General features: G+C 40.6%; 35 protein-coding genes. 10 read left to right on the top strand and 25 right to left on the bottom strand.

Annotated elements, in window-relative coordinates:
* The first annotated feature begins 167 nt into the window (after positions 1-167).
* A complete protein-coding gene (locus tag HYU69_00880; GenBank protein ID MBI2268891.1) occupies positions 168-1,571 on the top strand; it encodes an FAD-binding protein in 1,404 nt (467 codons plus the stop codon).
* 168 nt (positions 1,572-1,739) lie between these two features.
* Here the strand turns inward: HYU69_00880 and HYU69_00875 are convergent, their stop codons facing one another.
* From HYU69_00875 to HYU69_00840, 8 genes are all read right to left on the bottom strand, one after another.
* On the bottom strand, positions 1,740-2,450 hold the full coding sequence (locus HYU69_00875; GenBank protein MBI2268890.1) for an SAM-dependent methyltransferase: 711 nt from the start codon (positions 2,448-2,450) through the stop codon (positions 1,740-1,742).
* Positions 2,451-2,585: 135 nt separating this feature from the next.
* Positions 2,586-3,056, bottom strand: a complete 471-nt coding sequence (locus HYU69_00870) for a low molecular weight phosphotyrosine protein phosphatase (GenBank protein MBI2268889.1) — start codon at positions 3,054-3,056, stop codon at positions 2,586-2,588.
* Between the two features lie 127 nt (positions 3,057-3,183).
* Positions 3,184-4,242 carry a PorP/SprF family type IX secretion system membrane protein gene (locus HYU69_00865; protein ID MBI2268888.1) on the bottom strand — a complete coding sequence of 353 codons (1,059 nt, stop codon included), beginning with the start codon at positions 4,240-4,242 and terminating at the stop codon, positions 3,184-3,186.
* 17 nt (positions 4,243-4,259) lie between these two features.
* The gene (locus HYU69_00860; GenBank protein MBI2268887.1) at positions 4,260-8,966 is read right to left on the bottom strand and encodes a gliding motility-associated C-terminal domain-containing protein; all 4,707 of its coding nucleotides are present in this window, start codon (positions 8,964-8,966) and stop codon (positions 4,260-4,262) included.
* Positions 8,967-9,073: 107 nt separating this feature from the next.
* The gene (locus HYU69_00855) at positions 9,074-11,053 is read right to left on the bottom strand and encodes a gliding motility-associated C-terminal domain-containing protein (protein MBI2268886.1); all 1,980 of its coding nucleotides are present in this window, start codon (positions 11,051-11,053) and stop codon (positions 9,074-9,076) included.
* A 373-nt stretch (positions 11,054-11,426) separates the two neighbouring features.
* Positions 11,427-15,623 (bottom strand): SBBP repeat-containing protein, encoded by a 4,197-nt coding sequence (locus tag HYU69_00850; protein MBI2268885.1) that lies wholly within the window; start codon positions 15,621-15,623, stop codon positions 11,427-11,429.
* An 18-nt stretch (positions 15,624-15,641) separates the two neighbouring features.
* Positions 15,642-19,937, bottom strand: a complete 4,296-nt coding sequence (locus HYU69_00845) for an SBBP repeat-containing protein (GenBank protein MBI2268884.1) — start codon at positions 19,935-19,937, stop codon at positions 15,642-15,644.
* Positions 19,938-20,055: 118 nt separating this feature from the next.
* The gene (locus HYU69_00840) at positions 20,056-21,138 is read right to left on the bottom strand and encodes a T9SS type A sorting domain-containing protein (protein ID MBI2268883.1); all 1,083 of its coding nucleotides are present in this window, start codon (positions 21,136-21,138) and stop codon (positions 20,056-20,058) included.
* 293 nt (positions 21,139-21,431) lie between these two features.
* Here HYU69_00840 and HYU69_00835 point away from each other — a divergent pair, with 293 nt between their 5' ends.
* The 4 genes from HYU69_00835 (at position 21,432) to HYU69_00820 (ending at position 26,578) form a co-directional block, all read left to right on the top strand.
* Positions 21,432-23,003 (top strand): hypothetical protein, encoded by a 1,572-nt coding sequence (locus tag HYU69_00835; GenBank protein ID MBI2268882.1) that lies wholly within the window; start codon positions 21,432-21,434, stop codon positions 23,001-23,003.
* Positions 23,004-23,112: 109 nt separating this feature from the next.
* On the top strand, positions 23,113-23,625 hold the full coding sequence (purE, locus tag HYU69_00830; protein MBI2268881.1) for a 5-(carboxyamino)imidazole ribonucleotide mutase: 513 nt from the start codon (positions 23,113-23,115) through the stop codon (positions 23,623-23,625).
* Between the two features lie 93 nt (positions 23,626-23,718).
* Positions 23,719-24,543 (top strand): hypothetical protein, encoded by an 825-nt coding sequence (locus tag HYU69_00825; protein MBI2268880.1) that lies wholly within the window; start codon positions 23,719-23,721, stop codon positions 24,541-24,543.
* On the top strand, positions 24,536-26,578 hold the full coding sequence (locus HYU69_00820; GenBank protein ID MBI2268879.1) for a helix-hairpin-helix domain-containing protein: 2,043 nt from the start codon (positions 24,536-24,538) through the stop codon (positions 26,576-26,578). Before HYU69_00825 ends, HYU69_00820 begins: the two co-directional genes overlap by 8 nt.
* Before the next feature lie 86 nt (positions 26,579-26,664).
* Here HYU69_00820 and HYU69_00815 read toward each other — a convergent pair whose 3' ends face one another.
* Positions 26,665-26,829: a hypothetical protein gene (locus HYU69_00815; GenBank protein ID MBI2268878.1), complete on the bottom strand. Its 165-nt coding sequence runs from the start codon at positions 26,827-26,829 to the stop codon at positions 26,665-26,667.
* 176 nt (positions 26,830-27,005) lie between these two features.
* Here HYU69_00815 and HYU69_00810 point away from each other — a divergent pair, with 176 nt between their 5' ends.
* A complete protein-coding gene (locus tag HYU69_00810) occupies positions 27,006-28,343 on the top strand; it encodes an MATE family efflux transporter (protein ID MBI2268877.1) in 1,338 nt (445 codons plus the stop codon).
* 50 nt (positions 28,344-28,393) lie between these two features.
* Here HYU69_00810 and HYU69_00805 read toward each other — a convergent pair whose 3' ends face one another.
* Positions 28,394-32,602: an SBBP repeat-containing protein gene (locus HYU69_00805; protein MBI2268876.1), complete on the bottom strand. Its 4,209-nt coding sequence runs from the start codon at positions 32,600-32,602 to the stop codon at positions 28,394-28,396.
* 283 nt (positions 32,603-32,885) lie between these two features.
* Between HYU69_00805 and HYU69_00800 the strand changes: the two genes are divergently transcribed.
* Positions 32,886-34,448 (top strand): hypothetical protein, encoded by a 1,563-nt coding sequence (locus HYU69_00800; GenBank protein MBI2268875.1) that lies wholly within the window; start codon positions 32,886-32,888, stop codon positions 34,446-34,448.
* A gap of 30 nt (positions 34,449-34,478) precedes the next feature.
* On the opposite strand, the gene HYU69_00795 is transcribed toward HYU69_00800, so the two are convergent.
* Together HYU69_00795 and HYU69_00790 are read right to left on the bottom strand one after the other, a co-directional pair.
* Complete coding sequence (locus HYU69_00795; GenBank protein ID MBI2268874.1) at positions 34,479-35,063, bottom strand: DNA-3-methyladenine glycosylase; 585 nt, start codon at positions 35,061-35,063, stop codon at positions 34,479-34,481.
* A gap of 13 nt (positions 35,064-35,076) precedes the next feature.
* Complete coding sequence (locus HYU69_00790) at positions 35,077-36,984, bottom strand: RecQ family ATP-dependent DNA helicase (GenBank protein MBI2268873.1); 1,908 nt, start codon at positions 36,982-36,984, stop codon at positions 35,077-35,079.
* A 431-nt stretch (positions 36,985-37,415) separates the two neighbouring features.
* Here HYU69_00790 and HYU69_00785 point away from each other — a divergent pair, with 431 nt between their 5' ends.
* On the top strand, positions 37,416-37,973 hold the full coding sequence (locus tag HYU69_00785; protein MBI2268872.1) for a hypothetical protein: 558 nt from the start codon (positions 37,416-37,418) through the stop codon (positions 37,971-37,973).
* 88 nt (positions 37,974-38,061) lie between these two features.
* Here the strand turns inward: HYU69_00785 and HYU69_00780 are convergent, their stop codons facing one another.
* The 12 genes from HYU69_00780 to HYU69_00725 all read right to left on the bottom strand — a co-directional run bounded on the left by HYU69_00780 (position 38,062) and on the right by HYU69_00725 (position 48,524).
* On the bottom strand, positions 38,062-38,928 hold the full coding sequence (locus HYU69_00780; GenBank protein ID MBI2268871.1) for an MBL fold metallo-hydrolase: 867 nt from the start codon (positions 38,926-38,928) through the stop codon (positions 38,062-38,064).
* A gap of 145 nt (positions 38,929-39,073) precedes the next feature.
* On the bottom strand, positions 39,074-39,493 hold the full coding sequence (locus HYU69_00775) for a nucleoside-diphosphate kinase (GenBank protein MBI2268870.1): 420 nt from the start codon (positions 39,491-39,493) through the stop codon (positions 39,074-39,076).
* 199 nt (positions 39,494-39,692) lie between these two features.
* Positions 39,693-39,896 (bottom strand): Maf family protein, encoded by a 204-nt coding sequence (locus HYU69_00770; protein MBI2268869.1) that lies wholly within the window; start codon positions 39,894-39,896, stop codon positions 39,693-39,695.
* Positions 39,897-40,387: 491 nt separating this feature from the next.
* A complete protein-coding gene (locus tag HYU69_00765) occupies positions 40,388-41,401 on the bottom strand; it encodes a geranylgeranylglycerol-phosphate geranylgeranyltransferase (GenBank protein ID MBI2268868.1) in 1,014 nt (337 codons plus the stop codon).
* A gap of 200 nt (positions 41,402-41,601) precedes the next feature.
* Positions 41,602-42,381 carry a DUF2520 domain-containing protein gene (locus HYU69_00760; GenBank protein MBI2268867.1) on the bottom strand — a complete coding sequence of 260 codons (780 nt, stop codon included), beginning with the start codon at positions 42,379-42,381 and terminating at the stop codon, positions 41,602-41,604.
* 3 nt (positions 42,382-42,384) lie between these two features.
* Positions 42,385-43,089 carry a hypothetical protein gene (locus HYU69_00755; GenBank protein ID MBI2268866.1) on the bottom strand — a complete coding sequence of 235 codons (705 nt, stop codon included), beginning with the start codon at positions 43,087-43,089 and terminating at the stop codon, positions 42,385-42,387.
* Positions 43,090-43,153: 64 nt separating this feature from the next.
* Positions 43,154-44,770, bottom strand: a complete 1,617-nt coding sequence (gene ccsA / locus HYU69_00750; protein MBI2268865.1) for a cytochrome c biogenesis protein CcsA — start codon at positions 44,768-44,770, stop codon at positions 43,154-43,156.
* Positions 44,771-44,876: 106 nt separating this feature from the next.
* Complete coding sequence (locus HYU69_00745; protein ID MBI2268864.1) at positions 44,877-45,272, bottom strand: cytochrome c maturation protein CcmE; 396 nt, start codon at positions 45,270-45,272, stop codon at positions 44,877-44,879.
* 16 nt (positions 45,273-45,288) lie between these two features.
* Positions 45,289-45,549: a CcmD family protein gene (locus HYU69_00740; GenBank protein ID MBI2268863.1), complete on the bottom strand. Its 261-nt coding sequence runs from the start codon at positions 45,547-45,549 to the stop codon at positions 45,289-45,291.
* Positions 45,546-46,211 (bottom strand): cytochrome c biogenesis protein CcsA, encoded by a 666-nt coding sequence (gene ccsA, locus HYU69_00735; protein ID MBI2268862.1) that lies wholly within the window; start codon positions 46,209-46,211, stop codon positions 45,546-45,548. Before ccsA (HYU69_00735) ends, HYU69_00740 begins: the two co-directional genes overlap by 4 nt.
* A 76-nt stretch (positions 46,212-46,287) precedes the next feature.
* Complete coding sequence (locus tag HYU69_00730) at positions 46,288-46,947, bottom strand: heme exporter protein CcmB (protein ID MBI2268861.1); 660 nt, start codon at positions 46,945-46,947, stop codon at positions 46,288-46,290.
* Positions 46,948-46,994: 47 nt separating this feature from the next.
* The gene (locus HYU69_00725; GenBank protein ID MBI2268860.1) at positions 46,995-48,524 is read right to left on the bottom strand and encodes a hypothetical protein; all 1,530 of its coding nucleotides are present in this window, start codon (positions 48,522-48,524) and stop codon (positions 46,995-46,997) included.
* A 236-nt stretch (positions 48,525-48,760) separates the two neighbouring features.
* On the opposite strand from HYU69_00725, the gene HYU69_00720 reads away from it, so the two are divergent.
* Positions 48,761-52,021 (top strand): SBBP repeat-containing protein, encoded by a 3,261-nt coding sequence (locus HYU69_00720; GenBank protein MBI2268859.1) that lies wholly within the window; start codon positions 48,761-48,763, stop codon positions 52,019-52,021.
* A gap of 100 nt (positions 52,022-52,121) precedes the next feature.
* On the opposite strand, the gene HYU69_00715 is transcribed toward HYU69_00720, so the two are convergent.
* Positions 52,122-53,645, bottom strand: a complete 1,524-nt coding sequence (locus HYU69_00715) for a hypothetical protein (protein ID MBI2268858.1) — start codon at positions 53,643-53,645, stop codon at positions 52,122-52,124.
* Positions 53,646-53,803: 158 nt separating this feature from the next.
* Here HYU69_00715 and HYU69_00710 point away from each other — a divergent pair.
* Positions 53,804-57,671: SBBP repeat-containing protein (locus HYU69_00710; protein MBI2268857.1), on the top strand; the 3,868-nt coding region annotated here is incomplete at its 3' end.

Below are 57,671 nucleotides of genomic sequence, written 5' to 3'. Positions count from 1 at the left end.
ATTTTGAGACTCGGGCATATACTGTTCTAAGCCAATTTGGCGGATGAATAATCCTTAAATTGACTAAAGAACCGCTATAAAAGTGTAGTTTGGTGGTATTTGGTGTTTTTGTGCTTTGGTGGCTAATTGAATTATCGATCTTTTGATCTGTATAAATGACAATCTAAATGGACTATAATAAAATAACTCCTTTAATGGTTTCGCAATTACAGAGGATTGTTGGCGAAGCTAATGTGTTGACGAGCAAAGATGCACTAGGGAATTATTCTCACGATGAAACCGAGGACCTGAAATATTTACCGGAAGTTGTTTTGAAGCCACGTACAGCGAAGGAAATATCGGAAATATTGAAGCTGTGTAATGCTGAAAAAATTCCTGTGACTCCGCGCGGGGCCGGAACGGGGTTGAGTGGTGCTGCTTTACCCGTATTTGGAGGTGTTGTACTTTCAATGGAGCGTTTCAATAAAATTTTACAAATAGACGAGCGCAATTTGCAGGCAACAGTTGAGCCGGGTGTGATCAATGAAGTTTTTCAGAACGCAGTAAAAGAAAAAGGTTTGTTCTATCCTCCGGATCCGGCCAGCAAAGGCAGTTGCTTTTTGGGTGGCAACCTGGCCATGTCATCAGGCGGCCCGAAGGCTGTGAAATACGGTGTTACAAAGGAATATGTGCTTAACCTGGAAGTGGTACTGCCAACCGGTGAAATTATATGGACAGGTGCGAACGTTTTGAAAAATTCTACAGGATATAATCTTACCCAGTTAATGGTTGGAAGTGAAGGTACATTGGGTGTAATAACTAAAATAGTATTTAAGCTTATTCCTTATCCAACGAAAACTATTGTAATGCTGGTGCCCTTCTTCTCAGCTGAGAAAGCCTGCGAGTCTGTATCGGCAGTGTTCCGGGCAGGAATTGTGCCGAGCGGTATGGAATTCATGGAACGGGATGCGATCGACTGGGCATTAAAATATGTGGACGGAGTTTCTGTTTCAATTAAACCTGAAGTGCAGGCTCATCTGCTCATTGAGTTGGATGGCAACGAGTTGGATGTAATGATGCGGGATGCTGAAAAAATAAGTGAGATAATGACCCGGCATGAATGTGATGATATCCTGTTCGCGGATACTGAGGAACAGAAGCAAAATTTATGGAAGCTGCGCAGGAAAGTGGGGGAGGCCGTAAAATCAAACTCGGTATATAAAGAAGAAGATACAGTTGTTCCAAGAGCTGAGTTGCCCGAACTTTTAAGAGGTGTAAAAGCGATAGGATCGAAATACGGTTTTAAGTCGGTTTGTTACGGGCACGCAGGCGATGGTAATTTACATGTGAACATCATTAAAGGCGATATGAGTGATGCTAAATGGAACAATGAGCTGCCAAAGGGAATACGTGAACTGTTTGAATTGTGTGTGAAGCTAGGCGGAACTATTTCGGGTGAACACGGAATTGGCTGGGTACAAAAATCTTATATGGATATTGCCTTTACCCCAAAATCTATTGAGCTGCAGAAGGGAATTAAGCAATTGTTCGATCCGAATAATATATTGAATCCCGGGAAGATCTTTGTTTAGGACACACCCCCGCATTCACACCTGCACCCGCACCCCCTCTCCCATGCACACTTGCTCCCCGCAGAGGGGAGTTTTAACCGAACTTCTGTCTTCCGTCTTCCGACTTCCATCTTCCATCTTCCATCTTCCAACTTCCAACTCCCGGCTTCCGACTTCCGACTTCCGACCTCACCTTCCAATAATAAACATTGCCGGCCTTTTATTAATATCCGGTTTTTGTTTTTTCCATTGGGCAATGGTTTGAGTTTTAATCAGCTCAGTTGGTAAAGTAATATCGCAGGCTATGCAAAAGCGTAATTCGTTGGAGCAGGTGTTCAACACATCTTCAATAATATGATTGTTCCGGTAAGGAGTTTCAATGAATAATTGAGTCTGATCATTTCTTAAAACCAACCGTTCGAGTTCTTTGAGTTTATTGATCCTTTCTTTTTGTTCTTTTGGTAAATAGCCATTGAAGCAAAAATTTTGTCCGTTCATTCCTGAGGCCATTAAGGCAAGTAATATAGAGCTGGGACCTACAAGTGGCATTACCTGGATGTTTTTGCTATGGGCGAGCCGGACCAGTTCAGCGCCGGGATCGGCTACTCCGGGGCATCCCGCTTCCGACATTAAGCCCATGTCTTTTCCTCTGTCAATCGCGTCAAGGTAATTTAGAATATTTTCTACGGGTGTTTGTTCATTAAGTGTATGCAGGATGATTTCCTGCAAGGGCCTGGTGCGTCCCATTTGTTTCAGATTCCTGCGCGCTGTTTTTTCGTTTTCCACAATGTATTCATCAATACCATTAATGACTTGCTGAACATAGGGGGGCATGGTATGTGCCAGTTCGGTGTTTTCACCAAGTGCAACGGGGATTAAATATAGTTTTCCTTTTATCATTTTATTATATCAAAAAAGCGTTTCACGGAGTTACACAGAGAAGTTACAGGGAGCCACAGAGAACGCGTTCATGCTGTAGATTTTTTCTCTGTGAAACTCTGTGTCTGCTCCGTGGTTCTCTGTGTAATTTAAAATCTAAAAATTCTTCTCTTCAATTTCATTCACAATACTTTCACAAGCCTTATCCAGCAATTGGAATACATGTTCAAAGCCTTCATCTCCTCCGTAATAAGGATCGGGAACTTCCATGTTTAATTTCGGAAAAGCCATATTAAGAATAAGTTTCACTTTTCTTTTGTCATTCTCATTCCTTGCCAGTTTTGTAACATCCCGGTAATTACTTTGATCCATTACGTAAATATGGTCAAAGTTGTCGAAATCAATAACGGTAAACTGCCTTCCCTTTAGTTTGCTGATGTTAATGCCATATTCCTTCGCTTTTTTCACGGAACGGTGGTCGGGATGCTCGCCCATGTGGTAATTGGCGGTTCCGGCTGAATCAACAATAATATTTAAAGATTTTTGTCCGGCTTTGTGCCTTAAAATGCCTTCTGCCAAAGGAGATCGGCAAATGTTGCCAAGGCAAACCATAACTACTTTTATCATAATATTCAGACAGGTGCGTTGATAAAGATAAAATGGAATTGCTAATCAGGCAAATTTATTTGCCGACCGGGAGTTATTATACAGAACGACAGGTTCGGGTAACGCGTCATTTAGAATTCAAAGCGTATTAAAACTGTGCTCTTGTAGTTTTGCCGAATGCATCAGGAGAAATATATCGGAGAGACAATTCCATGCCGCCGCGTGTGTGTGTGACTGTTCTGAGATCCGATAAGTTGATATCATAACTGAACCCGATCGAATAATTCGCATATTCAAACCGTGCGATAGCGATAAATGCGTCTTTCATCCGGTAATAACCACCAAGTGAAAATGCGGAAGGCAATTTGAAACCTGTATATTTTGATCCTTCCTGGATAATATATTGAAACATCATTCCCGGTGTTATTTCTTTTAATGGTCCTTGCATGAACACGATATAAGAGGGTTTTAGAATCAGGTTTGAGTTTGCAATACCAATTGCCGCGTCCCCATGCAATATAATTTTCATGTTCAATCGTTGGGGACTATCGTCATAAAATGAATAGGAAGGTTTATGGGGGTGAAATACGGAAGCGCCTATATTTACTTTTCTTGAATTGTTCCCGGAAATATATGATTGGTCAGTTCCATAGCTATATTGTATACCGGCGCCAAGGTCGACATATTTAAAATCGTTTACCTTTCCTGATTCTCCGGATGAGATCCCCGCGTCATAAGTCATACCATTGTATTGATTTCCCCATATGAGGTTACTGGCTGATAGGCTTCGTTGCGCAAAACCTCCCATCAAACCGGCTGATAGCAGACTTTTAGAGTTAATATTAATGATTGCTGATAATGATATGTTTGCCTGGTTAGAGGTCAGATTTGCTTCACCGGCTTTATCGTTAAAGAAATCCAGGCCTAACCCTAACTGATGCGCCTTACCTTTTAATAGTTTTAGGTCGCCCGAAAGGGCGAATGTTTTGTAAGGAGAGTTAATAGACTGCCATTGATTTTTATAGTTCGTAATGATACGGATATCATGGTGCACTCCGGTATTTGCCGGATTCAATTGCAAAGGTGTTTCATCGAACTGGGAAAAATGTATATCCTGTGCATTTGCAGAAAATTGTACAAAAGTACTTGTCATAAGGCATGCAACTGCTTTCATCAATTGGCGGCATTTGGATCCGGATCGTTTCATTTTTTTTTGTTATAAAATTATTTCACCAATGTTATTGTTCCGTGTTTGTTCACATCCGAGCCGTTCACTTTTGCTTTCAGGTAGTAAACAAATAGGGCGGGGTCAAGTTTTTCTCCTTTATATGTGCCATCCCAGCCTTTTGTATGATCTGTGGTCTCAAACACATTCTCACCCCAGCGGTCAAACACTGAAAACCTGAATTCCTGGATGCAATGCCCCATGACGTAAAAGATATCATTTTGACTATCGTTGTTAGGTGAAAACGCGTTCGGAACAAATATGTCGCCGCATTTAATGTCCGCAGTTATGCAATAGGTGTCGCTGCAGCCTGTGCTATCGCTTACTGTTACACAATACTGGGTGGTGATGATTGGAGATGCGATGGTAACCGCGCACGTGCTGCAACTTAACCCGGATGAGGGATTCCAGGAGTAGACTATTCCGCCGGAAGCAGTGAGTGTCACACCTCCTCCAATGGGTGTCAAAGGTGTTGATGCAACTGTAGCTATTGGCTTTGGATTTACAATGACTGTAACAGTTGAGCTTCCCATACAGCCTGATGTTGTTCCACTGACAGTATAGGTTGTACTCGCGGTTGGATTAATACTGATATTGTTGGTTGTATTACCCGTTGACCAGGTGTAAGAAGCGGCTCCGGACGCAGACAGCGTGCCGGTTTGCCCGCTGCAAATGGTCAGTGAGGATACGGTTATAACCGGTGTTGCCACCACGGTAATGCTTGAAGTTTCTGTTGTTGCAGGGCATCCATTTGCGGGTGGAATGGTATTGGTCACAATATATGTTCCCGGACTGCTGGTAGACAAATCAATTTCACCGGTGTTCCCGTTTATAGTTAAACCCGGAGTTGATGAGAATATACCTGCAATACTTCCGCCGGTGAAGACCGGAAAAGGATTTGCACTGCCTTTACAAAAAGAGGAGAGCGAATAATTAAATGTGCCTGATTGCGCAGCTATAATTGTAATTGTTGATGTTGCAGTAGTGGTTGAGCATCCACTTGATGCGGGAATTGTATTTGTAACTGTATAAGTGCCGGGCGTACTTGCGCTCAGGTTTATTGTTCCGGTACCTGAATTGATGCTTAGTCCGGGAGTTGAAGTGAATGAACCGGCAATTCCACCTCCGCTATAAACAGGTGAAGGGTTAGCGGCATTCTGACAATATGGAGAAGCTGTATAACCGAACGTGGCGACGGGTTGAGCAGTGATGGTGATACTTGAAGTTGCGGTAGTTGCGGGACAGCCACCTGATGCCGCGATCGTGTTTGTAACAGTATAGGTCCCCGGAATACTTGCGTTTAAATTAATTGTTCCTGTAACTGAATTGATATTTAGCCCGGGAGTTGAAGTGAATGTACCTGCAGTACCTCCTCCTGAGAAAACAGGCGAAGGATCAGTGGAGTTCTGACAGTATGGAGAACCAGTATAGCTAAACGTGGCTATAGGTTGTGTTGTGATCGTTATGGTGGCTGTTGCAGTAACAGCAGGACATCCGCCGGATGCTGCGATCGTATTTGTTACAGTATAAGTCCCGGGCGTGCTCGTGTTTAAATTAATTGATCCTGTACCTGAATTAATGCTTAGTCCGGGAGTTGAAGTAAATGAACCCGCAGTTCCACCACCGCTATAAACAGGTGAAGGATCTGCGGCATTCTGACAATATGGAGAAGCGGTATAACCAAATGTAGCAATGGGTGCATTTGTTATTGTAATAGTTGCGGTACTTGAGTTCGCGCAGGGACCGGCCGTAGTATAAGTAACTGTATAGGTATTTAATGAACTGGCAGACAGATTTATTTCTCCTGTCGTTGTATTTGTAAAAATTAATCCTGCCGGCGACGAATTGAAAGTTCCGCTTGTAACTCCTGTAATGTTTGGTAATGGATTGGCTCCCGATTGACAATAGGTTGATGATGAGAAGTTAAACGCGGCATTTTGAATAGGATCAATTGTAACTGATGCTGTTGACGAAACTTGTGGACAACCGCCTGCGGCTGCAATCGTATTTGTAACAGTATAAGTCCCGGGCGTGCTTGTGGTTAAATTTATTGTTCCTGTACCCGCATTAATGTTTAATCCGGAAGTTGAGGTGAATGTGCCTGCAATACCTCCCCCGGAGAAGACAGGTGAAGGATCGGTAGCATTCTGGCAATACGGAGAACCGGTATAGCTGAATGTTGCAACGGGCTGAGCGGTTATTATAATACCGGATGTTGCTGTTGCGGCGGAGCATCCGCCTGATGCCGGAATTGAATTTGTTACAGTATAGGTTCCGGGGGTACTTGTGTTCAAATTTATTATTCCCGTAACAGGATTGATACTTAACCCTGGAGTAGAAGTAAATGTGCCGGCCGTTCCGCCTCCGCTATATACAGGTGAAGGATCAGCCGCGTTCTGACAATATGGAGAAGCGGTATAGCTGAATGTCGCCACCGGCTGACCTGAACATGTTACATTTGTGATACATGGAGTTGTACCGCCGAACTTAACTAAAAACGCTTCATAAGAATTTGAATTTGATGGGTTTGTTTTCGCTGCCTGGAATGCTCCAGGTGTTGATATATAATCTGAAGAACTTGTCCAGCCGCACATATAAATGTCGCCTGCGGGAGTGGATTTGATGTGAGGTTCAATTTCTAATTGGGTTCCTCCATAGTAGGTGGACCATTGACGTGTTCCTGAGCTGTCGAACATAGCAAGGAATATATCGGTCGATCCGCGATAGGGGCAGCCGGTGGTATTTAAAGCCGAGTTGTAAGAAGAATATCCGCAGAGATAAACGTTATCTGAGGAGTCACAGGCAACATCTTCACCTATATCTGTTTGTCCGCCGTCAACACCCCCGTAATAAGTACCCCAAAGTCTTGAAGTAAGCGAGTTGTTGAGTTTTGCAAGGTAAGCATCATTGGTGCCGTTAAGTGCAGGTTGATAGGAGCCGGGAGAAGCTATGCAGGTGTTAGGGCCGGGTAAAACAGATTGTGTCCAGCCGGTTATGTAAACATCTCCGGCACCGTCAAGTGCTAATCCGCGCGAGTTGTCGTTTTTGTCTCCACCATAGTAGGTGCAGGCAACACGTATGCCGGTACTTGAAAACTTCGCTATAAACGCATCATTCGGACCGCCCTGGTACGAAGTGAGATATGCACCTGCTGTAGCCAAAGTATTAGTGGGGCCCTGGGTGTAACCCGTTATAAAAATATTGGCTGCGGCTGCATCTATAGCAATGTCCCATGCATCATCGCAATTGGTGTCACCAAAATAAGTGCCCCACAAACAGCTGGTGGCTGAGCTGTTAAACTTGGCTACAAAAGCGTCGTTACAACCGCCGCCAAAGGTGGTTTGAAAGGCGCCGGCACTCGCGATACCGCCGCCTGCAGTTGTTGATGTGGTGCGTCCGCAAACATATACTTCTCCGGTGGTGTTATCCGGAACAACATTTAAGGCTTCATCACTTTTATCTCCGCCGTAGTAGGTACACCATTGACGTGCACCGGCGCTGTTTAATTTGGCAACAAAACCATCCGTCATACCAAAATTAGCAGTGTTGAAAGCTGTTTGCCATACACCCGGAGTTGAAAGGTCTGTTGAAGATGTTTCTCCCACAAAGTAAATATTTCCGCTATTGTCTGTTCTGATTCCTCCCCAGTTGCCTTCCCAATCATTGCCGCCAAAATAAGTGCACCACTGGCGTGTTCCGCCGGAATTCATTTTTAATACAAAATTATCAGCCCCGTTCACAAGTGTTGTTTGATGCGCGCCTGTTGTGGCGATATTTGAAGGAGATGATGTAAATCCAAGCATACATATCATCGAATTTGTGTTGTCCCACGCTACATCCATTCCATACTCATTTCCTGAATCGCCATAATAGGTTGCCCAGTCAATACCCGGACCCGGATCGATAACAAGTGTTTTCGTTTTATCATACGATGGAATTGAAAAGCAAAATTCATTTTCTGCTGCCTGTTTGTAAACTACTGACATTTGCTGCTTTGTTTCGGATATATAGCTTGCGGGAATACGTTCTGTAAGAACACCATGCGTAACAGAAAGTTTTAAGTTGTCCGTTCCGGCAATGATATTATTAGCGCCACTGTATCTCATCCTGATCTGCGAAGCATCGCCTCCCGGACGTACAATAAAATAATATTCGGCGCCTTTTTCTGAACCGCTGCCTGTTTTATATACCATGTCAATATGCGGGTAAAGATCATGATAGGTAACTGTTCCGTAACTTTTTATCTGCGCCTGTGTTCGTACACCGCTTGTATAATACACAGAGTAACCAGGTAGTGCATCCGTTCCTGTTACTTCAACATTTGGCATGCTTCCTATAAATTCAATATCAATGCGGTGAACATTTCTGCGGATCGATCCGGGATGAGACGTGTTGACATCATTTCGTTCCCGTTTTAACCATTTGTTCAGTACCTGTATATCCTCGTTGTTGTCTGTATATGTATCGTAACTGAATCCATTGGTCTTTATTTGTGTATTGATTCCGACCGAATTCAAAAGAAATTTCACTTCATTTACAGGCTTGTGATGTTGATCCAATATCTGACCTTTGTTTTCAATAAAACCAACAGTGCTGTTTAAGTTTTCCGATTGATTTTTTCCGATCATGTTTTTTTTGAAGCAAAAAACATAGTTTGCGGAAAGTAACCCCGCGATCAAAAAGGGAAAAATCTTTTTTGTATTCATGGTATTGTGATGTGAGTATTGATAGATAATTTCTTTTAAAATATTTTTATTTATTCGGATCGCCTGTCGGGCAGACAGGGAATACGCCAATATGCGCTAGTTTATGGCTATTTCATGACATTGACACTACCTTTTAATTTTATTTCATTATTGGTTTTTGTGCAAATAGCTTTTAAATAATAAACATATGTGCCGGTTCCCATTTGGTTTCCTTTCCATGTCCCATCCCATCCATGTGATTGGTCAAATCCTTCGAATATTGTGTTGCCCCAGCGGTCATAGATCGCCCAATATATATTACTCAACCCGTTTCCTTCTATGTAAAGAATGTCGTTTTGGCCATCGTTGTTTGGAGAAAAGACATTTGGAATAAATACTTCTGAATCATCGCCTACGCACGGAGGATTCACAATAATTGTAAATATTACAAATGTCGAACAGCCGTAGTAATCTTTTGCCACGACGGTATAGGTGGTAGTAGAGGATGGGGTTGCTATCGGGGTTGCGCAATTTGTGCATGAAAGTCCTGTTGATGGTGACCATGAATATGTATCAGCACCTTGTAATGAAAACGCTACACTATTTCCTTCAATAATGGTTTGTCGGGCGGGTGTGCCATTTGTTGAAACCAAAAGAGTATCTGTTACGTTTACTGATGTTACAGTTGAGCAGCCGTTTTGATCAGATACTGTAATGGTATAACTCCCCGCTGATAAATTAGAAATTGTTTGTCCGCTTATTTTCTGATTAATGTACTCCCAGTCATATGTATAACTTTTGTTTCCCCCGGAGGCAAACGCAGAGGCTGTTCCATTATTCCTGCCACACTCTGAATTTGTACTTGTAGCCATAATAGTTAAAAGGGCAGGGCTTATTATAGCCAGAGTTGAAATGAGTTTGCTGCCTGCTGCATCTGTAACTGTTACAGTGTAGGTTCCTGTTGAAAGACCGTTGATGGTTTGGGCTACTGCTCCGGTACTCCATGAATATGTATAGGGAAATACCCCGCCCGAGGGATTTACCGAGGCTGTTCCATTATTGTCCCCATAGCATGTAATATCTGTTTTTGAAATTGTAATAGTTGGAGATGCGCAGTTTGTGACAGTAACTGTTACAGTAGTTGGACTGTGCTGACACGAATGCGAATATGTACAAAACAGATCAGCCCAAACTGAATAGGTTGTAGTAGTGGCCGGGGAGACAGTAATTGCATTTACAGAAGCGCCGGTACTCCAGCTGTAATTCAGACCTCCGGACGCAGTGAGCACAGTACTTTGTCCTTTACATATTGAAAAATTGCCGTTAACAGATGCGATCGGAATGGAATCAACGGTTATTTTAAGTATCTGCGCTTTAGTAAGGGGTTTGTTATAGATCCGCATGTAATCAATCGTTCCGGCACTTTCTTCATCAACAACTACATTGTCATCCTTGAAAAGGATCAGGTCTGTGTTGAATTTTGCCGCGCCGCTAACATCTCTAAAAGCAATTTCAAGATTGTTGTTAATATATCCTTTCACACTATCTGTGTTTGCATCACGGGTAAGGAATAATCTGAACCATTTGTTTGGTAAAGCCATATTTGAAGTGCCGGTATATTGCGTGTAAAATTGGAGGTTGTTCTGATACAGATAAAGGCCGACATCGGAAGTGTTGCTTTTGAAATCGAGAATGCGCTGCCAGTTTTTGGGATAGGGAGATGTGGTAAACTTAAAAAGAAGTTCAATGGTATAATCATCTTTTGAGAATAGTGTCCCAATGGAAAGTTTTAATCCATTGCCAATAACCCAATTATAAAATGTATCAGTTTGACAAAGGCTAATGCCGTTAGAATACGTTCCGGGATTGCTCAACGGGGTTAAAGATGTACCGCCGCTGAACTCATTGAGGTTTCCTGAAAAGTTGTAACAAGCAACAGGGAGTGGGATGTTTTGTGCTTTTGAAATGTTAGTTGCTGTGAAAATCAGAATTATTTGAATTGATTTGAATATCCTGGAATGAAGCGTTTTGGTTTGGTGATTATGTAAATACACAAACTTGAATTTCAAAAGAAGTTGTTTAATAAACCCTCTTTTTTTTCGTTTCATTTTCTCTCGGTATTTGTTGTGGTAAAAATGCGGCAAGTATCATTTATGGGCAAATCATTATTTTTGTATAATGCCATGGCTAACATGTGGCTTGGTACAAATAATACATAAATTCGAATAAAATAGTCTAAAAGTTTAATATTAAAATATTGATTATCAAATATATATGATACATATGAATGGTGATAGCCAATGAATATATATCATCTCTAAATGAGGTCTTTTAGGTGTTTTTATGGCAGGAAAATATAAAAACAAAGCAACCTGCAGGTGTGAATTGAGCGGTTACCCCTTGTCGTGATTGAGACGGTAAATAATATGTAGTTAAGCTATTTTTTATTTTCCCATTCAGGTTTTGTTTGATCAGTAAAATTTATTTTACAATGCTCACGTTCCCTTTAAGATTCACATCACTGTTTGTTCTCCTGCAAATGCCTTTCAGGTAATATACATATACTCCATTTTCCACAGGCATGCCATTTTTGGTCCCATCCCAGCCACGTGATTGATCAATGGTTTCAAACAGGAGGTTACCCCAACGGTCATATATAGCCCAATAAATATTTGTCAATCCGTTTCCTTCTATATAAAGTATATCGTTCTTTCCATCATTATTAGGTGAGAATATATTTGCAATAAATACGGCGTCCTCGTCATTAGTGCAAGGGGGGAGTACGGTTATTGTGATCATGGCTTCAATAACACATCCATTAATGTCTGTAGCTGTTACAGTGTATGTAGTTGTTTTTGCGGGATTGGCTTCAGGATTATCACAATTTGTACACGATAGTCCGTTAGCCGGCGACCAGGAATAAGAGATGCCGCCGCTTACCTTAAGAACTACCCGCCCGCCTTCTGAAATGTTTTGTTCAATAGGAACAATATCAATAGTTCCAGGACCGGTAGTATTAATTGCTGCTGATGCAGTTTTCATGCAGCCATACCCGTCTGTTAGTGTTACCGAATAATTTCCGGCAGCAAGGTTTGTTAATATTATAGCGGTTCCTCCAATGATACCGGTTTGGCCCGTGCTCCAGTTAAACGCATAGGAAGGCATGCCGCCCGCAGCTGATAAGGTAATACTGCCGCTGCTGTTTGCACATGTAATGTTTTGTGAAACGAGACTCAATTCAAGCGAGGCGGGCTGGGTAAGTACTGCCGAGCTTATTGAACTGCATCCGTTCGCATCAGTCACCGTTGTTGAATAAATTCCCGCAATTAAATTGCTGAGTTGTTGAGATGTTGAGCCGGTTATTGCAATGGAGCCGTTGCTCCAGTTGTAAGTAAATGGCATAGTTCCGCTGCTTAATGTAACAGAAATTGAACCCGTGTTGCTTCCATTACAAAGCAAATCCGCAGGTGTCATTGTGATTAAAGGAGCGCTGCCGCTGTTTGTTAAACCAACTGTTGATGTTCTTGTACACGAATTGGCATCAGCAACGGTGATTGTATAAACAGCTGCGGATAAATTTAAAACAGTTTGTCCGACAACACCCGTGTTCCAGGAATAAGTAAGCAAACCTGTCCCACCCGATGCATTGACTGTTATACTGCCATTGTTTAATCCGCAGGTTGTGTTTTTTGTCATAAATGTCAGCGAATCAATAGGGGCGGGGTCGGATAAAATTGCAGTTGTGCTTGTTGAGCAACCTTTATTGTCAGTTATTGTAACGCTATAATTGCCTTGTGTCAGGCCTGTGGCGGTTTGGGTTGTTTGTCCATTGCTCCAGCTATAGGTATATGGTAATGTACCGTTGCCGGCGTTTGCAAGAATATTTCCATTCATGCCCGCATAGCATTTAATATCAGTTGAACTTGCAGTTACTGTGAAGGCGGAATTTATTATTATCACTGCGGTTGAAGTGGCAGTAGCTCCTCCGGAATCAGTAATTGTTAAAGTGTAGGTGGTAGTTGATGCAGGGCACTCCGTTATATTTTGTGAAGCAGCACCGCTGCTCCAGCTATAGGTGTATGGAGGACTGCCATTATTACCAACAGAGGTTATTGCAGCGCACTGTCCCCGACATGTTGTTGCACCTGTTGCGAGCGCCATAACGCCGCAGGGAACTATTATTATCGCTGTTGATTTTGTAACTGAATCTTTGTTACATGATGTGGTAATGACCAGTTTAACAGGGTAGGTGCCGGTACCTGAATAAGTAACAATTGGAAATTTCGAAGTGGAAGTAGCCGGAGTACCACCAATAAAGGTCCATTTGTATTCGTAATCAGTGGTATCGCAAGAGTTATTGACGGCAGGTGTAAAGGTGATTGATTCGTTTGTACATGGGTTTGCAACATTGGTGCTGAAGTTCAGGTCAAGTGTTTTGCTTTCACAAATATTTATGCATAAAGAAGTGATGAAGGCGTCGGGATCATCGGATAGAACAGTTTGGAAGGCTCCGGCTGTTACAGGATATCCGCCGTCTGTCGACCCCGTGATATAAAGTGATTTTCCATAAATAATAATTCCTCCGCCATCATCCACATCATCTTCTCCTGTACCGCCTATAAAAGTTGCGCATACTTTCTGTCCTGTCGGAGTAAATTTTACGATCAGCTGATCTTCTACGCCTCCAAATAAGGTCTGATAGCTGCAGGCGTCAGCTATCATGGTAGACTGAGCTACATCTTCTTCTTCCATTAACAGGAAAACATTATTGTTGACATCAGTAGTTATACGCCAGCCGGTTTCGTAATCAGTTCCTCCATAAAAGGTAGCCCACAGGCGTGTTCCAGCCGGGTTGAGCTTCACCACATAGGCATCAGCGGTACCTCCCTGGTAGCTCATTTGTGATCCGCTCAAAACGGGGAAATTGGTTGAGCCGGTGTATCCTGTAAATAGTATGTTGTCGGCATTATCAGTTGTTATTCCATTGCCAACATCCGCATTGTTTCCACCATAAAAGGTGGCCCAGAGGCGCGTTCCTGTCGGATTGAATTTTACGACAAAAGCATCATTAGCTGTCGCTTTGACCATCTGAAATCCTCCAAGTACAGGCAGATCGACCGAGGCTGTGCGTCCTGTTATGATCAGGTTGTCCGAATTGTCGGTTGCAATTGCGGCACTGTAATCTGAACTGCTCCCGCCATAAAAGGTGGCCCACAGTCGCGTACCCGCCGGATCGAATTTCACAACAAAGGCATCGTTGGTTCCCGATTTTATCATCTGAAATCCGGCAAAGACCGGGAAATCGTTTCCGGTTGTGTACCCGGTGATAAGAATATTGTTTGAATTGTCAATAGCGACGCCTTCAGCCCTGTCCAGTCCTGTGCCTCCGTAGTAAGTGCCCCAGAGCCTTGTTCCGGCTGAATTTAGCTTCACAATGAAGGCATCAGAAACAGTTCCGCCACTGTAGATTGACTGAAACACTGAATTAGGTGTTGTGCTGCCTGTAGGGAAATCGGGTGACGAGGTGCGTCCGGCAATAGCTATATTTCCGGCATTATCGCAGCTGATCCCGGTGCCCCGATCGTATGCGCTTCCTCCGTAATACGTTGCCCACATACGTGTCCCGGCCTGGTCTAACTTAACAACAAAGGCATCAGGATTGCCGGTCCCGATCACCATTTGGAAACCGGATAATACAGGAAAGTCAGACGAATATGTAGCGCCGGTAACAAGCACGTTGCCGGTATTATCTGTGGTGATGCCCTCACCATAATCTATATGGTTTCCTCCGTAATAGGTAGCCCAGGGGTCGATAATTAATGGAAATGAGGAATTGTAAGTTGAGAATGAAAAAGTAACGATCGCTTCACTCTCTGTAACCGGAGTTAAAACATATTTTGTTTTTACATCTATAATCTTTCCATTTATTACCTGATATACTCTGGGTATTGATTCGGTGAATTCGTTTATACTTGTTTTGATCACCAGATTCCCTTCGCGATTAAGGTGAATGCTTTCAGCGCCTTTCCAGTAAAGCTTTATCTGGTTTGGGTCTGCATGAGGTTGAACAATGATGTCGTATTTTACCCCGGTCTTTTTATCTCCATAATAAACTACGTCAATGTTGTCGTAAATATTTTTGTATGTTACTTTATTGTATTGATGTACATTGGTTATTTCCTGCGGACAATATGAATAGTAGTAGTTGACATAACCGTCAACCTCCTCTTGTTCTGTGGTGTGTATATTCGTATTAGCGCTGTAGAAATCCATATCTACACGGTGTACTTTAACACTTTCTTTTAGCAGTAACTCATTCTTCTTTTTTTCTTCATCCGTTTCGTTAAGTTTACCGGCTTTGATAAGGTCTTCGATATCTTCTTCAACTTCATGTATAACCTCATTCAGGTTACTGTAGACATAGCTGATCCCTGTTTTACGTAAATAAATATCCGCTCCTGCGCCGTTCCCTTTGTATAATACATCCGGGCAGGCCTTGCCATTCATATCCGCGATCTGTCCCTTGTTGGGAGTAAAACACATACCACTGCCACGAAGGCTGCCGGTGACCTGTGATTTCCCTTTTTCAGATGGAATATGATTTTCTTCACCGCAATCGGCAAACAGACTGTTCAGGGTATAAATTAAAAAAAAGATTGAACCCAAAAGCTTTTTCATTATTCTGTCATCGTTGTTTTATTTTACAATGGTTATATTTCCTTTCAGATCCACTTTACTGTTTGTTCTGGCACAGATGCCCTTGAGGTAATATACATAAGTGCCATTTTCCATTGGGTGTCCGTTTTTTGTTCCATCCCAGCCATGCGACTGGTCTATGGTTTCAAACAGGAGGTTACCCCAGCGGTCATAAATGCCCCAATAAATATTTGTTAGCCCGTTTCCTTCTATGTAAAGTATATCGTTTTTTCCGTCATTGTTGGGAGAGAATATGTTTGCAATAAATACAGAGGCGTCATCATCAATGCAGGGAGGCTTGACGTTTATGGTAATCATAGCCGTTATAGTACATCCATTCACATCGACTGCTGTTACAGTATATGTGGTGGTAATATTTGGTGCGGCTTCAGGGTTATTACAATCTGTACAGGACAAGCCTGCAGCGGGTGCCCAGGAGTATGCTATTCCGCCGTTTACTTTGAAGGTGACTCGTCCGCCTTCTGAAATGGTTTGCTGCACAGGAACAAGATCAATAGTTCCCGGACTGGTGGTATTAATTGCCGCTGATGTAGTTTTCACGCAGCCATTTCCATCTGTTATTGTTACAGAATAATTTCCAACCTGGAGGTTCGGTAAAACCATTGAGGTTCCGCCAGTGATCCCTGTTTGTCCCGTGCTCCAGTTGAATGCATAGGGTGGTATACCACCGGCTATTGATAGTGTAACATTCCCGTTGCTGTTAGCACAGGTTATGTTTTGAGACACAGGATTTAAAGCTAAAGGGGCGGGTTGGGTAAGTGCTACTGAACTTATTGAACTGCAGCCGTTCGCGTCGGTAATCGTTGTTGAATAACTGCCAGCGATCAGATTGCTAAGTTGTTGACTCGTTGAACCGGTTATTGCACTTGATCCGTTACTCCAACTATAGGTATACGGTATGTTTCCATTAACTAATGTAACGGAAATAGAGCCGGTATTACTTCCGTTACAAAGTATATCCGAAGAGGTCATTGTAATCAAAGGAGCACTTCCGCTATTGGTTAAACCAACTGTTGTAGTTCTTGTACACGAATTGGCATCAACAATGGTAACAGTATAAATGGCTGCAGATAAATTTAAAATAGTTTGCCCCGCAGCTCCCGTGTTCCATGAATAGGTAAGCAAACCAGTTCCACCGGAGGCATTCGCAGTTATACTGCCGTTGTTTAATTCACAAGTAGTGTTCATTGTTGTAAGTAAGGGGGAAGTTATAGGAGCCGGGTCAGATAAGATAGTGCCGGAGGTTGTGAAACATCCATTATTGTCTGTTATTGTTACGATATAATTTCCTGCAAAGAGATTGCCGGATGTTGGTGTGTTTGCGCCGTTGCTCCAGGCGTATGTATATCCGGGTGTTCCTCCGCCGGCAGATACATTTACTGAAGCATTTGCTGAGGCGGCACATAAATTGTTTGTCGATGTAATAGTGGCTGTAACCATTGTTGGTTCTGTAATTGCGGCGGTTGCTGTTAAATTGCATCCATTAGCATCCGTTACAGTTATTGCATAGTTGTTTGCCGGTACATTGTTTAATATAATTGTAGTTGAGGAAGTGCTTCCTGTTGATCCCGTACTCCAGCTATAAGTATAAGGTCCGCTGTTTCCCGTAATTGAAGCTGTTACTGAGCCTGTTTGCCCGTTACATTTTGGTGCATTATTTACAATTGCAGTAGTGGTAAATCCGGGTGTGAATCCTGACATTGAAAAAAAGACAGTATCTTGAATTAAGCAATTGCTTTTGATTTCTACCCAATAATTGCCCGGGCACAAATTATTGATACTACTTACATTTGTGGTTACATTATTTTGTATTGTACCATCGCTCCACTTATAGGTAAAATCAGGTATGCCACAATTAACAGTTACACTTGCGGTCCCGTTACAAACCTGGCATGAAATGGGGTCTGTTTGTGATTGCTGATATTGAGGGGCACATTTTGAGAATTTAGCTAAATAAATATCTTCGCTATTGAAAATAGTTGATCCAAAATTGCCATCGAAGTAATAAGTACCGCCGGGATTAAGCAAAGGGTAGCTTGCGGAACTTACATTGAAGGGATTAAAGGAGCCCGTAATGTAAAGATTGTCGTTGTTGTCCAAAGCAACCCCTCTCCACAGATCATGATTGGCTCCGCCCCAGAATGTAGACCACAATAAATTTCCCGTGTTGCTGAACATAAGTAGAACAACGTCAAAATTTCCATTAAATGATTTGTCAAAGTACGAGCCGGATATATTATTCTGTAAAACAAGGTTTGAAGATCCCGATATCATGCTCATGTAAACATTCCCGCAATTATCAATTTCAAGGTTGTCATATATTCCGAAAAGACTCCAGGATTCATCCGCGTTTCCTCCAAAATAACTGGCCCATACGAGATTGCCATTGTTGTCAAATTTTAAAATAAAGGCGTCGTACCCTCCGGCATTATTGCCCTGGTAAAATGTTCCCGCGTTCTTCACCGGAAAATCCGCTGATTTGGTTTCGCCGCAAACAAATACATTCCCTGAATTATCCGCTTTGATGGTAAGGCCCCATTCATCGTCGCTGCCGCCGTAATTTGTAGCCCACATCAGGTTTCCACCTGAATTGAATTTCAAAATAAATGCATCCATGCCTCCGCCGGGGGCTTGTGAATAGATAGACGGATTTGAAGTGTTGTTTATTACCGGAAAACCCGGTGAGCGACCTGTTACATAAATATTTCCGCTATTGTCACAGGTTATCGAAGCTCCTGTATTATATGAAGTTCCACCATAGCAGGTTGCCCATGATCGCACACCGCTACTGGTAAATTTTAGTATAAATAAATATCCGGTATTAACGGGGGCTCCCTGGAAATAGCTTCCGTTCAGCGGGTTGAAGGTTGGGAAATTATTGGAAGTAGTATAACCGGTGATGTAAATGTCACCCGAATTATTCACTGCGATTCCCGATGTCCAGTCAAAACCGCTTCCCCCGTAAAAGGTAGCCCATAATCTTGTTCCGGAGTTATTGAACTTCAGAATAAAACCATCCGCGGATGCCGGTGAATTGGAGTTGACAGGCTGATTATAAGCTCCCGCGGAGGATTGAACCGGGAAATCAGGGGAATAGGTATAGCCGGTAATAAAAATATTATTGAAATTATCGGTTGTAATAAATGCCGTTTCGTCCTGTTCAGAACCACCATAATAGGTGGCCCATGCAAGAGCGCCGGTGTTTGTAAATTTTAAAATAAACAGATCATGAACTCCTCCTGAATGAGATCCCTGGAAGAAAGAACTTCCTGAATTGTATAAGGGGAAGGTACCCGGTAAATTAGATTCTATCATTCCCGCAATAAATACATTTCCATTCTGATCGGTGTCGATCGACATTCCGAAATCGGTATCGTCCCCGCCATATAATGTAGACCACGCCAGTTGTGGATCAATGATAAGTTCTTCTTTGGGATCTATTTGATTTTTGTTGAGACCAATGCTTATTTGAGTTGCATAACCATTATCACCTTTTTTTCTTATCTCAGACCGACCGGTAATCTTAAAAGCTGATCCGATATTTCGGTTACGTTGATAACTTACCGGGGCATTCTCAATTATTTCACCATAAGCGGTCTGTACCTCGATCTGTCCGTTGCTGTTTATTTGTAACAGATGTTTTGTTATATAAACCAGCGCTATCTGATCGCAGTCTGCACCGGGATGCACAACAAAATCATACTTAAATCCGGTTTCAGTTGAGTTGTATAATACCCAATCAATTCCGGGATAAATGTCTTTTATGGTGATCTTGTCATACTCCTTTACACCATAAACTCCATGAGGGCAATTCGGATAGAAAAAATTGAGATCCGCTTCACTTTGTCCTTCCCTGATCATATTTTCGGACCTGATCTTTGCTCCCTTTAATTCTACATCAAAACGTTCCCATTCTGTTTTTGAATTGGTTTGTTCACGGGAAGGATTTATTCGATCGGAACTGTTTTCTTTTGGGCTGTTTTCTTCTGTTGTTTTTTTAATTGTTTGATAAGTTAACCCTGATTCGGTGACATAAACATTAACTCCGGGGGTCTTCGCGCTGAACAGGACAAAAGGAACAGGTTTCCCATTCATATCAGACAGCTGTCCCTTGTTTTCCCGGAACCTGATCCCATTATTTTTTATCCGTTGTTTTGCTTCTTTGAGCAAGCCGGAGTCGGTTGATCTGGCAGCGAAAATGTGGCAAACTGAAATAAGCAGTATGAAAACAAGGCAGTTTTTTTTCAGGTGTTTTATCAGCTTTTGTTTTTGCATTTATTTATGCTGAAAATGTGTAAAAGTCAGCTCTTGTTAAGTCCTTTATCAACCGGCAAAACCCATCCTGTTTTTACAGAGTGGGTTTCGCAGAATTGATCCTCTATGAAAAATAATCTTATTGCAGTTCAATTTTCTCCGTGTGAATTGTACCTCCTGTATAAACCCTTAATAAATATGTTCCCTTTGAGTATTTACTGAGATCGATTTCGTTATAAGCTTGTTGTGGCAGGTTTGTTTCTGAAATAATTTGATCTCCCGATAGGCTGTAAACTTCTATCGCATTCGCGTTACCGTTAACGATAAATTTTCCGCTTGAAGGATTTGGGTAGATGCTGAATTCCTGTTTAGCTGCCAGATCGGATATTGAGGTGAGTCCGGAAATATTATATCCGTACCAGGTGCCGGTTTTATAATTTCCATCTTTTGCAACGAACAGGTAGCCGTTTGCAATTGATAAAGAGCGGCCATAAGAGCCTGAATCAACTACGAATTTCTTTTTAAGTTTTCCGGAAAGGTCATAAGCATACACTACCTGCGAAAGGGCATCCCAGGTATAAATGTTGCCTGAATCAGCCGCTACAGTGGTCTCATTCCCGTTATTGATAAAGCCATATGATAATCCTGTAATTGTTTCCAGTAGGTTTCCGTTATTAAAATCGCGTACTACCAATGTGCCCCGATAAAAATCATAGAATTTTTTTCCGTCAGCAGAGATCGCGAATGTAGCCTGGCTGCTCAACATTATACCCGGGAAAGCTACATTGTAGAAACCTTTCTCTAAGTCGGTTATCTGAACAATATCACCCAAGTAGGTTGACGCGTAGAAGTAACCGTCTGCTTTGTTGTAAGAAAGTCCTCTCCCGTCTATTTCAATCGGAAATGATTTAATGAATGTACCGCTCAGGTCGTATTTATTTATGCGGCCATTCGCGGCCTTTCCTCCGTTTATAGTATAGTAATATTTTCCGTCAGAAGTTATGTGCATATTATGGTTGAGAGGTTCATCATTAAAAATGATGGCCGGGCGTAATCCGCTTGATTGAATAGTTGCTCCCTGTGTGTCGTTCTTGGCGGCCGCAAAGGATCCCGATGTATCATTTGATGTGTCAACGGTTACCGCATTTGAATTTTGTGCGTGTGAAATCAATGTTGATGTTGTGATCAATACCAGTGCTAGTTTAAGTACTACCTGTTTCATTTTTTTTTGATGTTTTTTTTAAGTTTAAGTTATTTAATCTGTTCCGCCGGTTTTATTTAAGTGGCGCATATAATTTTTACACCGCGAAATTCGATCGAAAGTCGTTCGAGGGCAAAACATTATTGCTGTATAATATCATTACCAATACGGTAAATAATTACAAATTCGTTGTTTTTCGCATCATAAATTCATATATTTATTGTCAATAATATTATTAATGTGTTGTTTATCAGTTGATTAAATAACCACATTTGATTTTTGGATACCTATTTTGATATTGGAACATATATATCATGCCTAAGGAAACCAGTAAGGATATTTTTCACCTGATAAAATGTTTAACAAAATCCGAGAAGAGGTATTTTAAGGTAAATTATTCTCAGGGGAAGGAGGGAGGCGAAAGTTTTTACGTAAAACTTTTTGATGCAATTGATCGTCAAAAAGAATACGATGAGAAAAAGATACTGGCCACTGAAGATTACATCACGCATTTACCGACCTTAAAAGGCAGGCTTTATGAAGTTGTTTTAAAAAGTCTCGCTGAATTTCATGCCGGTAGTTCCACAGATGTGATCATATATAGGGACCTTCATAAAGTTGAGATATTATTCAATAAGGCTCTTCACGAACAAGCGCTAAAACTTTTAGGCCGGGTAAAATTTCTTGCAGAATCAAAAGAAGATTTTGTTTCTCTCTTTCGTATTCTTGATTGGGAAAGACGCATATATATTGCATCATCCTACAGCAGCTCACTGGAGAAGAGGAACAGTGAATTATACATTAAAGAACAGGAATACATAAAGAATTTTTCCAATTTGCATGAATATAAGCAGCTGTGGGACAGAATTTCGACGGCATTAAAAGTACAGGGGCTCCATTCAAGGAGTCTGGAAGAACAAGACAACATAACGGAAATAATGAAATCTCCTTTATTGACTGACGAACAAAATGCATTGAGCAATAAAGCAAAGGGACTTCATTTTAATATAATCGCATCCTATGAATTTTCCAGGATGAATTACAGAGATGCTTTGTTGAATTTTGGAAAAAGAATACAGGTGATTGAGCAAAGCCCCGGTAGTATACTCGATCATCCCCTGGTTTATATATCGGCATTATATAATATAATGGTATGTTACCAGGGATTGTACGATACAACCGGATTTTACACTACTATTAATAAGCTTCGTGGCCTTCCTTCAAAATATCCCTCATTCAAAAATTCGACAAATATACAAATGAGGATTTTCTGGCAGTCGTACATGCGGGAATTGGAAATGAATATCACTACGGCCAATTACGAAAAGGCCAGTTCAATGATCAATACTATTGATACCGGATTAAAGCAATATGAAGATCTGATCCCCGGCGATATAGTAAGTGTTTTCTATTATTACTTTGCCTTACTACAGTTCATTATTGATAATAAAAGGAAGAGTTTGTATTGGTTGAACAGGATCTTTTCAATGGGAAATAAAGGACAGGTTATCGTCAAAGCTCTTTCGCATATTCTTTTACTTATTATTCAATATGAAAGGGGTGATGCCGACAGTCTTGAGTACACGATCAAATCAACTTACCGGTATTTATATAAATCCCGCAGGATCTATAAACTTGAAACAATTTTACTCCATTACCTGAGGAAAGAAACCCCAAACCTGAATAATCCGAAAGAGATTATAGATAGTTTCATCAGGCTTAAAGCCGAGATCGAGGAGATTGTAAAGGACCCATTCGAGTCGAATGCATTGGCGAATTTTGATTTTATATCCTGGCTGGAGAGTAAAATAGAGAACAGAAAGTTTGCTGATGTGGCCAGAGATAAGGTTCTGCAAAAAATGAGTTCAGGCAAAGCCGTTCATTAGATCATATATGCCTGATGTTTTATATATTCACATTCATAAAAGTTATGCAGGTTTTCGGTGTGTATATTAATGCAATTGTGCTATTTTTATCTCCTCAAACAAAGATCATATGCAAGCAAAAGTTAGTATAATCATGGGCAGCACTTCCGATATGCCTGTAATGCAGGAGGCTGCTAAAATATTGGACCAGTTTCAAATACCATTTGAGATCAACGCGCTGTCGGCTCACCGTGTGCCTGAACAGGTAATGGATTTTGCGAAGAATGCATACATGCGGGGCATACGTGTGGTTATAGCAGGTGCAGGAGGCGCGGCACATTTACCAGGAGTGGTTGCTGCACTAACACCCATACCTGTTATCGGGGTTCCGTGCCGTTCAACAATTTCATTGGATGGCTGGGATTCGTTGTTGTCGATCGTACAGATGCCTCCCGGAATACCTGTAGCCACAGTTGGTGTGGATGGCGGACAGAACGCAGGAATACTTGCTGTGCAAATACTTGCAACCGGTGATGATAAGCTGCTTTCTGAAGTAAGCAAGTTCAAAGAAAATTTAAAGACAAAAATATTAAAGGCCAACGAAGAGCTTAAGCAACATAAGTTTAAGTTCAGGGTGGGGTAGAATAATAGGTGATCGGTGATCAGTGATCGGTAACCGGTAATCAGTTTTGTGTTTTTTGTTAAGGTTTATGCAGAATGCTTTTGTTTGAATTTTATGAGAATTCATTTTTCTATTTTTTTTACTCTCTTTACACCACTTTTCCTTCAAGCCGCGCAGTTTGCATACCCTGTAGGAGCCCGTTCAGGCGCTTTGGGAAATACTTCCGTAATATATTCCGATGTCTGGTCGGCTTTCAATAACCAGGCCGGGCTGGCATTTGTTAAGGATATCTCCGCCGGGGTAAATTACGAGAACAGGTTTTTGATATCGGAGTTGAGTTTAAGATCCGTTGCCGCGGTTTTACCTTTTAAAGGAACCACCACATTCGGCATTTCAGCCAGCAGCCTTGGTTATCATTTGTATTCAGAGAATAAATACGGATTGGCAATTGCAAAATCCTTTGGAGAAAAAATTTCGGCGGGGGTGCAGATCGATTATCTCAAGGCACAGATAGCTGAAGGCTATAGCAGTAAAGGTATAATGACCATTGAAATGGGTATGTTGTTTAAGCCGATAAAGGATCTCATTATCGGGGCTCATGTTTTTAATCCCGTACGCAGCAGGTTGAACGATTATAATGATGAGCGTGTTGCGACCATCATGAAGATCGGGGCATCATATCTTTTTTCAGAAAAGGTATTACTGGCTGTTGAAGTAAATAAAAGGACAGATGAGCAGCCGCAATTCAGGACAGGCCTCGAGTATTTTATTTTGAAAAATTTATACCTGAGAGCAGGTATCGGCACGAATCCATCATCAATTAGTTTTGGAGCTGGTCTTAGCCTTAAGCAAGTTAAGATCGACCTGTCTTCATCGTATCACCAGGTGTTGGGCTATACTCCGCAAATAGCAATTGTTTATGTCCCGAAGCATGAGTAGGGCAGGCGTTATAGCACTTTTTCTTTTTTCATACACGTTGTTCGCGCAAACTAACGGTTCGGATGCTTTGTTGCAGCAGAAGATGGAAAGTATTGCGGAGAATCTCAGTACTGAAGATGTAGACCTCACTTTGTTGGAAGAAAGATTGGTGTTTTATAAAGAGAATCCACTGGATATAAATGCCGCAACCCTTGAGCAATTACAGCAACTGCTGATTCTGAATGATATTCAGATTAATAATTTGTTGAACTATGTCGCTAAAAATGGCACTTTGTTGGATCTGCATGAGCTGCAGGCTATCGATGGCTTTGACCTGCAAACGATCCGGAGCCTGCTTCCTTACATCAAAATTTCCGATGGCTTGACTGGACTGAACGAAGTGTTGAAAAAGGAGAACAGTTGGCTGCTTGTTCGCTATCAGCGTGTGCTCGAAAGTCAAAAAGGGTACGCAGCTCCGGTTAATGGCAATAGTAACTATTACCTGGGTGATCCCGGCAAATTATTTGCCCGCTATCGATTTGAAAACTCAAAGATCATAGCAGGCTTAACCGCTGAAAAAGATCCGGGTGAGCAATTCTTCACGGGCAAACAAAAGCAGGGCTTTGATTTTTATTCCGCGCACGTCCTGGTTAAGGATATTGGGAAATTGAAAATGCTGGCTTTGGGCGACTACCAGCTGCAGCTTGGTCAGGGGTTGATTGGCTGGGGCGGATTTGCGTTCAACCGGACTGCCGACGCGATAGCTGTAAAGAGAAGCCCTGTCGCCATAAGACCACATACATCGACGGATGAAAATTTATTCTTCAGGGGAATTGCGGGTACCGTACAACTAAAGAAAATATATGTTACCGGTTTTGTTTCCCGGAAAAGCGTGGATGCAAATGTTGTGGACACATTGACCAATGGGGAAGTTAATTCAGTAAGTTCTTTACAAACTACAGGCGAGCATGCCACACCTTCTGAATTGTCGGATAAGCATAGTGTACTGCAAACCATTGCCGGAGGAGATATTTCATTTAAAACAAGTAAGTTTGATGTCGGCGCAGCAGTCATGTTTACCAATTTGAGCGCTGAATTAAAACCCACTGTTAAACCTTACAGTCTGTATGAATTTTCAGGGAGGCAACTGTTAAATATAGGACTTCATTATAATATGCTTCTCAATAATTTCAATTTCTTTGGGGAAGCTGCAGTCAGTGGCAATGGAAGTATTGCTTATCTGAATGGTTTACTGCTGGCATTGGATAAACGGCTATCTCTGTCACTTAGTAACCGGAATTATCAGCCAGGCTATCAATCATTAATGGGAAGTGCTTTCTCGCAAGGCACATCCCCGGCAAATGAACGGGGCACGTATATTGGATTGCAGATCAAACCGGTTGCGTCAATTACCGTTAATTCATATGCGGATCTGTTCTCGTTTCCCTGGCTCAGGTACCAGATATCTGGTCCTTCACAGGGGTTGGAATATTTCACCCAACTGAATTATACGCCGGATAAAAAACTGGAGATCTATGGACGTTTCAGGATAAAGCGAAAGTTGAACGATCTGAATATTCCCGACGCGATAGATGTACCTGTGCCTGTGAAGCAAAATAATTACCGCGTGAATTATTCATATACACTGAATAATAATCTGCGTTTGTCAGGTAGGGTGGAGTGGCTAACCTGGCAGCAGGAAGGTATTCTCATGGAGAGAGGTTTTTTAATGTACCAGGAAATGCGTTTGGGTACTTCAAAATTTCCGATCACACTTACCCTGCGTTATGCCTTATTTGAGACCGATTCATATAATAGCCGGATATATGCGTATGAGTCTGATATACCCTTCACCTATTCAATACCTGCATATTATTACAAAGGCTCACGTGTTTATTGTATGTTGAATTATGACGTTAACAAGCGGTTGAGTGTCTGGCTTCGTTACGCTCAGACATTTTATGATAACCAGAAGGTAATTAGTGCCGGCTCATTGAATGAGATCAGTGGTAATACCAGGAGCGACGTTAAAGTAGAGTTACGGTATGTTTTTTAGCCCGGACCGGGCTGTTTTCATTCTGCCTCTCAGTTATCTGGTAATGTTTATTGCAATTGAAAATTATTGACAACAAAAACACATGCTCATGAGCAATACCAGATAAGTGTCAGGATCATCCTGTACAGGATGAAACAAAGCGTGAAAATAAGCAAGAGAAAAGAGAATCTGTTGTATTTCTGTATCAACTCTTTAACAATTCGTCCGGATCTTTGAATAAAATCATCCACAGGGTTAGAATTATCGGTCATTATGAAAATAATTTTCTGATTAATGAAATAAAGATAAATCCTTTCATAATCTTATAGAACTGCGTTTCTGTAATTTCGACGGAGTGACATAAATTATAGCTGGTTTATAATTTTCAGTCTACCAGCAGCCAACTAGGCTATTGATTGATTGATTCCTTCTATCTTTGCCACTGTTTATGTTTTCCCAAAAGTACAAAGATCATTTCAGTAAAACCTTAACTCTTGCACTGCCTGTGTGTGTCAGTCAGCTGGGGCACATGTTTGTCGGTGTTGCTGATGCCGATTTTGTCGGAAAAATTGGCCCGAATGAACAGGCGGCTGTTTCTCTTTCCGGTAGCCTCTATGTATTGGTGCTTGTCTTTGGTTTGGGCATTTCAATGGGTGTAACTCCACTGGTTGCCGAGGCAGATGTGGAGAAGGACATTCTTAAGAACAGCATCCTCTTAAAGAACGGGTTACTCGTGAATGTTTTTGTAAGTATTGCTTTGTTTCTTTTGTTATTCTTTCTTTCTCCTGTATTGTATCACTTTGATCAGCCTAACGAAGTCGTAGAACTTGCTGTGCCTTTCCTGAACGTAATGATATTTTCCATGGTTCCTCTCGCTTTGTTTTCGACTTTCAAGCAGTTTGCGGAAGGTCTTTCATTTACCCGTGCGGCAATGGTGATCAGTTTGTCTGCGAATCTCCTGAATATTCTGTTAAATTATTTATTGGTGTTCGGTCATTGGGGCTTTCCCGAAATGGGAATGATGGGTTCCTGCTGGGCAAGTTTTATCGCGAGGTGTTTAATGGCCGCGGGTATGTTTTTGTTTGTGTTTTTAAACAGCGACTTCAAACCATACTGGAAAAAATTCAATCAGGTAAGATCATCCTGGGATATTTCAAAAAAGATACTTGCTATTGGCGTGCCATCAGGACTGCAATGGGTATTTGAGATCGGGGCCTTCAGTTTTGCGGTGCTTATGATCGGCTGGATAGGTGCGAAACAGCAGGCGGCGCATCTTATCGCGCTTAGTCTCGCGGCAATTACCTATATGATAGCGAGCGGTCTTAGTGCGGCTGTGGCGGTGCGTGTTGGAAATTACCTGGGGTTAAAGGACAGGGATGGCATGCGTGTGGCAGGATTTTCGGCTTTCATAATGGTGTTGTGCTTCATGTTCCTCAGCGCAATAACTTTTATTGTATTGAGGAATGTGCTTCCCGGGTTTTTCAGCAAAGAAAGTGAAGTGATAAGTATTGCATCATCCCTGCTTGTAATTGCCGCTTTGTTTCAGTTGTGGGATGGCATGCAGGTAGTGGCGCTTGGCGCTTTGCGTGGATTGAAAGACACTGTATGGCCTACTGTAATAACGCTGATCGCTTATTGGGCAATAGGTTTGCCTTTAAGTTATTTATTGGCCTTTAAATTCGACATGGGAGTGTATGGTATCTGGTGGGGACTATCATCGGGTTTGTTCGCGGCCGCTTTGTTATTATTTTTGCGATTTAATTTTGTGAGCAGAAGGGTTGTGTGACTTGAATATGGATGACATCGTTTTAAGCGATGTCATCCATATTCAAGTTATCAGGGCGCACTCAAATTAACATTTATACTGCAACCGTTATTGTCTTTAATATTTATGGTGTATGTGCCCGGACAGAGCTGATTTTTATACCGGTTTATATATCCATCGGGCCAGGAGTAGGAGTAGGGGCTTGTTCCGCCGCTGGCGGTAATCATTATCCATTCCTTGCAACCGCAAGCCGCACAATCCGATGTTCCCATGGAAAACCGGCCACTTAAAGGAGGAGGGGAAAAAATGGTAGCACTAGAACTGGCAGTACAACCCTTGCTGTCTGTTACAGTAACAGTATAGGTTCCGGCAGATAAACCCGAAACCTGGAACCCGGAACCCGGAACTCCTCCACTCCAGTTAAAGGTATATGCCGGAGTTCCATTGCCTGGATTTGCAATTGCAGTTCCATTTGCAACCCCACTGCAGGTGATATTGGTTGGCTGGATAGTTACAATAACAGCAGGATTAACGGTTATAGTTGCAATTGAGGTAGAAGTATTTCCCCCGGTATCTTTAATTGTTACGGTATAAGTAGTTGTTGAAACAGGACATGGATTAATGTTTTGTATTGTGGCGCCATTGCTCCAGTTGTAAGTATATGGACTGGTTCCACCGGCAACGCTTGAAGTAACAGTTGCACAGGATGACGGACAAATTGAATTAGCTGTAGTTGTAACAACAGGTCCGGAACAGTTAATTGCCGTAACCTTTCTTGTAGAGTTGGAGGGGCACCCTCCTTTGGCTACCGTGTGAGTAATAGAATAGGTTCCCGCAGATGAAAAGAGATATGAAAAATCAGTAGTTGTTCCACTTACGTTTACAGGTGCAATTGTCCAGGTATATGTAATTCCCACTCCCGGCATTGTGCCGGTATTTATAAAATTAACCAAAGAACCAAGGCAAACTGTATCATTCGGAAATACTTCAAATGTAGCAATTGTACCAGGAGAGGCTCCAACACTAGCAGTTGAAGTTTTTGTACAACCGCTGGCATCTGTAACAGTTACTGTATAAGTTCCGGCAGAAACCGATTGAATGGTAGAGGTAATTTGAGAAGTATTGCTCCATGCATATAAATAAGGGAAGCTCCCGCCTGTTACGGATACACTGATGCTGTTACCTCCACAGGAGGTATTATTGGAACTGGTAGTTAAATTTAAAGGTAATGGTTGAGTGATATTAATCGTACCTGTTTTAAGGCAACCTATTGAGTCTGTCACAGTAATAGTGTAATTTCCTTGGACAAGATTTGTTGCCGTTTGAGTGTTTTGAGCATTACTCCATAAATAAATATATGGCGAAGTGCCATTGCTAACAAGGGCCGTTACATTTGCGGAGTTTGTTACACATGACCATTTAGTTAAATAGGACATTGCAATTGGGGTAGGCTGGCTAATATTTACAAATCGTATTGAAGTACAAGCACTTGCATCAGTTATTGTGCATGAATAGGAACCTGCTGATAGCCCGGTAGCTGTTATCCCGGTTTGGCCATTGTTCCAGACGTAATTATACGGTGGACTTCCTCCTGAAGCTGTTATTGTAGCATAACCATCATTTCCTCCATTACATGTAGCATCAAATTGATTAACTGAAGCAATTAGCCCCCCTGTGCTTCCGTTTATTACAACTGAAGCTGTTAAAGTATCACATGCTATAACAGTAACGGAATAAGTTCCCGGACATAAGCCACTAATAGTATTTGAAGCACTAACTGAGTTAAGGGTTCGGCTGCCATTACTCCAGGTGTAGTTATATGAAGAGTTTCCGCAGTTGATTGTAATAGTGGCTGTGCCATTGCATGAGCAACCTGAAGTGTTGCTTGTTGATGAGGAAGTTATGGCTGGCTCTTCCGGAGTAAATTTTAATATACAGGCATCATCACCCCCATTAAATGTATTGTCATAATAAGCGCCTCCGCCCGGATTTGCTAACCCATTGAGTACTACTCCGTATTTCCATTCTCCAACCGCGAATAAATTGTTTTGATTATCTGTTACCATAGATTGGCAGAACGAAAAATGATTTAAGTTATCTGTTCCACCGGCAAAAAGGGTGCTCCAAAGCCTTACACCTTCTGAATTAAATTTTACAATAAACCCATCGCCAGCGGCCGTATTGTGCCCAACAAAGTAATTATTGCAATTGGGATTGTAAATTGGAAAATCATTTGTGCCATAGGTAAGTCCGCCTATATAAACATTATCGCAATTATCTGTTGTAAGCGCCATTCGTTCGTATACAGCGAAATAATTCTCATTACCTGTGCTACCGTAGTAAGTACTCCAAAAAAGAGAATGAACACCCGGACTAAACTTCGCAATGTATGCATCACTGGCACCACCAAGCATATTGTCAATGTATGCACCATTGCCCGGGTTTATTACGGGAAGATTTGTGCTTCTTACATAGCCGGCAATATAAACAGCATTGTTGTTATCACAAGTCACTTCATATAATATATCTCCCGAACTATTACCACCGAAATAAGTTGACCACAATAGATTAGTGTTAACAGAAGAAAACTTTGCCACAAATGAACTTTCAAAAACTCCCAGCGTATTATCAAAATAAGATCCATTGGATGGATTAAATAACGGAAAAGCAGATGCGGATCTGGTACTTCCTACCACAAATATATTTCCAATATTATCTCTACATAACTCATTTGGAACATCCTGATTATCTCCTCCAAAATAGGTACACCAAAGTAGTGTCCCGTTGTTGGTGAATTTAGCAAAGTATCCGTCTACATTACCACCCACTGTATTCTGGTAATATGCTCCCCCTCCGGGATTAAGTAATGGAATTATACCCCAAGTTGTTCCTGTTACAAAAACATTACCGGATAGATCTGTTACAATCCCCCTTCCTTCCGAATTTCCACATGCAAAACCAGTAGCCCAAAGCCGGTTTCCATTGTTGTCAAATTTCAATATAAATGTGCAATCGTCACTAACTCCGGAAGGAGCTTCAAAATATGTCCCCGAATTAAATAAAGGAAAACTTGTTGCTTTTCCATAGGAACCAAATTCTCCTACAACAAAAATATTTCCAAAAATATCAACAGTTACGTTGCGGGAAACACCAATATCAGTATCAACCGGTCCATAGCAGGTAACCCATAACAACTGACCATTGTTTGAAAATTTATAAATATTCGCAGACATGTCGGGAGAAAAGGTCTGATTATATGCACCACCTAAAACTACAGTAGGAAAATTAGTTGAGGCTGTATAGCCAACAACGAAAACATTTCCCTGAGCATCAACATCACAATCCTGAAAAGAGTCAAGGTTATTTCCGCCATAGTACGTTCCCCAATATAGTTGAGGGTCTATAATGAGAGTGTCATTTACATCATACTCCCTTAAAGCAATTGCAACTTCATAAGAAAAACCGTTGCTGATTTTATTGATTGTTTTTTTCGCTTTGTATTCAGACTCAATCACTATCCTTTCAATTGCAGTATGCTCTATGTCGGGTGAAGCGCTATTCTGATAACACAATAGCGTTCCCTCGATTACTTCACCTAATTCATTACCAAAGTGTATTTGATCAGTACCAACGTTTAGTTTTCCGCTTCCCTCATAAATCAGTTTTATTTGATTGGGGTCAGCGTTGGGATGTACAAAAAAATCATATTTCAAGCCTCCTCCTGAGGACGCATATAAAATCCAATCAATGCCATTATAAACTTCTTTAATTATAACTTTTGAATAGGATTTTACATCAAGAATACCTTCAGGGCAATGTCCAAGGAAATAGTCGTGCTTGCCTTGTGTTACGTTACCTTCTGTGAACACGTTTTCCTTTTTAATAGCGGCATTCTTGAGGATCATATCAACCCTGTGCCATTCGGATTTTTCGATTTTTGAATTTTGATCAAAAATTCCGGAAACAGAGTTGGAACCTGTATTTAATTTTTCCAATTCCTCTTCATTTTCCACAATTTTTAAAAATTGATAGGTTAGCCCTTGTGTGGTTAACCAGATATTTAACTTGGGAACTTCGACCTTGAACAATACCTGTGGTATGGGATTATCTGACATGTCTGCCATTTGTCCGTTGTTCTCCGTAAACTGAATTGACTGGCTGTGAATAGAAGCAGCCATCTGTGTTTTTTGAAAGGAAGAGATATTGTCATTGCCGGCATATGTAAAAATTCCTGTGAATACAAAAAGCACAGGCAGCAATTTCTTCTTATGTTCGTTCATTAAAGCAAATTTCTCCATTGTTAATGAAATAGAATCATGACGTATTGTTTTTATGACATTGCCGAATATCATAGATGTCAATTTGTTACTTGATAGCGCTTATTTTTTTAAATTACTGATTGTTTCAAAGTTAGTTTTTCGCGAACCTGAAAGCAACTCAAGTTGATTTAAAAGTAATGATTTAGAAGTAAATATTATTTTTCATAATTGATATACCTGTTTCGGAAAAATACTTATTTAATATTTTTATATTTATTACTTTTATTGAATACCTCTCATATAAATGAAGACCCCATCGGACGATTTATTCATTCTTATTAAGTCACTTACTCCTGTTGAAAAGCGATATTTCAAGGTTTTTTCAACTATTCATTCGGAAAATTCTGACAAATCCCCTGATAAAAAATATATTATTTTATTCAATGCGATCGATCGGTTAAAAATATATGATGAAAAGAAGTTAAAGGCAAATCTAAAGGACAACACCCTTAAAAAACATCTCAAAGTATTTAAAAGTTATGTTTCAGAGGCTATATTAAAGAGTTTGGGAAAGTATCATTCCACCGATTCTATCGAAATAATACTGGCTCAAAAATTACAGCAAACGGAAATTCTTATAGGAAAAGGGCTACATACGATGGCCTTGAAAATAGTTAAACGGTTTTTAAAGATGGCGATTGAACATGAAAAGACCATATACGTTATGTTGTTTATGATGCGGGAATGGGAACTTGTCGTTTTGTCTGAAGAAGTGAATAAATTGAAAGTCGGTGCAGAACAGGGGCTTTCAGAAATTTTTAATTGTCTGAACACATATAAAGATGAATTGGAGTATAAACAGCTAATGCATCGGGTCTGGCCTTTGTTAAAGATGAAAAATGAAAATGACAATGAATTAAAGAGTAAGTTTAAAAGAGTAGTTGCTCACCCCCTTATTCAAAATTTCCGAACAGAGAATTTCTCCTATGAATCGATTAAATCCTATTATCTTATTATTACCGCCGCTACCCGTATCTCAGGAGATCTGGAAAATTCGTATTTGTTTCGAAAGAAATATGTTGAATTCATCGAATCGGATAAATTAAAAATGCCCAATCGGGTACTTGATTATTTAAGATCTGTTCATAATTTACTTATCATAATTGATAAGCTGAAAAAGTTCGATGAGTTTGAGGCCTGTCTTAAAAAGGTGAATAAATTCATGGATGAATTGAATAGTAAATACAAAACAAATCAGGTGTTGATTCAATATCTATCGCATAATATTCTATCTGTGAAGCATTATATCCGAATGCATAATTATGAGCGCGCTTTAGCCATTGCTGGTGACACTGAAAGAAGTATGAAAAATATTACACTTCCCGATACCTCTACTCAAATACTTTTTCATTACTATGCTGTTTTAATAAATTTCTATTTGTCTGACTTTCGTCTGGCCCTGAAACATCTTAATAAGCTGTTGAGTTATGATAATAGTTGGATAAAACAGGATCTGATCCACAGTGTCAGAATAATATTCCTTATAGTCTATTATGAACTCGGCCGAGAGGATTTATTGATAAGTCAATCTAAATCAATCCGGCGCTATTTGCATAAAAAAAGGGGCTATATTAATAAACATGAAGAAGTATGGTTAGAGTTGTTTGAAAAGAAAATACATAAAGCAAAAACGAATACTCACCTGGTATCACTTTTTTCTGAAACAAAAGTTAAAATGCAAAAAGTACTGAAAGACAAAGAAGAAGCAAAATCAGCGGTGTATTTTGATTATATTTCCTGGCTTGATAGTAAAATCGGGAATAAACCTTTTGTTGAAATCGCTAAGAGGAAAGAGTTAGAAAGATAGGTTGGATTTGGAATCGATAAATGGGGCGGCTTAGTAATTAATATTATAAATAAACCTATACGGCAATCCGGCATCTTCTCCTGCATAATCAATGCCAACGCGCGGTCCAACTGTAATTTCCTTTTCTTTTGTTCTGATTCCTTTATCCTCAATCCATATTTTATTTCCTGTCAGATCTGTTCCTGAATGTTTTGTCAGTAGTCCTAATGCCTGAGATGCAGTGCCCGGGCCACCTGCTGTTGATTTGTCAATGTTGGTTTTATTCCGTCTTTTTAAAATGCAGGGAATTCCTTCAACAGGTTTTATGGCGCGTATTAAAACAGCATGCGGCACATCTTTTTTGTTCGTAACAATATTGAAGAGGTGATGGATACCATAACACAGGTAAACATATGCCACACCGCCTTCGCTATACATTATTTCTGTTCTGCTGGTTCTGCGTCCGTTCCATGCATGCGATGCTTTGTCGGTAATGCCTGCGTATGCTTCCGTTTCGGTGATGATACCAGCTGTTACTATGTCATCCAGTTTTGTAAACAGGTATTTACCCAGCAATTCCTTACTGATTTGCACTACATCATCACGCCGGTAGAAATCTTTTTTGAGCTTACTCATCTATCCTAAATCCCTAATCCTTCCATTGTAACCTATTGTTTTTGTCATAATATAACCTGCCATTGTCCAGCAACCATTGTATCACTTTTAGTGTTTTGTTTTCTTTCGCGCCGGTAACGGCAGTCACCAATTCTTTCAACGATAAATGATTGGAGAACAGCAAGCTTTTTATTTCGCCCGATACATCATCAAACTCCTGGCTATTCACTTCGCTTTTATTGCGTTCCAGGCAATAATCACATATCCCGCAGCGGTCGGTGTTTGTTTCACCGAAATAGGCCAGCAGCAATTGGCTGCGGCATTTATCGGGGTTGGTTGCATAACCTGCAATGGCCCGCATCCGCTCCAGGGCTTTTTCCTTACGTATCTTTAAATGTTCTTTTGAAATGTTAATGGAATTACTGTCAACCCGGGGTAAGTTGAATGTAAGTTGCGGCATTTCGGTTTGAGGAAGGTACGATAATAAGCCTACCTTGCCCAGGTAATTAAGAAATTGTACAACCTGTTCGTATCCCAACCCGCTTTTAATTACAAGATCGTTCTCGTTGAACTTTACATAATTCTCGAACAGCCCGGTATAGGAACGCAGCAGCAGTTTTATAAAGCTGTCGTAGCCCTTATTCGCGACCTGGAATTTGTATAATTCATCCTTATGGACTGTAAAATGCAGACGTGATGGTTGATACAGGGATTCGGTGGTTGTGAGATACTCTTCTTTTTCCAATAACTTCAGCGCATTATATACAGTAACGGCGTTCAGGTTATAGCGGTTGCAAAGTTGCGCTATATCAAAATCGAATGTTTTCCCTTCTCCGCTGCCTGTGGCCAGTTGATAGTAGTTCGCAATTGCCTGGTAGATCTGCCTGATCTCTTTAATATCAGGAAATCCGCTAATGACCCTTCGCTCAAGTTCAATGATATCCGCATCATTATAAAGCAGTATGGCGTAAGCTTTATGTTCATCACGGCCCGCCCGGCCTGCTTCCTGGAAATACGATTCGATGCAATCGGGCAGATCATAATGGATCACCAGGCGGACATCGGGTTTATCAATACCCATTCCGAACGCATTTGTGCACACGATCACCCGTTGGTTGCTGTTTATCCAGTCGCTTTGCTTTTTGCTGCGAAGGGGAGTGGCAAGTCCGGCATGGTAAAAGTCGGCAAGGATATTATTCCTGTTCAGCAGTTCAGTGATCTCTTGTGTTTTTTTCCGGCTGCGGGCGTAAATAATTGCGCTTCCTTTAACATTATTACAAATCTTGATCAACCGGCTGTTTTTATCTTCTTCGTGCAGCACAACGTATGCAAGATTGCTTCGTGCAAAACTTTTCTGCAGCACATTCGGCTTTTTAAATTCCAGTTTTTGCTGGATATCCTTTATTACTCCGGGAGTTGCGGTGGCTGTGAGTGCAAGCACCGGTACATCCGGCTTTAGTGTCCTTAATTCGGCCACTTTGAGATAGCTTGGTCTGAAGTCATAGCCCCATTGTGATATACAATGTGCCTCATCAATAGCGATGAGGTTGACCTCCATTTTTTTTATGCGCACCTGCGCGATATCACTGTTCAGGCGCTCGGGAGACAGGTAAAGGAATTTAAAGTCGCCGTATACACAATTATCGAGTGCAATATCCACTTCGCGTTTGTTCATGGCTGACGTAATAGCAACGGCTTTAATCCCCTTTTGTGACAGTTTTTCAACCTGGTCGTTCATCAATGCGATAAGAGGTGATACGACGATACATATCCCCTTTTGCGCTAAAGCGGGAACCTGGAAGCATAATGATTTCCCGCCACCGGTAGGCATTAAGGCCAGGGTATCATTGTGGTGCATTACGGAATGGATAATATCCAACTGAAGGGGTCTGAATTCAGTAAATCCCCAATATTGTTTTAGTATTTGATGGAGATGGTCCATTGCTTATATGCTAAGATAAGGGATAAAACGGAGAGAGCTAAAAATGCATAGTTACCTGTATACATCGATTATTTAACTTTTATAAAAGCAGAGCCTGGCCAAAGTAATTAGAAGCTGTCTAAAAAATGAAATGATAAATAAAAATTGTGCGATTGGTCACACTGAGCGTAGCCGAAGTGTAGCGATGGAAAGACTTCCTATATGTTTCGACTGCGCTGAACATGACCCTGCACGCTATGGTTACTGTTTTTGAGATGGTTTGTAGTAATTAACTTAAGTATATAATACAAAAATTTATTGCTTAAGAAAAGTTTAGATTGATCAATGGAATATTTTGTAGAGATGAAGTAAAAATCGAAACAAAGAGTTATTTTTGCTTTTACAAACTTTAAGTTTGTTTCGGTTTAAATAAACTATAAATGAAGTAAAGTATGAGTTACTACGTAATGGTTGGGGAAGGCAAATACCCTATTATGCCAATTGCCAGCGGGCCTGATTTCAATGGTAATTGGCGTAGTGGCAGAATCATTACTGAACAGGTTCCACAGCCTCTTGTTTACATACTCGATACCGACTATCCGGGCAATCCTAAGCCTATGTATTATGAACAGGCCATTCCGGTGATGCGTGACGACGTGGCTGAAGCCCTTGTTCGTGTCGGTGTCGATAACATTCAATATTTTGGTGCGGTGCTGGTAAACCCTGTGGATGGTAAGCGATACACGAACTATAAAGCCTATAATATCGTTGGGTTGGTAGCGTGCGCTGATATGGCTTCCTCGAAGCCCGTCAATATGCTGACAATGGGGCCAAGCGCCACATTCTTTGAGAGTCTGGTGATCGATGAATCAAAAGCGGGTGATGCATTATTATTCCGGATGGCTGAGAATATCAGCGCCATTGTTGTTCATGAGAAAGTAAAGAACGCCATAGAAGAAAGTGGTATTGAAGGATTTGTCTTTTACGGACCGGGTGAGTGGTCTGGATAAAGAGATTTAATATTTTTACCAACTGCATCTGTAAGATTTGCGAGCTTACGGCATCCCATCCACTGTTTTGAATTTTTTTTCTGATTCCTTATTCAAACAATTCACCAAAGTTATACGTTTGTTTGAGGCGAACTCCCCGTTCTGTTTGTTGCACGGTGCAGCATTCATTAATAGGGTCATGCTCAAAAAACAGGACATAGTCATTTTGTGCGGCTGAATTCATGAACATTTCTTTTTCCTGCAACGTAAGTAAGGGACGAGTGTCATACGCCATGATGTAGGACAGTGGAATATGTCCCGTGGAAGGAAGAAGGTCGGCCATGAATATAACTGTTTTCCCCTTGTAGGTGATGTGTGGTATCATCATGGCATCAGTATGGCCGTGGGTAACCAGGATATCAAAATAATCTCCCAGTTCACTTACTTTTTGTTTAGCATCACTTTTAGAGCCAATGAATTTCAATTGCCCGCTTTCCTGTATAGGTAAAATATTTTCTTTGAGGAAGCTGGCTTTTTCACGGGCATTGGGTTTAGTGGCCCATTCCCAGTGTTGGGCGTTGCTCCAGTATACAGCGTTTTTAAAAACAGGTTCATAACCTGTTTTTGTGTTATTCCATTGGACACTGCCGCCGCAATGGTCGAAATGAAGGTGAGTTAAAAAAACATCGGTTATATCATCACATGAAAACCCTTTGGATCGCAATGATCTGTCCAATGTATCGTCCCCATGAAGATCGTAAAAGCCGAAAAATTTTTCAGATTGTTTATTGCCGATGCCTGTATCAATAAGTATAAGCCGGTTTCCATCTTCGATCAGCAGGCAGCGCATAGCCCATGTACACATGTTTTTGGAGTCCGGAATATTGGTATTGCTCCAGATCGATTTTGGAACGACGCCGAACATGGCGCCTCCGTCTAACTTAAAAAAACCGGTGTTAATAACATGTAGCTTCATATATCTACGAATAACGAATCAGTACGAATTTACGAATCACTCTGGTTCTGAGAAATAATTTTTAATGAATATACGAACGCCTCAATATTAGGTTATCACTTAATTTGAGGCGTGGATAATTCGTATTAATTTGCTATTCGCTGGTCTAAAACCTTTCCAGCATCGAGAAAAAGAAATCGCCTTCAATTTTAGCGTTATCATCACTGTCTGAACCATGTACTGCGTTTGCTGCGATCGATTTGGCAAAAAGAGCGCGTATTGTTCCGGGTGCTGCTTTAGTGGGGTCTGTTGCGCCGATCAGTGTTCTGAAATCAGCAACGGCATTATCTTTTTCCAATATGACCGCTACTATGGAACCTGATGACATATAGTCGACAAGTTCGCCAAAGAAGGGACGCTCTTTGTGGATGGCGTAGAATTGCCCGGCCGATTCACGGCTGAGTTTAGTATATTTCATTGCAATAATACGGAAGCCGGCTTCGTTTATTTTCGCCAGGATGGGGCCAATATAGTTGTTGGCTACCGCATCGGGCTTAATCATCGTAAATGTTCTGTTGGTTGCCATATTTATTAGTTTGGCTGCGAAAGTAATAAATTTATTTGGATTGTGGTTTTAAAAAGTCTGTAACAAAAGCAATTTTCGTATTTGTTTCACGCAAGGGCGCAAAGGAAAAGTGTTGAAATGATCTGCATATACATTTATACCGGGCTACCGGTACTTTGACCCTTTTGCAGGAGAATTTGCAATGGTGTTATTGTTTAGTTTAAAATTTGAGTAACTCTTCGTAAAGTTCTTTCAATGGAAGTCCCATTACATTAAAATACGACCCTTCAATTTTTTCGACGAAATAGGTGCCAATTGTTTCCTGTGTACTTTTTGCGGCGTCAATTGTATTTAATCCGGGTTTATTTATGCTTGCTAAAAAAGCAGCTTCTTCGATTGAGCATGGTGGCACGTCATGGGGCATACACTCCTGTGCACCATAAGCGCCTGCTTTATCATAAGGTTTAAATGTCGTAATGTATTGATCGATCTCTTTATCTGACAGATGTTTGAAATAAACTTTAGACGCAGAATAGAAACTTGTTTCTTTCTTTTTCGATTTTAAACACACTCCTGTAAATACTTCGTGCATATTACCCGACAGCAGTCTTAGCATCTTTATCGCTTCCTGATGATCAGCCGGTTTGTTCATTACATGATCATTTATCCAAACTATTGTGTCTGCGGTAATAACAATACTGTTGTCATTTAACGAGCCATCAAAAGCATCAGCTTTTTTTCGGCACAGGTATAAAGGGATTTCCTGTGCTTTTAAATTTTCCGGAAAGGATTCATCAACTTCTTTGGTTATGATCTCAAATTCAAGTCCAAGTTCTTTCAACAGGTACTGCCTGCGCGGCGATTTTGAAGCAAGAATAAAATGATGTTGAGCAAGGTTAAGTTTGTCAGCCATTATTAAGAAGGAATAAAGCTGTAATAGATCACAAGTGTATAAAGTATACCGGTAAGCATAATGGCTTTACTAAGCCTGTCCGGAATTTTAAATTCGGCAGGATTTTTGGCTCTTTGTAACAGGTAAATAATTATTGTCAACGGGAGCTGGATAAAAATCATCAGATACCAGAATGAAATTGTCGCTCCTGAGTCAAACTGGCCCTTTTGTATATACCCCAGTATCAGAATTGTTATAAAGACAAGGAATGATACAAAATTTTTGGTTGTCTCAATGCCAAGTACGATGGGTATTGTATGGCAGCCAAATTCCCGGTCGCCTTCAATGTCCTCCATATCTTTTATTATTTCGCGTACCAGGTTGATCAGGAAAGCAAGGGCGGCAAAGCCGGTAATGAAATTGAAAATGACTTTAAAATTGACCTCAAACGGAGGAAAGGTCAATACCCTGTATTTTTCAACTGCGAGGTGTAATTCATAAAGTCCAACGGTAAAAGGTACAAGGGCCACGAACAAGGCGATGATAAGGTTCCCGATCAGGAACTGTTTTTTAAATTCCGTTGAGTAAAACCAAAGACCGAACACACAGGCAATGTATATAAAACCATATTGCCATAGCCCGAGTTTATACGATACCATTAATGCGATCAATGAGGCGATGGAACTTAATACAAAATGAGTACCCATTGCTACCCGGCGCTTTATGCCTTTATCAATGATCATTTGCTCGGGTTTGTTGACACGGTCGATCTTCACATCAAAATAGTCGTTAATAATATAGCCGGCCGCGGCAATCATAACCGTGGCGAGTGAAAGAAAGAAGAATTCCATTTCGCTTACACGGAAACTGATAATATTTGGATTGGTTATTTTGTCGGGATAGCCTTCAATCAATTGTTTATTCAGGTAGGTATACATGGGATAGATGATTCCCCAGCGCATGGCATATTGCGCCAATGCGATAATAAGCAGGTTGGGTAAGCGGATTAATCTGATAAAGGATGTCAGTTTATTCATAAATGGGTTTCACAGAGTTACACAGAGTAGGCACGGAGTTTCGCTGAGTTCAGAGTTTAGAACTTTTGAGTTCATTTTTTATGCGGAGTTACATTAAAATTAATAAGATTATTTCCACCGATTCTTTGTGTAACTCTGTGCCTACTCTGTGTAACTCAGTGTCATTTATCTATGCCTATTCGCTAGTCTATAAAACAAAATTAACTTTTATTTTTCATGATGCTTTGGCTTATCAATTTATAAATTTTCTTCATCTTCTTTTGTTTAGAAAGAAGGATCATGTGAGCCTTCATGATCAACTTGTCATTTCGAATGGCCGGCCCGGTTTGCATTTTTGACGGTGAGGCATGTTTTATTTTGTCGGCAGTTTCATATATCAATGGAAGCAATAACTCAAATGGAAGTTTATTTTTCCGGAGCAGCTTTTCGGCCAAAGCGTACATGTGATTGGTAAAATTGCAGGCAAATACGGCTGCCAGGTGCAATACTTTTCTTTTTTCGGAATCAACTAAATGCACCTGTTTTGAAATAGACCCGGCAATTGCCAGCAGTTTTTTTTCATTGACTTTTGTATTCGCCTCGATACAAAGAGGCACTGAAGAAAAATCTATTATTTTATTTTTAGATAATGTTTGAAGGGGGTACAGCACGCCGTAATTGGAAGACACACTTTTTAAAGTCTTCAAAGGCAGGCTTCCGGATGTGTGGACAACTAATTTGCCATTTATGTTTAATTGCCTTACTATACTATTTACAACATCATCTTTAATGGCAATAATATACAAGTCGGCAGTCTGGCTTATTTTTTTCAGGTCATTGAGTGGCTGCGCTCTTAGCTTAAGGGCTAAAGCACGACCGGAGCTTTTTGTCCGGCTATATACCTGCAAAATATTGTGCCCGGTTTTTTTAAGCGCAAGTCCCATTTGTGTGGCAACATTGCCTGAACCGATGAGTACTATATTTTGTTTTTTGCCGGACATGTGTTATGAGCGTTTTATCCTTTGTAAGATAGCGATGAAAGTTCCGATGACCATAACTATACAGCCCGTCCATAATATGTTAATGTATGGAAAGATGATCGCTTCCATTACAATAAAATCAGGTTTGTTGGTTCGTCTTTCGGCCAGCGATATATCAATTTTCCCTGTTTCAGGAGTGATCTTCCAGAAATTGATTTTTACACCAAGCTCAGGCACTTCCGCTTCTACAGGTTGGATCCGGTTATGATCGATAACATAAATTGGTCTGGCTGAATATGTTTTTTTATCTATATCCATTAATTTCAACAGCGCCTCCACAGCCAGCGATGAATCGCTGATACTATATTTCTTTTTGTCAACATTCGTGTTAAAACCTTCCAGTATGATCAAACTGTTTGATGATGAAATTGTGTCGCCGACGGCTATGGTAAAACTTTTTGAGGTGCCGTATTCGTTTCCATCCTGCTTTTTCTCCTCAAGAGTTTCAAGGTCAGCATAAGTTACGTGTGTGTAAATATCCTTGTGTAAAAAATGACGCGTATCCGGCTCGGCAACATTACCCATGCGAGGATTTGTTTGAACTACTGGTTTTAACGTAAAGTCGTATTTTAATTTGCCATCGGGCTGCTTCTTATAGTATTCTATCTCAAAATAAATATTTACACCTTGTTTTAATTTGCCTTTATAAGTAACAAAGTAATCACCCATTTGGAGTGTGTCGCCAACCTGTAATAGAATATTTTTACTGTTGGTGAGCTGTTTGTCGAGTGTTTCAATATTTTGAGGTTGAGATAAGCGCTCCCATTAATATTAAACCAAAGCCGATATGGGCAATAGAAGCTCCGGCATTTTTAATTTTACCACTGAGTATAACTAACCAGTAATGGGCATTGGCCCAAACACAAAAAATGGATGACCACAGCAGCAAAACATAAAAAAACTGATCAAGCCTCATTACAAGTGCAATTGTGGCGCATAATAGTATCGAACCAATAAACGGGAAGATCAGTTTTTTAACAACTGTTTTAATCTCCGTGTCCTTGTATTTTAAAAATTGTCCGGTTGCGATCAGCAGAGTAATGATTATTGCAAAAGGTATCTGCCAGGAATTGTAAAAACTTATTGCATTGGTTGGCGGTGCAATCTTTAGATTAAATAATTTATTCCACACCGGCATGGAAGTGTTGAACATGATGTGGAATGAGGAAATCAACAGCACAAGCGCGCCAAGGAACATCCAGAATTCACGACTCCAGACCGCTTCCTCTTCATTTGCTTTTTGAAAATGCTTTCTGTTTACAATAAGCAGAACAATGGCTAAACCCATAAAAAAGAACAGGTAAAGCAGGAGTTGTCCTGACATGCCAAGATCAGTAAAGGCATGAACGGAAGTTTCGCCTAATATTCCGCTGCGTGTAAGGAAAGTGGAATAGAGTATGAGGATAAAAGTTATAAGCGTTAAAAAGAAAGAGGTAAAAAGTGACTGACCTTTGTGTTTGTGGATAAGCATTACGTGCGCGGAACCGACCAGTGTTAGCCAAGGGACAAGCGAAGCGTTCTCAACCGGGTCCCAGGCCCAGAAGCCGCCAAAGCTAAGCGCTTCGTATGCCCATGCACCTCCCATAAGTATTCCGGTACCAAGGATCGCGATACAAATAAAGGTCCAGGGTAAAGCCGGTTTCTGCCATTCATCAAATTTCTTTTTCCATAAACCGGCGATGGCGTATGCAAAGGGCACAAGTGTCAAAGCAAAGCCGAGGAAGAGAGTGGGAGGGTGGATCGTCATCCAATAATTCTGCAGCAATGGATTAAGGCCTCGTCCATCCAGTTTATCCAGGTAATTCGGGTTTTGGAACAAGGGAATATTGCCAAAGTCGGGATGCTCGCGAAGCAAAACGGTAAAGGGATTGCTGCCAATCTTATATTCAAAAATATATATGCCCAACAGCATTGAGCCGAGGAACATCTGTACCGTTGCGACTGTAGCCATTACCGGAGCTTCCCAATCTTTGGCTGTTTTGATCAGTATATTCCCGATCACTACATGCCAGAAGGACCAGAGTAAAAAACTTCCTTCCTGTCCTTCCCAAAAGCAGGAAAGTATATAGCGCATCCGCATTTCGGTGTTGGAATGATGCCATACGTATTCGTATTCAAACAAATGATTCCGCAGCATATAAAACAATGTGCCTACGATGCCAATAACAGCAAGCGAGTGAATACGGAAAGAAAGTCGGGCCAGTTTTTTCCAGGATGCAGCCGAAGAGATTTCTTTGGAAGCATTGAAATAAGCGATAGCTGAGAAAAGGGCGGAAACAAATGCGAGGATCACAAATACGTTACCTGCCTGTCCCGGGAATAATCGCTCACCTGTGTATTGGATGCCCATTTTAGTTGTCAGTTGTCAGTTGTCAGTTGTCAGTTGTCAGTTGTTAGTTGTTGTTGGTTGTTTGAAGTGATTTTTAGTCTAACAACCGACAACTAGCAACCATTAACTATTTGCTCACGCCTTCCTCCGGTTTCCCATCATTATATTTTGACGGGCATTTCATTAGTATATCATTTGCATGAAATTCGTCACCTTCGCATTTGCCGATGATTACGATCTGTTCGGAGCGTTCAAAATCCTGGGGTTTGCTTTTATGCAGTATCACTTTTTTCTCGATACCATTATTGTCCTTCATGTAAAAGGTGAAGAGGTTGGCATCAGATTCAGGGTTATAGATGGTTTCTTTTTCCTTATTTAACTTACCAACTACATGGTATTCAGAGCCAGGATGCGCGGTTGCTTCAGAGAAGTCGGCATAAGTGCTGGAACTGGATAGCGATGCAAGTATTGTTCCTATCGCGACGGCAATAATAATAATTCCGATGATGTGTATCTTTTTCATTCCACTTTTAATTTTGTCATTCTGAACGAAGTGAACCTGTCTCGCCGTCATGCAGGGAATCCGGTTGTGCGTTAGTTTCCTTTTCTAATTTTGAAATTTTTCTGTCAATGCTGATTAAATAAATAATTATACCAATAAAAATCAATACAAGTACTGCAACCACAACATAAATTTTTCCGCTTGAACGCAGGGCATCCGCCATTTCAATATTGTTTTGTTCCTGGGCAAGGGCATTAAGACCCATCAAAACAGCCACCGGCATAAATACCTTTTTCATTTATTGATTAAAATTTGTTGAATATTTTTTATTCTTATCCGAAGACTCATGATCCAAACGGCAAGCAGTGTCCATCCTACAATGGCAGGATAAAACACTACCCGAAGAGAAGTATCAAGATCGTATGAATTAAAGCCAGGGTTGCCGCCTTTGCCCGGATGAAGCGAATCGACCCCGGTAAACTTGGGGATGATGCCGATGAACACAACCATCATAACGTACGCGAAAATATTGTAGACGGCAGAAATGCGTGCCCGCTTTTGTTCATCATCAATTGAATTTCGGAGCAATACATAAGCAAGGTAAGCCAGCATTGTTACAGCAGCTCCGTTTAACTGCGGATCGTTGGTCCACCAGGCACCCCATGTATAGCGGGCCCATAAGGAACCTGTTACCAGTCCGAGTGTACCGAGTAAAACAGATACATTGGCTGCTTCAACTGCTATAATATCATTTTTAATATCGGATCTTCCCAGATAGAGAATGCTGTAACAAAGTGAAACGGTTAAAATTATCATCATACCAAACCACATGGTAACATGGAAGTAAAGGTTACGGATCGTTTCATGCAAGATCGCTAAATGTGGAACAGGACCTAAAAAGCCCCACACAATTGTGAAGAGAAGGAGAAGTATAGATAATATTTTCCACCAGTTTTTCATATTAAGGTTTAAGGGTTTCAGGTTTCAGGTTGGCATGAGTGGTTTAACCTGAAACTTGAAACCTTTTTTAACTAAATTAATCCTTCCAAAGGTACGGAAATAACATATAGGAAAGTGCCACTACAATAAGGTCTAACAGGGTAAGTACCAGCAGGTAAGAGTAGGTTACCGAAAATGCAAGTCCATCGACTGCGTCCTTGGAAACTTTCATTAGGGTAATAAGTAAAGGCACCATTATGGGGAAGCTTAACACAGCCATTAAACTGAAGTTGTTGTTTGTTTTAGCGGCAATAGCTGATACAAGAGTAAGAATAGATGAGATACCAAAACTGCCTAATGTAAGGCTTGTCAGAAACAAGATCTGATTCTGGACAATGTTTCCGATGAACAAGGAGTAAAACGTATAACATATAAGTGATATGCAAAGCAGCAATAACGCGTTGTAAATAATTTTTGAAAGAATAACAGCTTGTGGACTCGCAAGCGTGTAATAATAAAGCTGCAGTCCGCGGCTATCCTGCATAAAGCTTTTTGATACGGCATTCACCGATGCAAACAGCATAATGATCCAGAACAAGGCGTTCCAGGCAGGAGGGTCAACAATTTGTTTGAATGAAAGGTAGCTTATAAATACAGTTGAAATAACATACAACAGTATTCCGTTCAACGCGTACTTATGGCGGAATTCGAGTTTTATTTCTTTTGCCAGCAGGGCTTTTAGCTCTCGTATAAACATTTTCAATTCAAAGATACTGTTTTTGTCAGCTGCCGGCCAGCTAACATTTATTTTGCGGACAGTCTCGCTTTCTCTTTCACCACTTCCATAAAAGGGCGATTTTGTATTTTACTATCTAGCCAGGAAATGAAATCAAAGTACTCCAGGGCCTTTGCTTCAAAAGGATCTTTGGTGATCTCCTGAAGTTCCATTTTTAAGTCTTTAAAAAAATTAATGAGTTCTTTTCGTGAATTTGATCCGGGTAATTTGTTCCGGATAAAACGCAGAAGCACATCTTCTGTCTTATATAATCGCTTCCTTTTCAATAAAAAAAGATATGTAGAACGAACTATATAGGTTAAAAGGTCGTCTTGTTCAAGTTCATAATGAATAATCAGGTTTAATATTTTTGCAATAACATAATCACCTTCTCTGCAATTTCCGGGTAATTCATTTAGTATATTGTTATTCCAAATACGAGCCTGATAATAATTGCCGGTGTATAAGTATAAGCCCGACAGATTGACAAACAGCGCTGTTTTGTATACCACCCTCGCATTATGGGTTTGCATAAAAAAAATTGCATCTTGTGCCATGCGCTCTCCGGCGTCAAACGCCTTTACTAATAAATATCCAAATAAAAGATTACTGTATGCGATTGTAATGTTATCTGTAAGTATATTTTTTTCTTCCTGGCCCAATTTCCAGTTTTGAATGAGCAATAATTTATTTAAAATGTCCTCTGCCCTGTTCAATTCTTTATTCGCACATAATATGGCCACAAAATTATTCAGCACGCTCATGTATTTCGCGACATGCTCCATTAGAAGTTCCGGCCGGGATTCCATGTTTTTCAATAATGTTTCCAGGTGATCTCGTCCCTTCTTAAATTCATTTAATTTTTCGTAATACACATTATAAATTGTGTGATAATAATAATTTGATTCAAAATCAGTCGGCTCATTGGTACTAATCATCAATGGATGCTTTATTATTTTTATCCATTCTGTTTTTATCATTTTATCCCTGATATCCCCATGTTTTAATAGTTTATGAACGGAATAGATCAGGGATTTGTATGTTCTGACTGATGCTATTTGTACTGAAATTTGCTCTTGTTCAATGAGCAGGGCTGTGTCTTTCTGCAGATTTAATCCCAAGCCCCATTCTTTATTCAGTACCTGTAATCGTGCTTCCTGTTTTTCAAATTGCCCTGTCAGCTTTTTTGTTTTTTTTATTATGTTATTTCTTAACGTTTTCAATCCTTTATTGTGACAAATTTCTATATCTGCAAAATAATCCCTTATTTTTCCTTCAATTGATTTTCCGGAATAATGAAATCGTAAAGCCTTCAGGATCAGTGCCAATAGATAGTTTTTTATTTTAGGCAAAGGAGTTAATATATTTTTGTCTTTCAGTTTTTGACCTATAATTCGTTCATCGTAATTATGAGTCGAATCAATCATTTCAAAAAGGTGGAGGTATTTTTTGTCCCCGGTTGAATAATAATTTATATAAAGTGTAAGGCTTTTTTTCTCACTTGGAGTAAGCGATTTGATCAAGTCAAACAAAGTTTCCTTTGAATTATTAAATTTCATGATTGTAATATTTAAACATTAAAATATGCTTAAATCAATCAAATATAGGCATTTATATATTATATTTATGATTAATGATTGTAATAATACTACAAGTCTTGTTTGTATTGGCGATAAAATCGCTCTAATTTTAAGAATCAATACAGATTGTCATTGTGTAATCTCAATATTTGTAATTACACAGTAAATATTAAAGATAAAAATGGGTGTAGCGTAAATGTTAACCTGACCGCGCCATGAGTAAAGCAAAAAAGATATCCATATTTAATGTATTTATGCTCTTGATGGGATATTGCTACGCTCAACATCCCAGTGCTGACGTTTTGCTTTCAAAACAAAAAACACCAGCCTTCATCGAAAACAAAGGACAAATGACGGATGTTAATGGTAATACCGTTCCTGATGTTCTGTTTAAAACAAGTTTACAAGGATTGGATATATATATCACAGAAAAGGGTCTTACCTATGTATTTGTACAGGGAAATGAAAGTAAGACCAATAATGATATGAAGGATGGGGGGAATTTTGTTACAGAAATGGCTGCGGAGGATAATAAGACCTTTGCAATGGCTCAGTTTCACATGCGACTGGTTAAAGCAAAAATCAACAAGAACAATATTGTTAAACAAGGAGAGAGCAGGGAACATTTCAACTTTTTTTACCATCATTGTCCAAATGGTATTTATGATGTAAGGCTATATGAGAAGTTAACAGTGAAAGATGTGTATCCGGGTATTGACTGGGTATTATACACTACGGGTATGAAAGGAGTAAAATATGATTTCATCGTAAACCCCGGAGCCGATCCATCGGCTATTCGGATGTTATATGAAAGCGAGGAGCCGCTTTCAATTGATAATGGAGGAAATATTCATGTTACAACACCTTTAGGCATCTTAACCGAAAATGCTCCATATACTTATTACCGTGCAAGCAGTGTTCCTATTGAAAGCCATTTCCGCAGTAAACAAATAAGTAAACACAATGTTGAGGTTTCATTTCAATTGGGTGGCTTGCAAAAAATTACTTCTTTCGATAGTAACACCGAAACAATTGTAATCGATCCTCAGCTTACCTGGTGTACATTATATGCCGGCAATGGTTGGGACGGAATAAGATCTTTGGATGTTGATGCAGCAGGCAATTTGTTTGCAGCGTTATACACTTATTCAACCGGGATCCCTGTTCCAGGAGCCTTTCAGGCCGTCAACGGAGGGAATTACGATGCCGGTATTCTTAAGTTTGACAATAATGGGGTGTTGCTATGGGGTACCTATTACGGCGGAAGCAATAATGATTTTGGAGTTTCCATAAGAATAGATTCCAATCAGGACGTCTATCTCACCGGTGGTACAAACTCCGCTAATTTTCCCGTTTTTGATGCCGGCACTTATTTTGATAATTCAATTGGTGGGGTAAGTGATTGCTTTATACTGAAGTTCAGTAATACCGGTGGCCGTTTATGGGCCACCTATTACGGGGGGAGCGGGGTTGACGAAGGCCGCTGTATAAAATCTGATGCTTTAAATAATATTTATATTGCCGGAAAAACGACTTCTGCGGATATTTCTGTACAGAACTCCGGAACATTTTTTGATGGGACGCTCAATGGAGCCAGTGACGCGTTTCTTTTGAAGTTTAATAATGTTGGCACCCGTTTATGGGCAACTTATTATGGCGGCAGCGCTGTTGAGGAAGGAAATGCTTTAACAATCAACAGTAATAATGACTTATACGTTACAGGTAACACTACTTCACCTGATTTTCCGATTCAAACCAACGGTGCCGCATATTCGGATGGAAGTTATGGAGGAGGAACCGCTCCAACTGCGTTCTTTCCGATTGAAACCGGGGATATTTTTATACTAAAATTCGATAATGCAGGAAATCGTTTGTGGTCAACGTTTTATGGCGGAAGCAAAGGTGAGTCAGGAATGGGAATCGCTTCTGATATTTTTGGTAACATTTTCATTAGCGGAATTACTTATTCAACTGATTTTCCATTACTTAATTCCGGCAATTATTTTGATAATTTGATCGGTGGTTTAAGAGATGGTTTTATATTGAAATTTGATCTGAATGGTATCAGGCAGTGGGCTACCTACTTTGGCGGCAATAACGAGGATACACAAACTAATGATTATGACCGGATAGAAACTGACTTGTGTGGAAATGTATATATTTCATTTAATACGCGTACATCATATAATTCCCCGCCTTCCGGAATAGATGTATATAACCCTTCCTGTGGCTCCTACTTTAAGGGGACGCAGACATATGCGGGCTTAAGTATTTCAGACGATATAGTAATAACTAAATTCACTAACCAGGGTAAACTATTATGGTGTAGTTACTTTGGAGGTAATGGTGATAACGATTTTCGCGGAGCTTTGGCTATCGATAATAAATCCAATATTTTTCTTGCGGGAGAGTTTCCTCACTATGGCAGCGCTACTTACAATATATCTACTCTCCCTTTAATAAATCCCGGAGGAGGTGTGTTCTTTCAAAATCTTCCGGGGGCAGGTTTGGACGACGATGCTTTTATTGCAAAATTTATTCCGGTTGTTCCTGTTATTACTAAATCACAGGCCAATAACACCACCTGCACCCCATGTAGCGGCAGTGCAACAATTAACTTAACCTGTAGTGAACCAAATTATAATTACACCTGGAGTAATGGCAGCACTACTTTAAACAGCACAAACACAACAAACACCATTTCCGGTTTATGTCCGGGTAGCTATACTGTAACAGTTGCCAGTAGCTGTAATCAAATACAAACGGCAACTTTTGTTATAACAGGTACTATATGCGGAGGTATTACCGCCAACGTAAATTCAGCATCAATATGCAGCGGTGTAACTCCCTGTCCCACCTTAACAGCAACAGGAGCAGGTGGTACAGCCCCTTATACTTATTTGTGGAGTACAGCCGCAACAACAGCGGGTATTAACCCCTGTCCGGCCAGTACAACCAATTACACCGTAACAATTACCGACAATGCAGGATTGACAGCCACTTCAGTAGCTGTTGTAACCGTTAATCCCATGGTTAGTGTAACCGTAATTCCAACCAACATAAGCTGCAGCGGTACTTCGACAGGCTCGGCAACCGCAAGCCCTGGCGGTGGAAGCACACCTTATGTATATGTATGGAGTAACGGGGTTTCAGGTTCAACAGTTTCTGGTTTGGTTTCAGGAATTTATACTGTTACAGTAACCGATTCAAAAGGTTGTGTTGCGACTTCTACCGCCGGAATAATTTCACCGCCGACTTTAACTGGGCAAGTGTCAAAAGGCACCGCCAACTGTGCAGGCTGTGGTTGCAAAGAATGGATACTCATAAATGCAACAGGGGGAACGAGCCCTTATTCATATACCTGGCCGGATGGATATATTAACAGGTATAAGAACCAACTTTGCCCCGGCAATTACATTATAAATATTAAAGACAAAAACGGTTGCAGTGTGAATGTCAGTCTTAGTGCACCTTGAGTAGATGTTCAACCTGTACTAAAGCTTCGGTTGATAAATAGTTGTCAGGCGGAGTGTTCCTTGCAAGAAGATCAAGTGTTGAACCAACAACCGTCAACTCCTAACCAACTTTTGCCTTTTCCTTTACCACAAGAGCAAAAGGCCGTCGCTCAATTTTACTCTCCAACCAGCTGATAAAATCAAAATAATCCAGTGCCGTTTTCTCAAACGGGTATTTGGTGATCTTTTCCAATTGATCCTTCAGTTCGATAAAGGCTTTTCGGAGTTCCTCGTGTGTGTTTAATTTGATGATCTTTTTACGGATAAAGGTTAAGATCGCGTCTTCAAATTTGTAAAGCCGGTCACGTTTCAATAAAAACCGGTAAACAGACCTGATCGAAAATTCCAATTGATCCTGTTCTCCCATTTCATAATAAATGATCAGCAAGAATATCCGGAAAAAGCATTCAATGTCTTTTCTTTGATTTGTGAATATAGTATTGATGATCCTTTTTGAATAGATACTCGCTTTCTGAAACTCGCCCATGCCAAAATATATATTGGCAATTTTGAAAAAAACTTCGGATTCCCTTTTGTATTTTATAACAATACCTTCGAAATATTCCCTATCAATTGAATTCAACAGGGCTTTTCCTTTTTCAAAATCCCCCATCTTGTAATGCAAAAATAATTCCTTGTCGATCGTCATCAGCGTGGCCATTTCTTTGTCGCCCTGCGCAATAACGGGAACGCTTTTTATTTTTTTTACTGTTTGCAATGCCTCACTAAAGCGGTTCAGGCTCACCTGGGAGTTAAAGTGATTGGCCAGACAAATGATATAATTCGATTTGTTGTCACCGATATGGTAAGGATTTTCTTCGATCAGTTCAACCACGCGTTTCGTATGAAGAATGATTTTTTTGAAATTATGTGTTATACTACAAATGGCAACATGAATGGAATGAAATTTTATTTTAGAAATAAAGCTGGTGGCACTTCTTTCATCAGACAATAGAGGATGTGAAGCAAGTTTGTTAAGTTGCTTTAAGTAATCGGGGTTTCTCATTAAGCCTTCTTTTTTAAAGATGTTAAATACCCTTCCTTCAATTTCAGAATATTCCCTGTAGTTTTTATATTCTTCTATCGTATTGAACTCTGTGTTAAATAAATTTACAATATAATTTTCGCCCACATTCAAATACGATTGGATTGCTGTGAGCCGGAATTCCCAATGTGATAATTCCAGTAGGATGAGGTAACTTTCTCGTTTTTGGGCGAGTTCTTTAGCGTTTGAAATTAATTTTCTGCATTGTTCAAATAGGCCCTTTTTATAGAGTATGCCAATTTGCAGTACTTTATGCTTTAATATGGAATCAACAGAATCAGCTGCGTATTGCATCTCCAGCGATTGAAGGATAAGCGATGTTAAATAGTTTTTATACCTGTGTAATTGCCGTGAGAATTTTTCTTTCGCGAAAAGCTTCAGCAATTTATCTTCATTGTATTCCTTCTGTTTATCGATCGCTTCAAATAGTTTTAAATACGTTTTGCTGCCGGTATAGCGGGCGGCATAAAGTTTAAAACCTCTTTTTTCGGCCTTGCTTAACGATTTGATCAGCCTGAATAGTTCGTCGGATGGCTTCATTGAAAATGTACGATAAAGTTGATTTAATTACTAATATTATCTATATATGACATGAAATTAAGTTAAATTATTCATATTTTGAAATTGTACATTAATTGTACATTTGGGTTTGATTTGAGTGGGTGGATGTATTATCTTTCAACAAGTAAAGTCAGATAATGAAGCCAGTATACTCATATACGACTGTTTGGTTAATGTTAAGCATTAATTGTTTCTCCGCTGAAAAGAAAAGTCATGATCCGGATTTGACTTATAAAGCCGAAGAATTGATTTCTCAGCACGGACAATTGCACTTCCTTGAAAACAAGGGACAGATGGTGAATACAGACAACATTCCTCTGCCATTTGTTTTGTTCAAAACATCGGGTTTGGGCATGGATGTTTATATAACTGAAAACGGATTAACTTATGTGTTTGTAAAAGCGGAAGAAGAGCAAAGCTCTTCGATTAAGCCTTTTCTGAGCAAAGCCGAAGGGCTCTGTGTGACACAAGAAAGAATGAATGGCGGGCATGAGGAAGAAAACATAAAAATCGAAATGGCATGGGTAAATATGCATTTGAAAGATGGCAGCATAAAAAAAGAAAATATTATTAAAGAAGGTGAAAGCGCAGAGCATTTCAATTATTTCTATCCACATTGCCCTGATGGAATTTACGACGTAAAACAATATGAAAAAATAACAATCCAAGATGTATATCCCGGTATTGACTGGGTGTTTTACAACAGCAGTAAAACCGGCATGAAATACGATTTTATAGTGCATCCCGGAGCCGACCCTGCACAAATAAAACTGATTTATGAAAGTGAGAACCCCTTAACAATTGACAGAAGTGGTAATATAAATATTCCAACCCCATTGGGTACACTCACCGAAAATGCTCCATACTCATACGTAAAGGAAACTAAAGCGAAAGTAAAGAGCTATTTCAAGAAAACCATAATTGACAAACACAATGTCGAAATTTCTTTCCAACTTGAAACTTTAAACTCAAAATACAAAACTTTAATAATAGACCCGCAACTTGTTTGGGCCACTTATTATTCCGGTGATCGCACTGATGGGTTCACATCTGCGGCTACCGATGCCAACGGCAATCTGTTTATAACCGGATATTCTGGTAGCACCAATTTTCCGGTTCAGAGCAGCATTGGCTCTTATTATCAGGGGAGTACAACATCCAGCGAGGATGTAATTATTCTGAAATTTAACAACATGGGTGTACGGCTTTGGGCGACTTTTTACGGCGGAAGCGGAAACATGAATGATCTTGCATGTTTCATCACCACAGATGTTGCCGGGAATGTGTGGGTAACGGGGCAAACCGTCAATCCTAATTTTCCGGTTCAGAGCAGCTTTGGTGCTTATAATCAGCTGGGCCACGGTGGTGGAACGAAAGACGCGTTCATTCTGAAATTTAATAACTCAGGAACAAGGCTGTGGGCAACTTTTTATGGGGGATTTGGCGTTGACGAAGGATATAGCATCACTACAGATGCTGTCGGTAATATATTTGTAACGGGATATACAGCTAGCCCAAATTTTCCCGTTCAGAGCAATGTTGGCAGTTATAATCAGGTGGTTCCTGGTGATGCTTTAAGGGATGCCTTCATTTTGAAATTTAACAATGCGGGCGGGTTGCTTTGGGCAACATGGTATGGTGGGAGTGACCTGGACGAGGGACGTTCTGTTACTACCGATGTTTGGGGTAATGTGTTTGTGACAGGATATACCAGTAGCACCAATTTCCTGGTTCAAAACGGTGGTGCCGGCACTTATAATCAGTTGGGCTACGGTGGTGGAAATCGTGATGCATTTATTCTGAAATTTAATAACACAGGGACATTGCTGTGGGCAACTTTTTATGGAGGAAAGGGCCTTGACGAAGGAAATTGCATCGCTACAGATGCTGCCGGAAATGTATTTGTAACCGGAATGACCGGTAGTGCCAATTTCCCGGTTCAGAGTAGTATTGGTGCTTATAACCAGTTTTACGCTGGCAATTCTGACGCGTTCATTCTGAAATTTAATAACGCGGGGCAGCGACAATGGGCGACTTTTTATGGGGGAAGTAAATTCGAGACGTTTTCTCAGGTATATATGGATACTGATAATCTGGCTATTGACCTGTGCGGGAATGTGTATGTAGCGATTCAAACTTTTTCCACCAATTTTACCTTTCAAAATTTCTGCCCTGCCAATTATTTTGACAATACATTAGGTGGGCTCTATGATGTGTTAATCACCTGTTTTTCCAATTCCGGAACACTGTTGTGGAATTCTTACATGGGAGGTGCTGGAGGTGACCATCGACAGGGGCTGGCGGTGGATGGCAATAATAATTTGTTCATGGCAGGGGAATGGGTTGGTGGCGTTGGCTATCCTGTTGTTAACCCTGGAGGAGGGGCTTATTATAATCCTAATCCAGGCCAATCGGATGATGGGTGCATTGTAAAGTTCATACCTTCACCGGTAACATTAACAACACAATCCACTAATAACACATCCGGATGTTCCTGCAACGCAACGGCAACAGCAAGCTTAACTTGTGGTTTGCCTTTGTATAATTACACCTGGAGCAATGGTAACCAAACGCTGAACAGCAACAGCAATACAAACACGATTAGTAATTTATGTCCAGGCACATATACTGTAACCGCTACAAGTACATGTTTCTCTGTATTAACAGCTTCAGTTATCATAACGGGTACAACGGGTGGATTATCAACTTCCGTCAGCCAAAATAATATAAATTGTAATGGAAAAAGTACCGGTACGGCTACTGTGAATGCAAACGGAGGAACGGGTCCTTATACTTATTTATGGTCTCCGGTCAGTCAAACATCTTCAACCGCAACGGGTTTGGCTGCAGGGACTTATTCAGCTTCGATCACTGATGCGAGCGGATGTACTTCCACACAAATTGTGACCATTACTCAACCTCCCGCAATTGTTTTGGGGTTTTCCACTCAGTGGTCATGTACCGTTAATTCCGGAACATCTACAATAAATGTTGCAAATGGAAGCTCGCCTTATACTTATTTATGGAGTACGGGCCAAACGGCACAAACAGTTACAGGTTTGGCACAAGGAAGCTATAATGCTACGGTAACCGATTCGAAAGGTTGCACACAAACACAAGCGGTAAGCATTGCCAAGCCTCCACCGATGACATTGGTTGCAAGTTCTGTTGCTACCACATGTGGTAATACAAATGGCCGCGCAAATGTAGCAGTCAATGGAAATTCAGGTTTAGTAACATATAGCTGGGCCCCTGGAGGACAGACCGGTGCAACTATTGTAAATCTTGCAGCAGGAACCTATACAGTTTTAGTTAGTGATTATTACGGCTGCTCTCAGACTGCAACTGCTGTGGTACCTTCTTCACCGGGTAACAATGCATCTTTTGTTCAGTCACCGACTGGAACAGTTTGCATAGGTACAATGGTGAGTTTTACAAATACAGGTACTCCTCCCGGGGCCGGAATAACATATAACTGGGTTATATCTCCCATAACACCTGCAAATGTAAGCGGTACCACTACAAATTTCTCCTATACTTTTTTAACGGCTGGTACCTACAATATTCAACATACTGTTGCAGGTAATGGGTGTAATACTATTGTTAACAGTACGGTAACTGTAATAAATTGTTCTACAGGCCCCTCTGTAACTGCTACCGGCAGTTCGGTATGCCCTGGTACTTGTGCTACTGTAAACTCAAGTGGTGCAGGTGGAACAACTCCCTATACGTATGCATGGAGTAATGGTGCGACAACACAAAATATCAGTCCATGCCCTGTATCAACAACAACTTATACGGTTACAATAAGAGATGCGGGAGGGAATACATCCACTTCAACCGCGGTTGTAACAATTTATCCTCCTGTTACTGTAACAACAACTGCAACAAATATAACGTGTAGCGGTGCTTCGACAGGCTCAGCAACCGCAACAGGAGTCGGAGGAAATCCGGGTTATACATTCGCATGGAGCAATGGAGGTACAACATCTCAGATCTCAAATC

Source organism: Bacteroidota bacterium, from assembly GCA_016183775.1.
Taxonomy (GTDB): Bacteria; Bacteroidota; Bacteroidia; order JABDFU01; family JABDFU01; genus JABDFU01.
The sequence above is the reverse complement of the archived record's forward strand: the minus strand, read 5'-3'. Positions and strand labels throughout refer to the sequence as shown.

Excerpts from the sequence above, each read along its gene's own strand:
- HYU69_00880 (MBI2268891.1), top strand. The coding sequence starts at position 168 with ATGGACTATAATAAAATAACTCCTTTAATGGTTTCGCAATTACAGAGG.
- HYU69_00875 (MBI2268890.1), bottom strand. The coding sequence starts at position 2,450 with ATGATAAAAGGAAAACTATATTTAATCCCCGTTGCACTTGGTGAAAAC.
- HYU69_00870 (MBI2268889.1), bottom strand. The coding sequence starts at position 3,056 with ATGATAAAAGTAGTTATGGTTTGCCTTGGCAACATTTGCCGATCTCCT.
- HYU69_00865 (MBI2268888.1), bottom strand. The coding sequence starts at position 4,242 with ATGAAACGATCCGGATCCAAATGCCGCCAATTGATGAAAGCAGTTGCA.
- HYU69_00860 (MBI2268887.1), bottom strand. The coding sequence starts at position 8,966 with ATGAATACAAAAAAGATTTTTCCCTTTTTGATCGCGGGGTTACTTTCC.
- HYU69_00855 (MBI2268886.1), bottom strand. The coding sequence starts at position 11,053 with ATGAAACGAAAAAAAAGAGGGTTTATTAAACAACTTCTTTTGAAATTC.
- HYU69_00850 (MBI2268885.1), bottom strand. The coding sequence starts at position 15,623 with ATGAAAAAGCTTTTGGGTTCAATCTTTTTTTTAATTTATACCCTGAAC.
- HYU69_00845 (MBI2268884.1), bottom strand. The coding sequence starts at position 19,937 with ATGCAAAAACAAAAGCTGATAAAACACCTGAAAAAAAACTGCCTTGTT.
- HYU69_00840 (MBI2268883.1), bottom strand. The coding sequence starts at position 21,138 with ATGAAACAGGTAGTACTTAAACTAGCACTGGTATTGATCACAACATCA.
- HYU69_00835 (MBI2268882.1), top strand. The coding sequence starts at position 21,432 with ATGCCTAAGGAAACCAGTAAGGATATTTTTCACCTGATAAAATGTTTA.
- purE (MBI2268881.1), top strand. The coding sequence starts at position 23,113 with ATGCAAGCAAAAGTTAGTATAATCATGGGCAGCACTTCCGATATGCCT.
- HYU69_00825 (MBI2268880.1), top strand. The coding sequence starts at position 23,719 with ATGAGAATTCATTTTTCTATTTTTTTTACTCTCTTTACACCACTTTTC.
- HYU69_00820 (MBI2268879.1), top strand. The coding sequence starts at position 24,536 with ATGAGTAGGGCAGGCGTTATAGCACTTTTTCTTTTTTCATACACGTTG.
- HYU69_00815 (MBI2268878.1), bottom strand. The coding sequence starts at position 26,829 with ATGACCGATAATTCTAACCCTGTGGATGATTTTATTCAAAGATCCGGA.
- HYU69_00810 (MBI2268877.1), top strand. The coding sequence starts at position 27,006 with ATGTTTTCCCAAAAGTACAAAGATCATTTCAGTAAAACCTTAACTCTT.
- HYU69_00805 (MBI2268876.1), bottom strand. The coding sequence starts at position 32,602 with ATGAACGAACATAAGAAGAAATTGCTGCCTGTGCTTTTTGTATTCACA.
- HYU69_00800 (MBI2268875.1), top strand. The coding sequence starts at position 32,886 with ATGAAGACCCCATCGGACGATTTATTCATTCTTATTAAGTCACTTACT.
- HYU69_00795 (MBI2268874.1), bottom strand. The coding sequence starts at position 35,063 with ATGAGTAAGCTCAAAAAAGATTTCTACCGGCGTGATGATGTAGTGCAA.
- HYU69_00790 (MBI2268873.1), bottom strand. The coding sequence starts at position 36,984 with ATGGACCATCTCCATCAAATACTAAAACAATATTGGGGATTTACTGAA.
- HYU69_00785 (MBI2268872.1), top strand. The coding sequence starts at position 37,416 with ATGAGTTACTACGTAATGGTTGGGGAAGGCAAATACCCTATTATGCCA.
- HYU69_00780 (MBI2268871.1), bottom strand. The coding sequence starts at position 38,928 with ATGAAGCTACATGTTATTAACACCGGTTTTTTTAAGTTAGACGGAGGC.
- HYU69_00775 (MBI2268870.1), bottom strand. The coding sequence starts at position 39,493 with ATGGCAACCAACAGAACATTTACGATGATTAAGCCCGATGCGGTAGCC.
- HYU69_00770 (MBI2268869.1), bottom strand. The coding sequence starts at position 39,896 with ATGCCCCATGACGTGCCACCATGCTCAATCGAAGAAGCTGCTTTTTTA.
- HYU69_00765 (MBI2268868.1), bottom strand. The coding sequence starts at position 41,401 with ATGAATAAACTGACATCCTTTATCAGATTAATCCGCTTACCCAACCTG.
- HYU69_00760 (MBI2268867.1), bottom strand. The coding sequence starts at position 42,381 with ATGTCCGGCAAAAAACAAAATATAGTACTCATCGGTTCAGGCAATGTT.
- HYU69_00755 (MBI2268866.1), bottom strand. The coding sequence starts at position 43,089 with ATGGGTGATTACTTTGTTACTTATAAAGGCAAATTAAAACAAGGTGTA.
- ccsA (MBI2268865.1), bottom strand. The coding sequence starts at position 44,770 with ATGGGCATCCAATACACAGGTGAGCGATTATTCCCGGGACAGGCAGGT.
- HYU69_00745 (MBI2268864.1), bottom strand. The coding sequence starts at position 45,272 with ATGAAAAAGATACACATCATCGGAATTATTATTATTGCCGTCGCGATA.
- HYU69_00740 (MBI2268863.1), bottom strand. The coding sequence starts at position 45,549 with ATGAAAAAGGTATTTATGCCGGTGGCTGTTTTGATGGGTCTTAATGCC.
- ccsA (MBI2268862.1), bottom strand. The coding sequence starts at position 46,211 with ATGAAAAACTGGTGGAAAATATTATCTATACTTCTCCTTCTCTTCACA.
- HYU69_00730 (MBI2268861.1), bottom strand. The coding sequence starts at position 46,947 with ATGTTTATACGAGAGCTAAAAGCCCTGCTGGCAAAAGAAATAAAACTC.
- HYU69_00725 (MBI2268860.1), bottom strand. The coding sequence starts at position 48,524 with ATGAAATTTAATAATTCAAAGGAAACTTTGTTTGACTTGATCAAATCG.
- HYU69_00720 (MBI2268859.1), top strand. The coding sequence starts at position 48,761 with ATGAGTAAAGCAAAAAAGATATCCATATTTAATGTATTTATGCTCTTG.
- HYU69_00715 (MBI2268858.1), bottom strand. The coding sequence starts at position 53,645 with ATGAAGCCATCCGACGAACTATTCAGGCTGATCAAATCGTTAAGCAAG.